Origin of the sequence: Paraburkholderia terricola (assembly GCF_003330825.1) — a bacterium.
Lineage (GTDB): Bacteria > Pseudomonadota > Gammaproteobacteria > Burkholderiales > Burkholderiaceae > Paraburkholderia > Paraburkholderia terricola.
Genome location: NZ_CP024941.1, coordinates 3,203,268 through 3,260,675 on the forward strand (window position 1 = coordinate 3,203,268; position 57,408 = coordinate 3,260,675).

The following is a 57,408-nucleotide window of genomic DNA, read 5'->3' on the forward strand; positions in this document are numbered from 1 at the left end:
TATCGTTGCGCAGATAGGCACCCATCTGCATGTTCTCGACGATCGACATGCGCGCGAAGATGCCGCGGCCTTCCGGCACCATCGCGAGGCCGCGCTTGAGCAGCTCGTGCGCCGGGATGCCCTTGATCGACTGGCCCATGTACTCGATGTCGCCGGCCGAATACGGCTTCAGACCCGTGATCGCCTTCATCGTCGTGGTCTTGCCCGCGCCGTTCGCGCCGATCAGCGTGACGAGTTCGCCCTGCGCGACTTCGAGGTCGATGCCCTTGACTGCCTGGATGCCGCCGTAATTGACCTGCAGGCCCTTGATTTTCAACATTGCTTGCGTTGTGGACATCAGTGGACTCCCGCACCCAGATAAGCTTCGATCACCTTCGGATCCTTCTGCACGTCTTGCGGCAGACCTTGCGCAATCACCTTGCCGTAGTCGAGCACCGTCATCTGGTTGCACAGACCCATCACGAGTTTCACGTCGTGTTCGATCAGCAGGATCGTCTTGCCGTCCGTGCGGATCTTGTCGAGCAGCTTGGTCAGCTCGACCTTTTCCGTTGCGTTCATGCCCGCCGCCGGTTCGTCCAGCGCGAGCAGCTTCGGATCGGTTGCCAGTGCACGCGCGATTTCCAAACGGCGCTGGTGGCCGTACGACAGGTTGCGCGACGTGTAGTCCGCGTACTGCGCGATGCCGACGTATTCCAGCAGTTCGATCGCGCGCTCCTTGATCTCGCGCTCTTCGCGGCGCTCGGCCGGCGTCTGGAACACCGCGCCCACCAAGCCGTGCTTCGTGCGCACGTGGCGTCCGACCATCACGTTTTCCAGCGCGGTCATGCCGCCGAACAGACGGATGTTCTGGAACGTGCGCGCGATCCCGGCCTTCGCCACCTGATAGACGGCGGTCGGCGTGTAGTTCTCGCCGTCGAGCTTGAAGTCGCCCGAATCCGGCGTGTACAGCCCCGTGATCACGTTGAAGAAAGTGGTCTTGCCGGCGCCGTTCGGGCCGATCAGACCGTAGATCTGGCCGGCCTTGATTTCGAGGCCGACGTCGGACAGAGCCTGCAGGCCGCCGAAGCGTTTGTTGACGCCCTTCACCGACAGTCGAATGTTGTCGCTCATGTGTTTTCTCCCTGCCGGTTTATGCGCGCACCGGCTTCTTGCCGGCCCGTTTCGCAATCTTCGCGATCTTGTCCTCATGCTTCGGCGACGGCCACAGGCCTTCCGAGCGGTACAGCATGATCACGACCATCGCGAGGCCGTACAGCAACTGACGGATCACTTCGGTATCGACGATTTCATGGCCGAAGATCATGTTCTGCAGCGGACCCATCGTCGAGCGCAGGAATTCCGGGAACACGGCGAGCAGCACCGCGCCGAGAATCACGCCCGGAATGTGGCCCATGCCGCCGAGCACCACGCACGCGAGCACCACGACCGATTCCCAGAACGTGAACGATTCCGGCGACACGAAGCCCTGGAACGAACCGAACATCGCGCCCGACAGACCGCCGAACGACGCACCCATCGCGAACGCCAGCAGCTTCACGTTACGGGTGTTGATGCCCATCGCCTTCGCGGCGATTTCGTCTTCGCGGATGGCGGCCCACGCGCGGCCGATACGCGAGTGCTGCAAGCGCGTGCACGTCCAGATCACGAACAGCGAGCAGATCACGAACAGGTAGTAGTACATGTACACCGACGGGAACGAGAACCCGAGGAAGGTGTGCGTCTGGGCGAGGCTGAAGCCGCCGACGTTGACCGGATCGATCCCCGTGATGCCCTTCGGTCCGTTGGTGATGTTCACCGGACGGTCGAGGTTGTTCATGAAGATCCGCACGATTTCCCCGAAGCCGAGGGTCACGATCGCGAGGTAGTCGCCCCGCAGACGCAAGGTCGGCGCGCCGAGCAGAACCCCGAAGAGCGCGGCGAGCGCCATCGCGCACGGCACGATGATCCAGATCGGCGTATGCAGCCCGTTCGGCGCCAGATGCGCGATCCACTCGAACTGTGAGGCCAGGTGCGGCGAGCTCAGCAGCGCCGCGGTGTACGCGCCGATCGCGTAGAACGCGATGTAGCCCAAATCCAGCAGGCCGGCGAAGCCGACCACCACGTTGAGACCGAGCGCGAGCATCACGTACAGCATCGCGAAGTCGAGCACGCGGACCCAGTAGTTGCCGCCGGCGGCGCCGATGATCATCGGCGCGGCGATCACGAAGATCGCGGTGATGATGCCGACGACCAGCGTCTTCGTGAGGTTCTTTTCAGGGATGAGCGTCGTGGACGGCTCGATCGGTTGAATTGAGGTCATGTCTGTTTACTCCTTATGGCCCGGGATCAAGCGCGATCCGCAACACGTTCGCCGAGCAGGCCCGACGGACGGAACACCAGCACGATGATCAGCACGATGAACGCGAACACGTCCTGGTAGTTACTGCCGAACACGCCACCGGTCAGGTTGCCGATGTAGCCGGCGCCCAACTGTTCGATCAGGCCGAGAATCACGCCGCCGACCATTGCGCCGCCGAGATTGCCGATGCCGCCCAGCACCGCCGCGGTAAAGGCCTTCAGGCCGGGGATGAAGCCCATGTAGAAGTGAGCGTTGCCGTATTCGGACGCGATCATCACGCCGGCGAGCGCGGCGAGCGCCGAGCCGATCATGAAGGTCGCCGAAATCACGAAGTTCGGGTTCACGCCCATCAGGCTCGCGACGCCGGGGTTCTCGGCGATCGCGCGCATCGCGCGGCCGAGCCTGGTCTTGTGAACCAGCAGCAGCAGGCCGCCCATCACGAGGAACGCCACCACGATGATCACGATTTCGGTCATCGAGATCACGGCGCCGGGCGTCGTTTCGGTGGCCTTGATCACGTTGATCGGATCGGTGGGCAGCAGTTGCGGGAACGGCAGCGGGTTGCGCGACCAGATCATCATCGCGAGCGTTTGCAGCAGGATCGACACGCCGATCGCGGTGATCAGCGGGGCGAGACGCGGCGCCTTGCGCAACGGCCGGTAAGCCACGCGCTCGATCGTGTAGCCGACCGCCGCGCACACCACGGCGGCGATCGCCAGCGCGATGCACAGCGTCGGCACGTTGCCTAAGCCGGGGAAGTGGTTCTGCAGCACGCCTATGGCGGAGAGCGCGACCATTGCGCCCACCATCAACACGTCGCCGTGAGCGAAGTTGATGATGCCCAGAATGCCGTAAACCATCGTATAGCCCAGTGCGATGATGGCGTAAACGCTGCCAAGCACCAGCCCGTTGAGGACCTGCTGGATGAAGATATCCATTTAATGCTCCTTAGCCCGTGCGGCCGGATTCGCGTTCTTCATCAGCCGGTGGGCGGTGATGCGTTACGGAATCTCAACGGCACTGCGGGTACTGATGTAAAAGACCGGTAAGGGTTATCCGCCGCCGGTTAGCCTTGACGACCGGGATGCGGTCGCGGGCTCGCCTTGAGCGGATGCAAAAACGGCACCGTTGGGTGGTTTCGGTGCCGTCAGGCTGAACGTCCCGTCATCACATCTTCACGACGTCGAGAACCGCTTTCTTGCCGTCCTTGAAGTCGTAAAGCGTAATGGCGCCCTCTTTCAAATCACCCTTGTCGTCGAACGCGATGTGGCCGATTACCCCGGTGTAATCGGTGGACGGCATCGCAGCCAGCACCTTGGGCGCCTCGATCGAATTAGCGCGCTTCATTGCATCGACAATCACGTACACAGCGTCGTACGTGAACGGTGCGTAAATCTGCACCGGCGTGTGGAAGCGGTCGACGTACTTCTTTTCGAAGTCCGCTCCCCTGTCCATTTTCGAAAGCGCGAGTCCCGCTTCCGAACAGACCAGGTTTTGCACGGCGGTTCCCGCCAGCTCACCCACCTTGTCGGTACACACGCCGTCGCCGCCAAGGATTTTTGCCCTGATTCCGAGCGCCGCCGCCTGCTTCGTAAACGGCCCGCCCGTCGCGTCCATGCCGCCGAACATGATGACGTCCGGATGAACACTTTTGATCTTTGTGAGGATGGCCCGGAAATCCGTGGCCCGGTCGTTCGTCGCTTCGCGCGCGACGATCTTTGCTCCGCTCGCCTCGACGGTCTTCGCGAATTCGTCCGCGAGCCCCTTACCGTAGGCGGTCGCATCGTCCACTACGGCGATGCGTTTGGCGCTCAACGCCTTCGTGGCGTAATTGGCGAGCGCCGGCCCTTGTTGTGCGTCGGTGGCGACGACCCGGTAGGCCGTCTTGAAACCCTGCTGCGTGTACGCCGGATTCGTCGACGACGGCGAGATCTGCACGATGCTCGCATCGCTATAAATCTTCGAGGCCGGAATCGACACGCCCGAATTCAGATGCCCGACCACCGCCACGACGTGATCGTCGACCAGCTTCTGTGCGACCGCCGTGCCCGTTTTCGGATCCGCGGCATCGTCTTGCGCGTCGAGCTGCAACTGGATCTTGCGGCCGTCGATCGTCAAGCCCTGCGTATTGATTTCCTCGACCGCCAGGCGCGCGCCGTTTTCATTGTCCTTGCCAAGATGCGCGATGCCGCCCGTCAATGGGGCCGCATGGCCGATCTTCACGATCGTCGCTTCACTAACCGGTGCGCTTGCCGCCGTCGCAGCCGATGCACCCGCTCCCGCCTCGCCATCCTGTTTCTTGCCGCACGCGGTCAACATCGCAACCGCGGCCGCGATGGACACGGCGTAAGCAAACTTGACTCGCATTAAGTAGGTCTCCCGCGCCTTGCAAAAATCTATTGTCCGGGACCCGGAGGCCTTGAGAACGCGCGCATTGTAACTCCAATTTTGCGACGGGCAATATTGTTGAACCGGCAGGGTTTTCCTGCATTGCAACCTTATTTTGAGAGCGGAATCCGTCAATGGGCGCAACCGGGTTGCGACTGTTTTTCGTGCATCAGTTGCACCATCGTCGCGCCCACTGGCATCAAGTGTTGCGGCCGATTCGCTCAGTGCCCGATTCCGCCGTGGCTCGCATTAGGTATTACGTTTTTGCGCCCATTCAGAGTGACGCACTATTTTAGTGCGCCAAAAATCGGCGCAGCGGTTTCGACGTCATTTAAATGGGGCGCTACCGTGCGAAACGCGCTAATACTCGGGTCGGATTTCAAAAAAATTTGCGCGCCAGCGCACAAAAAACGAGCGAAAGGCGCGATCCGGCACTTTATCTTTTGGGGCGCAGCGCGAACCGGACGGCGAAAAAAAACGCGCCCTTGGGCGCGCTTCTTGTGAGGAGATATTTGCTCTTAGGCCGGCAAGCCCAAGCCGCGCGGCAGCGGAAAAGCGATGTTTTCCTCGATACCGTCGAGCGCGCGCACATTGCGCACGCCGAGCTCGCGCAAGCGGGCGATCACCGCCTGCGCCAATACTTCCGGCGCCGATGCGCCGGCCGTCACGCCGATCCGGCGCTTGCCCTCAACCCAGACCGGGTCGATCTGGTCCGGCGAATCCACCATGTAGGCGGGCACCCCGAGCTTTTCGGCAAGTTCGCGCAGCCGGTTGGAGTTGGAACTGTTCGGGCTGCCGACCACGATGACGACGTCGCACTGCGGCGCCATGAACTTCACCGCGTCCTGGCGGTTTTGCGTGGCGTAGCAGATGTCCTGCTTCTTGGGCTCGCGGATCGACGGGTATTTGGCCTTCAATGCGCCGATGATTTCCGCTGCGTCGTCGACCGACAAAGTGGTTTGCGTGACGAACGCGATCCGCTCGGGATCGGCCAGTTGCAAAGCCTGCACGTCTTCAATGTCCTCGACCAGATGCATGCCCTCGCCGGCCTGCCCCATCGTGCCTTCCACCTCGGGGTGGCCCTTGTGGCCGATCATGACGATGTCGAAGCCGTCCTGGCGCATCTTCGCGACCTCGATATGCACCTTGGTCACGAGCGGACAGGTGGCGTCGTAGACACGCAGCCCGCGCGACTCGGCTTCCGAACGCACGGCCTTGGAGACGCCGTGGGCGCTGAAAATGACCGTATTGCCGGCCGGCACCTCTTCGAGCCGCTCGATGAAGATCGCGCCCTTCTTGCGCAGATCCTCGACGACGTAGGCGTTGTGGACGATTTCGTGGCGTACATAGATCGGCGAGCCGTGCAGCTTGATGGCCCGCTCCACGATCTCGATCGCCCGATCGACGCCGGCACAGAACCCGCGCGGCTGCGCCAGCAGGATCTCGGTTTCGGCAAGAGTCGTATCCGTGATGCTCATGTTCACAAAATCCCGATGATTTTCACTTCAAACGCCACCGCCTGGCCGGCAAGCGGGTGGTTGAAATCGAACAGGGCCGACGTTTCGCCGACTTCCTTCAGGACGCCGGCGTAACGGCCGCCGCCCGGCGCGTTGAATTCGACCAGGTCGCCTGGCGAAAAATCCTCGCCGATCATGCTGTTTTCGCGCAGTGTGGCCAGCGAGACGCGCTGAATCAGTTCGGGATTGCGGGGACCGAACGCCTGACCTGGCGCTAGCTGAAAGGTCGAATGGTGGCCCACCTTCAAACCTAGCAGAATATCTTCCAGCGGCGGCGCCAATTGACCCGCACCGAGCAGAAGCGTGGCGGGTTTGTCGGTAAACGTGTTGATGACTTCGGCGCCATCGGCAAGGGAAAGCCGGTAATGAAGCGTCACGTGGGAACCGGGCTTCACTTCGGAAATGTCGATGATGCTCATGCAATGCTCGCTCTGTCGAAGCGCGCTGCACGCGTGCGCCGCGGGCGCAGGCGACGCGTGTGGCAAACCATCGGGGTGCCGCGCGCAAAGCGCTTATTGTAAGCCACATAGCGTGCAGCGGCTTGCGGCCGTCGCGCGCACCGCGAGGTGCCCGCGGCGTCGCCCGCCGCGCCGAACCCGAAACCGGAGGACTCTATATATATGGCCGATCACGCCTGCACGATTGATAAAACGACGCTGGAATCGGCCTCGCCGGAGCCGGACGCTCGTGTGTGTCCACCGGAGTCCGCCGCGCGCTCGTCGCCGGCGCTCCTGCGAGGCAAATGGCACAAGAACGACATGCCGCGCGAGCGGCTGATCGAGCAAGGGCCTGGCGTGCTATCGGATACGGAAATGATCGTACTGGTGCTGGGTGCCGGCTTGCCCGGCCACGACGTATTCAGCGTCGCGGGTGCCTTGCTCGACCGGTTCGGCTCGCTGCGTGCGATGCTCGACGCGACGTATGCGGACTTCGACGGCCTGCGCGGCATCGGGCCTGCGAAAAAGGCGCAATTACTCGCCATCATGGAAATGGCGCGGCGCTCGCTGGTCGATAAAATGCGCAAGCGCTCGCTGATGAACTCGCCCGAAGCCGTGGAAAACTACCTGCGGCTGCTGATCGGCGGTCGGCAGCAGGAAGTTTTCGTGTCGCTCTTTCTCGACGCCCGGCATCGGCTGATTCGTTGCGAGGAAAGCGCGCAGGGCACGCTTACGCGCATGGCGGTGTATCCGCGCGAGATCGTGCGACGGGCGCTGAATCTGAATGCCGCCAGCCTGATCGTCGCGCATAATCACCCGTCCGGCGCGGTTCAGCCGAGCGCGAGCGACTGCAGCCTGACGCACACGCTACGCGACGCCCTTGCGTTGATCGACGTGCAACTGGTCGATCATCTGGTGATCGGCGCGGACAGCACCTACTCGTTCGCCCGCGCCGGCTGGCCGTGACACGGCCTGAGCGCGGATCGGAAAGGCGTTGCGCCGTATGCGGAGTCCAAATAAGGTTTGATTTTGCGGCTTTTTTTCTGCTAGAATTCCGGTTTGCCTATTTCCAACCCCCTGTTCCGAAGCCACCAAGGCGTTCCGGAAAGGAAAAGCGACTGCGGTTTCAATAAACTTCAGCGCGGCTCTTTTCAGGAAACTTTCACGGCGTTCGAACTCAGAATTAGCGTATTAGGAGTGCTCTCATGGCACGCGTATGCCAAGTAACTGGGAAAGCGCCGATGAGCGGCAACAACGTTTCCCACGCGAATAACAAAACCAAGCGCCGGTTCCTGCCGAACCTGCAAAACCGCCGCATTTGGGTGGAAAGCGAAAACCGTTGGGTGCGTCTGCGCGTTTCGAACGCTGGCCTGCGCCTGATCGACAAGAACGGTATCGACGCTGTGCTCGCAGACCTGCGCGCACGCGGTGAAGCCTAAGGAGTAAATCATGGCGAAAGGCGCACGCGACAAGATCAAGCTGGAATCGACCGCAGGCACGGGTCACTTCTACACGACGACGAAGAACAAACGCAACATGCCGGAAAAGATGCTGATCAAGAAATTTGATCCGGTCATCCGTAAGCACGTTGACTACAAGGAAACCAAGATCAAGTAAGCCTTGGTTCCTGCCTGACGAAGACAAAGACATGCAAAAAGCCTCGCATTCGTGCGGGGCTTTTTTGTTTTTGGCACGCCGTCGCATTGCGCGGTGCTTACCCGTTCATCGAGCCCTCTCATCTCTCAAGACGGTCCTATCCTGTTCGGCCAGCTTTCCCTAGTCCGTCGCGGCGCGTATCCTTTCTCGTTTTAGCGGCGAGCAAATGGCGCGCCGTCACGGCAAAACGAAAGACGGAGATGTGGGCATGGAATTCGATGTGGCGATTGTCGGTAGCGGTTTGGCCGGGTTGAGCGTCGCGCTCAATCTCGCTCAAACCCGGCGGGTTGCGGTGGTCGCCAAGCGATCGATGACCGAGGGCGCAAGTGACTGGGCGCAAGGCGGCATTGCCGCGGTTCTGGATTCGGCGGACAGCATCGAAAACCACGTGCGCGATACGCTGATCGCCGGCGGCGGCCTGTGCGACGAAGCCGCCACCCGCTTCATCGTCGAGCACGGGCGTGCCGCGATCGAATGGCTGATCGGGCAAGGCGTACCCTTCACCAAGGACGACGCCGCCGAACTCGGCTTTCATCTGACGCGTGAGGGCGGCCATAGCCATCGCCGGATCATTCATGCCGCGGACGCAACCGGCCACGCCGTGGTCGCCACGCTCAGCGAGCGTGTGCGCCGTCATCCGAACATCACGCTCCTCGAAGATCATTACGCGATCGACCTGATAACGTCGGACCGGCTCGGCTTGCCGGGGCGCCGTTGCCACGGCTTGTACGCACTCGATCTGCAGAGCGGCCGCACCGTCACGATTGAAGCGCCGCACACGGTGCTCGCCACCGGCGGCGCCGGCAAGGTCTACCTTTACACGACCAACCCCGATACGGCGACCGGCGACGGCATTGCGATGGCATGGCGAGCCGGCTGCCGCGTGGCGAACATGGAGTTCATCCAGTTCCACCCCACCTGCCTCTTCCATCCATACGCGAAGTCGTTCCTGATCTCCGAGGCGGTGCGCGGCGAAGGCGGCATCCTGAAGCTGCCGGACGGCACGCGCTTCATGCCGAACCACGACGAACGCGCCGAACTCGCGCCGCGCGACATCGTCGCGCGCGCGATCGATTTCGAGATCAAGAAGCGCGGCATCGATTGCGTGTATCTCGACATCAGCCATCAACCGCCTGAATTCTTGCGTGAACATTTTCCAACGATCCTTGCACGCTGCCTGGAGTTCGGCATCGACATCACCAAAGAGCCCATTCCCGTCGTGCCGGCCGCGCACTACACCTGCGGCGGCGTGGTGACCGATTTGGCGGGGCGCACCGATCTGGCGGGCCTCTACGCGGTTGGTGAAACCTCGTGCACCGGCCTTCACGGCGCAAACCGGCTTGCCAGCAATTCGCTGCTCGAATGCCTCGTGATCGGACGCTCCGCCGCGCAGGCCATCGAGGAAGAAGGCTTCTGTGCAGCCGTCCACGCGCCGCTGCCGGACTGGGACGAAAGCCGCGTATCCGATCCGGACGAGGAGGTCGTGGTCGCGCACAATTGGGACGAACTGCGCCGGCTGATGTGGAATTACGTCGGCATCGTGCGTACCGACAAACGGCTCGCGCGAGCCCGGCATCGGCTTGCGCTGCTGCGCGACGAGATCCATGAGTACTACGCGAACTTCAAGGTGAGCCGCGATCTGCTCGAACTGCGCAATCTGGTCGACGTGGCGTCGCTGATCGTCGACGGCGCACGTTCGCGGCGCGAGAGCCGCGGCCTGCACTTCAGCCGTGATTGGCCCGCGACCTTGCCGAAAGCGCTGCCGACGGTTCTCTCGCCGGAACACGTGCGCAACCGCAACGTGTGATCGATATCGAGCCCGAAATGAAAAGGCCACCGCTGGTTTTAACCGGCGATGGCCTTTTAGCGGTGGATACGGTCGCTTTCGGCGACGCGCGTTAGACGATCCGCATCGAGTAATCCGTTGCGCGTACGTCTTTCGTGAGCGCACCGATCGACACACGATCGACGCCCGTTTCGGCGATCGTCCGCACCGTCTCGAAGTTCACGCCGCCCGAGACTTCCAGCACCGCTCTGCCCGCCGTGATACGGACCGCTTCGCGCATCGCATCGAACGAAAAATTGTCCAGCAGAATGGATTGCGCACGATGGGCCAGCGCGGTTTCGAGTTGCTCGATCGTCTCGACTTCTATCTGGATCGACACACCCGCATTCAGAGCGAGCGCCGCGTCCATCGCCGCGCCAACACCGCCCGCCGCGGCGATGTGGTTTTCCTTGATAAGAATGCCGTCGTACAGCGCGAGCCGTTGATTCGCGCCGCCGCCGACGCGCACGGCGTATTTCTGCGCGAGCCGCAAGCCCGGCAAAGTCTTGCGCGTATCGAGAATGCGCGTTCGCGTATGCGCGATCGCGTCCACATAGCGGCGCGTTACGCTCGCCACACCTGAGAGCAGTTGAAGGAAGTTCAGCGCGTTACGTTCAGCGGTCAACAATGCACGCACCGGACCGCGCAGTTCGCAAACCGTGCTGTCCGACATCATGCGATCGCCCTCGCGATACCGCCACCGCACCTCGATCCGTGGATCGACCTCGTGCATCACCGCGTTGAACCAGGGCACGCCGCACAGCACCGCATCCTCGCGCACAATAATGCGCGCATCGCGCACTTCGTCTGCGGGAACAAGGCGACCGGTCTGGTCGCCGGCGCCAACGTCTTCGATCAACGCATCGGCAACATTGCGAGCCAACGCAGCATCGAACGCGGCGCCGTACTGGGCGTGAATGTCAGCGAACAGCGGCGACACCGCATCGGTCGGATTGCGCTCGATCGCCCCCATTACGCTGCTCCCACGTTCGAATAAAGTTGCGCGTCCCGCGCGAGATCGCCGCTTGCCTGCACGCGTTTCTTGTGACGCGCCGCGAACTCCAGCATTCGGTCGATCGGCAGACGCGCCCGCTCGCCAATTGCACGGTCGACGAAAATTTCGTTATGACCGCGCTCGAGCACCTCGGCCAGGTTCGCGAGACCGTTCATGGCCATCCAGGGACAATGCGCGCAACTCTTGCACGTTGCGCTGTTGCCCGCCGTCGGCGCGGCAATCAAGACCTTGCCCGGCGCGGCGAGCTGCATCTTGTGCAGAATGCCGAGATCGGTTGCCACGATGAAATGCGTCGCGTCGAGCTTTTGAGCGGCGTCGATCAGTTGCGTGGTCGAACCGACCACGTCCGCTTGCGCGACTACATTAGCCGGCGACTCCGGATGCACCAGCACTTTCGCGCCCGGATATTCAGCGCGCAGCAGATCTAGTTCGATGCCCTTGAATTCATCGTGCACGAGACAGGAGCCCTGCCACAACAGCATGTCGGCACCGGTCTTGTTCTGGATATAGCTGCCGAGGTGCCGATCCGGCGCCCAAATGATCTTCTCGCCACGCGCATGCAGATCGGCGACGATCTCCAATCCGATCGACGACGTCACCATCCAGTCCGCGCGCGCCTTGACCGCCGCGCTTGTGTTCGCATACACGACCACCGTGCGATCCGGGTGCGCGTCGCAGAACGCTGAGAATTCATCCACCGGACAACCGAGATCGAGCGAACACGTCGCGTCGAGATCCGGCATCAGAATGCGCTTGTCCGGGCTGAGGATTTTGGCGGTCTCGCCCATGAAGCGCACGCCGGCGACCACCAGCGTTTGTGCCTCGTGATCACGGCCGAAGCGCGCCATTTCGAGCGAATCGGCCACGCAGCCGCCGGTTTCGTCGGCAAGTTCCTGCAGTTCCGCGTCAACGTAGTAATGGGCGACGAGCACGGCTTTCTCGCGCTCGAGCAATGCGCGAATGCGCGCCTTCAACGCCACCTTCTGTTCCGCCGACGGCATGTCGGGCACCTTCGCCCACGCCTGCCCGATTCCGCAGGTGGTGCCCTGCGCCTGTGGCCGGTCGTATTCGACGGTCCTGATCGCCTGCTGATCCATGATCTCCTCTGCCCTCGCTCTGCCGCTGCGGACTGTCAATCGTACGTCGTTGCGGTTTCCGCAGCCCAAAAAGCAAAACCCCGCCAACGCGGGGTTTTGTGACGTAACGAAATTTTAATGGATTTCGGGATCAAGCATAGCGACGCAGACGCATGGCGAATTCTTGCAGCGCTTTAATGCCGCTTTGTTCAGCGCGATGACACCAGTCTTGCAACTGCACCAGCAATTGGTCGCGCGACGCATTCGAGCGCTCCCACATTGCCGCAAGTTCGTTGCGCATGTCGATGTACGTCTTGAGCTTCTGGCTACTCGCGAAGATTTGCGGCAACTGACGCTTCTGCGGTTCGTCTAGACCGGCTTCTTCCTTGTGGAACCAGCTACGCGCACCGCGCATCAACTGGTATTTCTCACGCGCACCCACTTCCTTCAGATGCGCCAGTTCCTGACGATAAGCACGCTTGAGCGCCTTGCCGTAACGCGCCATCACTTCATAGCGATTTGCCAGCACGGCTTGCAGGGTATCCTGGTCGAGCACCATTTTGCCGGTGGTCAGACGCGGCGTAGGCGCGATCTTCTTCACCTTAGCGAGGCGAAACGCCGACATGATGCGGATGTACATCCAGCCGATATCGAACTCGTACCACTTGTTCGAGAGCTTGGCCGAGGTCGCATACGTATGGTGATTGTTATGCAGTTCCTCACCGCCGATGATGATGCCCCACGGAAAGATGTTGGTGCTGGCATCCGAGGAGTTGAAATTGCGGTAGCCCCAGAAGTGCGCGAGACCGTTGACCACGCCAGCTGCCCAGAACGGAATCCACACCATCTGCACGGCCCAGATCGTCAGCCCGACAACGCCGAACAGTCCGACGTTCAGCACCATCATCAGGCTCACGCCGAGAATCGGGTACTTCGTGTACACGTTGCGCTCCATCCAGTCGTTCGGCGTGCCGTGACTGAACTTGCGCATCGTTTCTTCGTTCTTCGCTTCAGTGCGGTACAACTCCGCGCCTTCGAGCAGCACCTTCCAGATGCCGCGCGTTTGCGGGCTGTGCGGATCTTCTTCGGTCTCGCACTTGGCGTGGTGCTTACGGTGAATCGCGGCCCACTGGCCGGTCAGCATGCCCGTGGTCATCCACAGCCAGAAACGGAAAAAATGACTGACGACCGGATGCAACTCCAGCGCGCGGTGCGCCTGGCAGCGATGCAAATAGACCGTCACGCCAATGATCGTGATATGCGTCACGACGAGTGTGTACACCACGAGTTGCCACCAGGAAAAGCGCAGCAGACCGTGGGCAAGGAAATCAAGCAAGGAATTCAACAAGGCAATTTACCTGTGGAACGAGAGACACGAGGCACACGCAAAATTACGCGTGTCAAGAAAGTGAAAGCATACAGCGGGATTGGACGACATTCTACTGGAAGCGTTCCAAGTGTTTGTAACAAATAGGGATTTTTTGCGCCGCATCAACGGGTCGTGGCGCGCCGCCGTGTTCTTCAAGACAGGTTAGCGCGCGCAAATCCCCGTTCAACCGGCCTTGTCGGCCTGGTTGGCAGCAGGAGCGGTTATTGTTACCGGTCGCGACAACGTGTCGCCGACGTTGCCGACAATCCGCACTTCGCGTTGCGCATAAGGGATCGAGATGCCGTGTTCCGAAAAGAGCCGCCAGATGTTCCGGTTGACGGCCGAGCGCACGGCGGACGTACCGGTTGCTGCGTCCTCTATCCAGAAACCCAGTTCGAGATTGATGCCGTCTGCACCGAAGCCTGCCAGATAAGGCGTGGGCGCCGGCTCCTGCAGCACTCGTGCAACGCCTTCCGCGGCTTGGGCCAGCAGCGTCATGGCGTGCTCGACGTCAGATGTGTAAGCGACCTGCACGGCGGCTTTCGCATACCCGCGCGTCAGATAGGACGACTGGTTCTGCACCACGTCTGTAATGAGCTTCTCGTTTGGAATCAGCGTTTCGATGCCGTCCAGTCCGCGCACCACCGTGTAACGCGTGCGGATCTGCGTGACCATGCCTTGCAGGCCGGTCACGTTGATCGTGTCGCCGATCCGCAGCGACCGGTCGATCAGAATGATGAAGCCCGACACATAGTTGCTGGCGATCTTCTGCAGCCCGAACCCCAAGCCGACGCCGAGCGCGCCGCCGAACACGCCCAGCACCGTGATGTCGATGCCGACCAGCGACAGGCTGATCAGCACTGCCGCCAGCACGAACGCCGCGCGGCCGACCCGCGCCACCACCACCTTCAAATTGGCGTCGAGCGTCTTCGCGCGCATCAGGCGGTCTTCGAACGCGGCGCCGAGCCACATCGCGACGATCATCGTCACGCACACCCACAGCAGGCCCGTGGTGAGCGAAAGCAGCGTCAGGTGCGCGTTGGCGACGCGAAACTTCACGCTGGCCATCCACGCGATCACGTCGTCCTGAATGCCCATCACGGTGAGCGCCATCGCGATCCAGACGACCAGCGAGACGATCTTTTCGACCAGAAAGAGCCACGCATGCGTTTCGCCGTCGTGGCTAAAGACCCGCCGCGCGAAGAAAAACACGATGTAGATAAAGCCGATGCCGAAAAGCGGCACCAAAGCCAGATCCAGCAGCGACGTATGCATGAACTGGGCGGTGATCGCCCGCGCGAGCCACACGAGCGCCGCGCCGGTCAGCGGAAAAAACGCGCGATTCAGGCTTTCCGCGCCGAAGCGCAGCGTCTGGTAGCGCGTTTGCCGACGCAGATCGAGCGTCCTGCGCAACAGACGCGCGAGCAGCCACGCCACGGCGAGCGTCGCCAGCAGCACGCCGATTTGCCACAGCATCACCGGCTCGCCGAAATCGCGCGCGAGGTCGCCGAACATATGAGAAAAAATGCGGTTTTGCATGATGTTTACGAATTCGCCGGCGCGCCGGATTCAGGAGACGAACCCGTGCGCGCCGGCATAAAGCGCCTTCCGCTTAGCTCTGGCGTTCGAGCACGGCGGCGAAGAAGCCGTCGGTTGCGTGGCGGTGCGGCCACAGCGACAGGTAATCGCCCATTTCCATGTCGATGCGCTGCTCGGCCAGCACGTCACGCGCGGGCACGAGCGCGAAATCGGGGTGATCGGCGAGGAATTGCTGCACGACCGCTTCGTTTTCGGCTTCGAGGATCGAGCAGGTCGCGTAGACGAGCCGGCCGCCCTTCTTCACCAGACGCGCCGCGCTCGCCAGAATCGACGCCTGCTTCGGCGCGAGTTCCGCGACCGACTCCGGCGACTGGCGCCACTTCAGATCCGGATTGCGGCGCAGCGTGCCCAGGCCGCTGCACGGCGCGTCGACCAGCACACGGTCGATCTTGCCGGCAAGACGCTTGATCTTGGCGTCGTGCTCGCTGTCGATCAACACCGGATTCACGTTCGACAAGCCGCTGCGCGCGAGGCGCGGCTTGAGCTTGGCAAGCCGCCGCTCCGAAATGTCGAACGCATAAAGGCGCCCGGTGGAGCGCATCGCCGCGCCGAGCGCCAGCGTCTTGCCGCCCGCGCCCGCGCAGAAGTCGACGATCATTTCACCGCGTTTGGGCGCGACCAGCGAGCAGAGCAACTGGCTGCCTTCGTCCTGCACTTCGACCCAGCCGTGTTGAAACGCGTCCAGCTTGGTGAGCGGCGGCTTGCCGACCACCCGCACGCCGAACGGCGCGAACGGCGTGGCGCCGCCCTCGATACCGGCTTTCGAGAGCGCGTTCAGCACGTCGTCGCGGCTCGCCTTGATCGGGTTTGCGCGCAGGTCCAGCGGCGCCGGGTAGTTCAGCGCGGCGGCCAGCTGCGCCAGTTCCGCGGCCTCGAAGCGCTTCGACAGCGCCTGATAGATCCAGTCGGGCAGATTCAGGCGAATCCGCAGCGGCAGGCTCTCCGGGTCGATCATCGCGACGTGTTCGAGCCATTTGGACTCGGCATCGGACACGAACGGCTTGAGCGCCGTGCGGCCCGCCGTCTGCATGAGTCCCAGCAAGGCCATGCGGCGCGCCGGACTGCCCGCGCCGCTCTCGGCCAGATGAGCGAATTCCATGCGCCGGCGCAGCACCGCGAACACCGCCTCGGCGATCACGCCGCGCTCGCCGTGTCCGAGCTTCGGATGAGCGCGGAAAAAGCGGCTGGTGGTGGCGTCAGCCGGGCCATTTAGTTTTAGGACTTCGGCCAGCAAAGTCTCAGTTTGTCCGATCAAAAAACCATGCAATCTCATGCGCCCTCTCCGGCGGTGTGACCGGCAAAGAGCCATTGCGGCTCCGGCGGCGTAAGCGTGACACGCAAGCCGTCGAGGGCAAGACGCCCTTCGACGAACCAGCGCACCGCGCGTGGATAAATAATGTGTTCGGTTGCCAGCACGCGTTCGGCGAGCATGGCGGGCGTGTCGCCGGCCTGCACCGGAACCGCCGCCTGCGCGACGATCGGCCCGTGATCCAGCTGCGACGTGACGAAATGCACCGACGCGCCGTGCAGCCGCACGCCCGCGTCGAGCGCCTGTTGATGCGTTTTCAGCCCCGGAAAACTCGGCAGCAGCGACGGATGCACGTTCAGCATGCGCCCGGCGTAATGGTCGACGAAACCGGGTGTGAGCACGCGCATGAAGCCGGCAAGTATGACCAGATCCGGCGAGAAACTGTCGATGAGTTCCGCCAGCGCGGCGTCGAAGCGCTCGCGATCGGGGAACTGGCGGTGGTCGACCACGGACGTGGCAATGCCATGCGACGCCGCGAACGCAAGGCCCGCTGCGTCAGGACGGTTGGCAATCACGGCGGCGACTTGCGCCGGCCAGGCTTCGTTCGAGCAGGCTCGAACGATCGCTTCCATGTTGCTGCCCCGCCCGGAAATCAGGATGACGAGTTTTTTCATCCGCGGATTTTATCATTCGGGGCCACGGAATCCGCGAGGCGCCGCCGTCTCAAGCGCCGAACGTTTATAATCGTTTGTTTTGCGGCACCCCGGCCGCCTATCCCCAACCCGCTATCGTGAGAGTCTTCCGCGGTCTTCCCAATGCTGAAAGCCGTGCGCCTTGCGCACTGACCATCGGCAACTTCGACGGTGTCCACCGCGGCCATCAGGCTTTGCTCGCCCACGTGCGGGCCGCGGCAGACGCGCGCGGCCTGCCTGTCTGCGTGATGACCTTCGAGCCTCACCCGCGCGAGTTCTTCAACCCGGCCGGCGCGCCGCCGCGCATCGCCATGCTGCGCGACAAGCTCGAGGCGCTGCGCACCAACGGCGTCGATCGCGTGGTGGTCGAGCATTTCAATCACACGTTCGCGAGCCAGTCGCCGGATGCGTTCGTGGAACGGATCATCGTCAACGGGCTGCACGCGCGCTGGGTGATGATCGGCGACGACTTCCGCTACGGCGCAAAGCGCGCCGGCGACTTCGAGTCGCTCAGGGCCGCGGGGCAGCAGTACGGTTTCGAGGTCGAGCAAATGGCGACGGTGGCCGATCCGTCCGGCGCGCGCATTTCCAGCTCGGGCGTGCGCGCCGCGCTGGTGGCGGGCGACCTCGATTCGGCGCGCGCCGCGCTAGGCCGCGATTATCTGATCAGCGGCCACGTCGTGCACGGCATGAAGCTCGGCCGCGATCTCGGCTTCCCCACGCTCAACCTGCCGATTGCGCATAAGCGTCCGGCGCTCGCCGGCATTTTCATCGTGCGCGTGCATGGCGTGACGGACGAACCGCTGCCGGGTGTCGCGAGTCTCGGCCTGCGTCCCACCGTCTCCGATTCCGGGCGCGAGCTGCTCGAAGTGCACCTGCTCGATTGGCACGGCGACGCGTATGGCAAACTCGTGCGCGTCGAATTCCTGAAGAAGCTGCGCGACGAGGAGAAGTACGTCGACCTCGAAACGCTGACCGCCGCAATCGCGCGCGACGTCGCCAACGCGCGCGCGTGGTTCGCAGCCGTCGGCGCCGGCACGCCGGGCAGCCGTTCCACCGGTTTCGCCACCTCGGCCACCGACCGAATTAGATAACCGCCGCGGTACGCGCGCGCGCCGCCGGCGCCGCGCGTACCCTCGCCGCGCGCATCGAAGGGCGTCCGTGGATCACGGCACATGCCTGCCGGGCGCGCCCAACGCCCTCGCGCATCGAGCGCAAACCGCGCACGCTGCGCATAGAAAGAATTCACCGCGACCTCATCATGAGCAACAAGAAAGCCGATTCGAAACCGCAGTCACGCTATCCGGTCAACCTGCTCGACACGCCGTTCCCGATGCGTGGCGATTTGCCCAAGCGCGAGCCGCAATGGGTCAAGGAGTGGCAGGAACGCAAGGTCTACGAGAAGATCCGCGCCGCCTCCAAAGGCCGCAAGAAATTCATCCTGCACGACGGCCCGCCGTATGCGAACGGCGACATCCACCTCGGCCACGCGGTGAACAAGATCCTCAAGGACATGATCGTCAAGGCGCGCAACATGGCGGGCTTCGACGCGGTCTACGTGCCGGGTTGGGATTGCCACGGCATGCCGATCGAAATCCAGATCGAAAAGCAGTTCGGCAAATCGCTGCCGGCCGCCGAGGTGATGCAGAAGGCCCGCACCTACGCGACCGAACAGATCGAAAAGCAGAAGGCCGGCTTCCGGCGTCTCGGCGTGCTCGGCGACTGGGACAATCCGTACAAGACCATGAACTTCGCGAACGAAGCCGGCGAAATCCGCGCGCTCGCGAAGATCATCGAAAAGGGTTATGTGTTCCGCGGCCTGAAGCCGGTGAACTGGTGCTTCGATTGCGGCTCGGCGTTGGCCGAAGCGGAAGTCGAGTACAAGGACAAGACCGACCCCACCATCGACGTGCTGTTCAGCTTCGCCGAGCCGGAAAAGACCGCGCAAGCCTTCGGTTTGAACGCGCTGCCGCGCAACGAAGGCGGCATCGTGATCTGGACCACCACGCCGTGGACCATCCCCGCCAACCAGGCGTTGAATCTGCATCCGGAAATCGTCTACGCGCTGGTCGATACGCCGCGCGGCCTGCTGATCCTGGCCGCGGAGCGCGTCGAAGCCTGCCTGCAGCTATACGGCTTGCAAGGCTCGATCGTCGCCACCGCGCCCGGTGCGAAGCTCGCGAACCTGCGCTTCAATCATCCGCTCGCGGCCGCGCATCCCGGCTACAAGCGCACGGCGCCGGTCTATCTCGGCGAGTATGTGACGACCGAAACGGGCACGGGCATCGTGCACTCGTCGCCGGCCTACGGCGTGGAAGACTTCGTGTCGTGCAAGGCCCACGGCATGGCCGATTCGGACATCATCAATCCGGTAATGGGCGACGGCCGTTACATCGAATCGCTCGCGCTGTTCGGCGGCCTGTCGATCTGGGCGGCCAATCCGCAGATCGTCGAAGCGCTGCAGGCGGCCGGCTCGCTGCTGCGCACCGAGAAATACACGCACAGCTACATGCACTGCTGGCGCCACAAGACGCCGATCATCTACCGCGCGACGTCGCAGTGGTTCGCCGGCATGGAGGTCAAGCCGAACGACACCGACAAGACGCTGCGCGAAACCGCGCTCGAAGGCATCGAGAACACCGCGTTCTACCCGTCGTGGGGCAAGCAGCGTCTGTTCAGCATGATCGCGAATCGCCCGGACTGGACGCTGTCGCGTCAACGTCAATGGGGCGTGCCGATGGCGTTCTTCGTGCACAAGGAAACCGGCGCACTGCATCCACGCACGCTGGAGTTGCTCGAAGAAGTCGCGCAACGCGTCGAGAAAGCCGGCATCGAAGCGTGGCAAACGCTCGATCCGCGCGAACTGCTCGGCGACGACGCCAACATGTACGAAAAGAACCGCGACACGCTCGACGTCTGGTTCGATTCGGGCACCACGCACTGGCACGTGCTGCGCGGCTCGCACAAGGACGAACTGCAATTCCCCGCCGATCTGTATCTGGAAGGCTCGGACCAGCACCGCGGCTGGTTCCATTCATCGCTGCTCACCGCCTCGATGCTCGACGGACGCCCGCCGTACAACGCGCTGCTCACGCACGGTTTCACCGTCGACGGCGAAGGCCGCAAGATGAGCAAGTCGCTCGGCAACGGCATCGACCCGCATGATGTGGCGAACCGGCTCGGCGCGGAAATCATCCGGCTGTGGATTGCGTCGACCGATTATTCGGGCGAACTGGCCATCTCCGAGGAAATCCTGAAGCGCGTGACGGAAAGCTATCGCCGCATCCGCAACACGCTGCGCTTCCTGCTCGCGAACCTGTCGGACTTCGACTTCGCGCAACACGCGCGTCCGCTCGAAGACTGGCTCGAGATCGATCGCTATGCGGTGGCGCTGGCGGCGAATCTGCAGAACGACATCCTCTCGCACTACGACAAGTACGAGTTTCACCCGGTGGTCGCCAAGCTGCAGACGTTCTGCTCGGAAGACCTCGGCGGCTTCTATCTGGACGTGCTGAAAGACCGCCTGTACACCACGGCGGCGGATTCCGTCGCGCGCCGCTCGGCGCAGACCGCGCTGTATCACATCGCGCACGGTCTGCTGCGTCTGATGGCGCCGTTCCTGTCGTTCACCGCCGAGGAGGCATGGAAGATCTTCTCGCCGAACAGCGAAACGATCTTCACGGAAACCTACCACGCGTTCCCGCCCGTGCCGGACGCCGGCGCGCTGCTCGACAAATGGACGCTGCTGCGCGCCGCGCGCGGCGACGTCACGAAGGCGCTCGAGGAAGCGCGCGTGGCGAACCTGATCGGTTCGTCGCTGCAGGCGGAAGTGGAAATCCGCGCGAGCGGCGCGCGTTACGATGCGCTCGCAAGCCTCGGAGACGACCTGAAGTTCGTGCTGATCACGTCGGCGGCGAACGTAGTCAAGGTTGACAGCGAGGCCGAGGAAAGCGTCGACGTGATCGCCTCGGCATACCTGAAGTGCGAACGCTGCTGGCATTACCGCGCGGAAGTCGGCGCGAACGCCGAGCACCCCACGCTGTGCGGGCGCTGCTTCAGCAATCTGTTCGGCAACGGTGAAACGAGGAGCGCGGCATAATGGCACGAAGCCTGTCGAAATCGTCGTCCGCAAGCGGTTCGCTCGCACCGTGGCTCGGCGTCGCGCTGATCGTGATCCTGTTCGATCAGCTGACGAAAATCGCGGTCCAGAAGGTGTTCGCCTACGGCGTCGCGCACGAGGTCACGTCGTTTTTCAACCTGATCCTCGTGTACAACCGCGGCGCCGCCTTCAGCTTCCTCGCGATGGCGGGCGGCTGGCAGCGCTGGGCGTTCACCGCGCTCGGCGTGGTCGCGGCGCTCGTGATCTGCTATCTGCTCAAGCGCCACGGCGCGCAGAAGCTGTTCTGCACGGCGCTCTCGCTGATTCTCGGCGGCGCGCTCGGCAACGTGATCGACCGGATTGCGTACGGCCATGTGATCGACTTCCTCGATTTCCATGTGCGCACCTGGCACTGGCCGGCGTTCAACCTCGCCGACAGCGCGATCACGATCGGCGCGGCGCTGCTCGTGATCGACGAGTTGCGCCGGGTGCGCGGTTCGCGGTAACGCCGCGTCGGTCCGCGAACGGGCGTCCTCGCAGCACGCTCCGTCCGCGCGTCTGGTCTGACTCGGGCGAATCGCGGCGGTGCGCTGCAAGCACCGCTCGTCCGCCACCATGCTTTGTCGGAGGCTTTCGTTGGCAACCGCAGAACTCGCAGGCAAACACCTCGTCCTCGGCATGACAGGCGGGATCGCCTGCTACAAGATCGCCGAACTCACACGCTTGCTCACCAAGGCCGGCGCGACCGTGCAGGTCGTCATGACCGAAGCGGCCACGCAGTTCATCACCGCCGTCACCATGCAGGCGCTGTCCGGCCGCCCCGTCTACACCAGCCAGTGGGACGGGCGCGTGCCGAACAATATGGCGCACATCGATCTGTCGCGTGAAGCGGACGCGATCGTGATCGCGCCCGCCTCCACCGACTTCCTCGCGAAACTCGCGCACGGCATGGCCGACGATCTGCTGTCGACGCTGTGCGTCGCGCGCGATTGTCCGCTGCTGGTCGTGCCGGCAATGAATCGGCAGATGTGGCAGAACCCGGCCACGCAGCGCAACGTCGCGCAACTGCGCGCGGACGGCGTTGAAGTGCTCGGCCCGGATTCGGGTCCGCAAGCGTGCGGCGAAATCGGCGACGGGCGCATGCTGGAAGCGTCCGCCACCTATGAAGCAATCGCCTCGTTCTTCGCACCGAAGATTCTCTCCGGCCGGCGTGTCCTGCTGACCGCAGGTCCGACGTTCGAGCCGCTCGACCCGGTGCGCGGCATCACCAATCGATCGAGCGGCAAGATGGGCTTCGCCTTGGCGCGCGCCGCGCAGCAGGCCGGCGCCGATGTGCATCTGGTGGCCGGCCCGGTCGCGCTGGAAACGCCGTGGGGTGTGGTCCGCGAGAACGTGCAAACCGCCCAGCAGATGCACGCCGCGGTCATGCGCGCGGTCGCCGACGCCGACATCTTCATCGGCGTGGCGGCGGTGGCCGACTGGCGCGTCGATCACGCCAGCGAGCACAAGATCAAGAAGGCCGCCGATCGCGCCATGCCGACGTTCGCGTTCGTCGAAAACCCGGACATCCTGGCCTCCGTCGCGAAGCTCCCGCATCCGCCGTTCGCGGTCGGTTTCGCCGCGGAAAGCGGCGACCTGGAAACACACGGCGAAGAAAAACGCGTCCGCAAAAACGTGCCGCTTCTGATCGGCAATCTTGGCCCTCAGACCTTCGGCCTCGACGATAACGAAGTGATCCTGTTCGAAGCAGGCGCCGCCACGAAGCTGCCGCGCGCCGACAAGCAGACGCTCGCGCGCGCGTTGATCGCCGAGATTGCCAGGCGTCTGCCCGACACGAGTCTGATTCGCTGAACGCCACTCACGGCGACGCCCGCTGAAGCGCCGGGTTCAAGCGAAAACGAATCACCTGGAGCCGTACTGCCATGACGCGACTTTCCGTGCTGGATCAAACGCCCGTGATCGACGGGCACACGGTGGCGGACGCGATCGCCGCCACCGTCGAACTGGCGCAGCTCGCCGACGATCTCGGCTACACACGCTACTGGTGCGCCGAACATCACGGCTTGCGCGGCGTGTCGAACCCTTGCCCCGAAGTGATGCTGGCGCACCTCGGCAGCGTCACGAAACGCATTCGTCTGGGTTCGGGCGGCGTCATGCTGCCGTACTACAGCCCGTTCAAGGTCGCCGAGCAATTCATGATGCTCGAGGCGCTGTTTCCGAACCGGATCGATCTCGGCGTGGGACGCGCGCCGGGCGGCGATATGCGCACGGCGCAAGCGGTCGCAGCGGGCGCCTATAATCGCGGCGATATTTTTCCGCAGCAGGTGGCCGACCTGCTGGGGCTGATGCATGGCACCTTGCCCGACGATCACCTTGCGCACGGAGCGCTGCTGCAACCGCAAGTCGATACGCGTCCGCAATTGTGGATGCTCGGCTCAAGCGAATTCGGCGGACTGCTGGCGGCGCAACTCGGCATCCGCTTTGCGTTCGCGCATTTCATCAATGCACATTTCGGGCACCAGGTGGCGCAGGCGTATCGCGAGCGATTCAAAGCCAGTCAGGAAACCCAGCAGCCGTACCTCGCCGCCGCCGTGTTCGTGATCTGCGCGGACACCGAACAGGAAGCCGCCGATCTGGAGAAAGCCGTCGACTTGCGTCGCGTGCAAATGGCCTATGGCCTGAACGAACCCATTCCGACGATCGCACAAGGCGTGGCGCAGGAATATGGCGAGCGCGAGCGGCTGGTGATCGACCGCGAGAAACCGCGCAGCATCATCGGCACGCCGGAAAAAGTGACCGCGCGCATGCGCGACTTGCAGGCCGAATTCCAGGCCGACGAATTGATCGTGCTCACCGTCGCGGGCAGTTATCGCGCGCGGCTGCGCTCCTATGAACTCCTCGCCGACGCGTTCCAACCCGGAAGCGAGACTCCCACTTCTTAACCCCGAACCTGCATGAAACTCGACCTGAAGATTCTCGATGCGCGCATGCGCGACCAACTCCCGGCCTACGCGACCACCGGCAGCGCGGGCCTCGACCTGCGCGCCTGCCTCGACGAACCGCTGACGCTGAAGCCCGGCGAAACCGCACTCGTGCCGACGGGTCTCGCGATTCACGTCGGCGATCCGGGTTATGCAGCAATGATTCTGCCGCGCTCGGGATTGGGCCATAAGCACGGCATCGTGCTGGGCAATCTGGTCGGCCTGATCGATTCAGATTACCAGGGGCAGTTGATGATCTCGACCTGGAACCGCGGCGAAACCACGTTCGTGCTGAATCCGATGGAGCGTCTCGCGCAACTCGTGATCGTGCCGGTCGTGCAAGCGAAGTTCAATATCGTCGACGATTTCGAAACCAGCGAGCGCGGCGCGGGCGGGTTCGGCAGCACCGGCAAGCATTGATCCGGCGGCGAGGCAGTTTGGTCGCCGAGGCAGAAAGAAAAACGGCGCGGGTTTGAGCCCGCGCCGTTTTTTGCGTCACTACTAATCTGACTGAACGTTACTCGACTTCGACCGCTTCCGGATTCGGATTGCGCGGCGCCGGATGCTCGTCGAAGGTCAACTGCACCTTGTCTTCCGCATCCACGTCCACCGAAACGCGGCCGCCGTTCATCAGCTTGCCGAACAGCAGCTCGTCGGCGAGCGCGCGACGAATCGTGTCCTGAATCAGACGCTGCATTGGCCGTGCGCCCATCAACGGATCGAAACCGTGCTTGGCGAGATGCTTGCGCAACGCGTCGGTGAAGAGCGCATCGACCTTCTTCTCATGCAACTGATCTTCCAGTTGCATCAGGAACTTGTCGACCACGCGCATGATGATTTCCTCATCGAGCGAGCGGAAGCTGATCGTCGCGTCCAGACGGTTACGGAACTCCGGCGTGAACATGCGCTTGATGTCGACCATTTCGTCGCCGGTTTCCCGGCGATTCGTGAAGCCGATCACCGACTTGCCCATTGCCTCGGCGCCCGCATTCGTCGTCATGATGATGATGACGTTGCGGAAATCCGCCTTGCGGCCGTTGTTGTCCGTCAGCGTGCCGTGGTCCATCACCTGCAGCAGCACGTTGTAGATGTCCGGGTGCGCCTTCTCGATTTCGTCGAGCAGCAATACGCAATGCGGTTTCTTCGTGACGGCTTCGGTCAGCAAGCCGCCCTGGTCGAATCCGACATAGCCCGGCGGCGCGCCGATCAACCGGCTGACCGCATGACGTTCCATGTATTCGGACATATCGAAGCGGATCAGTTCGATCCCCAGCGTGAACGCCAGCTGCTTCGCCACTTCGGTCTTGCCGACGCCCGTGGGACCGGAGAACAGGAACGCGCCGATCGGCTTGTCGAGCTTGCCGAGACCCGCGCGCGCCATCTTGATCGCGGCCGACAACGCGTCGATAGCCGGGTCTTGCCCGAACACCACGCTCTTCAGGTCACGGTCGAGCGTTTGCAGTTTGCTGCGATCGTCTTGCGACACGCTTTGCGGCGGGACGCGAGCGATCTTCGAGATGATTTCCTCGATCTCGTTCTTGCCGATGGTCTTCTTCTGCTTCGACTTCGGCAGGATGCGTTGCGCTGCGCCCGCTTCGTCGATCACATCGATCGCCTTGTCCGGCAGATGCCGATCCGTGATGAAGCGCGCCGACAACTCAGCCGCCGCCGACAACGCACCCGACGAGTACTTCACGCCGTGATGCTCCTCGAAACGCGACTTCAGCCCGCGCAGGATCGCCACCGTCTGCTCGACGGTCGGCTCGGTCACGTCGACCTTCTGGAACCGGCGCGACAATGCCGCGTCTTTTTCGAAAATGCCGCGATACTCGGTGAAGGTCGTCGCGCCGATGCACTTGAGCGTGCCCGACGAGAGCGCCGGCTTCAGCAGATTCGAAGCGTCCAGCGTTCCGCCGGAAGCCGCGCCCGCGCCGATCAGCGTGTGAATTTCGTCGATGAACAGAATCGCGTGCGGACGTTCCTTCAATTCCTTGAGAACCGTCTTGAGACGCTGTTCGAAGTCGCCGCGATACTTGGTGCCGGCGAGCAACGCGCCCATGTCGAGCGAATACACCTGCGCGTCCGCCAGAATGTCCGGCACTTCGCCGCGCGTGATGCGCCAGGCAAGGCCCTCGGCGATCGCCGTCTTGCCGACGCCCGCCTCACCGACCAGCAGCGGATTGTTCTTGCGGCGCCGGCACAGCACCTGCACCACGCGCTCGACCTCCGACTCGCGCCCGATCAGCGGATCGATGCGGCCGTCTTTCGCCATCTGGTTCAGGTTCTGCGTGAACTGGGCGAGCGGCGTTTCCTTCTGCGCGGCGGCGTCGTCGGACTCGGCATTCGCGTCGCTCGCTTTCGCGGCGTCGGTGCTGCTGGTCTTGGCGATACCGTGCGAGATGAAATTCACCACGTCCAGCCGCGTCACGCCCTGCTGTTGCAGGTAGTACACCGCATGCGAATCCTTCTCGCCGAAGATCGCGACCAGCACGTTCGCGCCGGTCACTTCCTTCTTGCCGTTCGAGGTGGATTGCACATGCATGATCGCGCGCTGGATCACACGCTGGAAACCCAGCGTGGGTTGCGTGTCCACGTCGTCCGTGCCGGGCACGGTAGGCGTGTTGTCATGAATGAAGTTGCGCAGGTTCTGGCGCAGATCCTCGATATTGGCCGCGCATGCACGCAACACCTCCGCCGCTGTCGGATTGTCCAACAGTGCCAGCAAAAGGTGTTCGACCGTTATGAACTCGTGCCGCGCCTGGCGTGCTTCCATGAACGCCATGTGCAGGCTGACTTCCAGTTCCTGGGCAATCATGCTTCCTCCATCACACACTGCAGCGGATGCCCGGCCTGCCGTGCGTGGGTAACGACTTGCTCGACTTTGGTCGACGCGATGTCCCGCGTATAGACCCCACAAACTCCCCTGCCCTCGCGATGCACCTTCAACATAACCTGTGTTGCGGTTTCACGATCTTTATTGAAATATTCCTGCACGATCATCACGACAAATTCCATTGGCGTGAAGTCGTCGTTCAGCAGCACCACCTTGTACATGGACGGCGGCTTGAGCTTTTTCTCCTGCCGCTCCAGTACGGTGCTGTCCTGCTTGTCCGGGATAATCGCCATACACCCATTCTAAACAACTAGGACAGGCCCGCAATCCTGTCAAAACCCGGCCACGTGCGGCCGGTGAGCCCGTTCGCTACCGCATGATGGGAAATCGCCCTTCACGCGTGCGTCATTCGACGAGCCGATTGCGGAGCCGGCCCCTATCCAGTGATGCGTCGCGGCTGTGTTGCGCCGCAGTCGGATCGAGTATCGCACAACCTGCCGTGACCGGCTGGGACTCGCCCAAGCCGGCTGGCGCCGGGCGACCGCTGAACAGCAGGTGAGTCGATTATGCGACTTTTCAAGACCGCCCGCTTGCGCCAGCGCACACAACGGAAGCGGGAAAAACCCTGGAAAGTGCCGTGTTTGCAACGCGGCAACGGCGTCTCAAAATTTTCTTGACACTCGAATAAAGAGCCCCAACAATCAAGCTGGCACTTTTTTCACTGAGCCATAATTTCGAAAAAATGCCGATGGTGAGCTTGTGAGGAGGGAGCGGCTGCATCGCGCGGTCGTCGAGCTTTTCGAGGGCTCGTGGTAGTGACATGAGTTACAGGGGAAGTTGGAATGGCAACTGGTACGGTCAAATGGTTCAATGACGCAAAAGGTTTCGGATTCATCACGCCTGACGAGGGTGGTGAGGATCTGTTTGCACACTTCTCGGCCATCCAGATGAATGGGTTCAAAACCCTCAAGGAAGGTCAAAAGGTGACCTTCGAGGTCGTGCAAGGCCCGAAAGGCAAACAGGCATCGAACATCCAGGCACCTGCCTGAAACTGCTCGATCCCGTCCTTTGAAACCCGGCTTCGTGCCGGGTTTCTTTTTTTGGGCGCCGCGATGCCCGTCGTGCTGGCGGCACGAGACGTCCCAAATAACGGGTGACTGGTCGCTTTCCCGGCACCGGCGCATAAAAAAACCCGGCCGCCTCGCGACGCCGGGTTAATCGACGCAAGCCGGATCAGCCCGGCGAGCGGCTTACATGTTTTCGATCAGCACCTGTCCGAACCCGGAACACGACACCTGGGTCGCACCTTCCATCAGGCGCGCGAAGTCATACGTCACCCGCTTTTGCAGGATCGATTTTTCCATCGACTTGATGATCAGGTCCGCCGCCTCCGTCCAGCCGAGGTGCCGCAACATCATTTCCGCCGAGAGAATTTCCGAGCCGGGGTTCACGTAATCCTTGCCCGCATACTTCGGCGCGGTGCCGTGCGTGGCTTCGAACATCGCGACCGAATCCGACATGTTCGCGCCCGGTGCAATGCCGATACCGCCGACTTGCGCGGCGAGCGCGTCCGAAACGTAATCGCCGTTCAGGTTCAGCGTGGCGATCACATCGTATTCAGCCGGACGCAGCAGGATCTGCTGCAGGAACGCGTCGGCGATCACGTCCTTCACCACCACGTCGCCACCCGTCCTGGGGTTCTTGATTTTCATCCACGGGCCGCCGTCGATCAGTTCCGCCGCGAATTCCTTTTGCGCCAGCGCATAACCGTAGTCACGGAAGGCGCCTTCCGTGAACTTCATGATGTTGCCCTTGTGCACCAGCGTGACCGAGCGGCGATCGTTGTCCAGCGCATACTGGATCGCCTTGCGCACCAGACGCTCCGTGCCTTCGCGCGACACCGGCTTGATGCCGATCCCCGAGGTTTCCGGGAAGCGGATCTTCTTCACGCCCATTTCCTCGCGCAGGAACTTGATGACCTTTTTGGCCTGTTCGGATTCAGCCGGCCATTCGATGCCGGCATAGATGTCTTCCGAGTTCTCGCGGAAGATCACCATGTTGGTTTTCTCGGGCTCACGCACCGGCGAAGGCACGCCCTTGAAATACTGCACCGGACGCAAGCACACATACAGGTCCAGTTCCTGGCGCAGCGCGACGTTCAGCGAACGGATGCCGCCACCCACCGGCGTGGTGAGCGGGCCCTTGATCGACACCACATATTCCTTGAGCACCTGCAAGGTCTCTTCGGGCAGCCACACGTCCGGGCCGTACACCTTGGTCGACTTCTCGCCGGCGTAGATTTCCATCCAGTGGATTTTCTTCTTGCCCGCGTATGCTTTCTCCACCGCGGCATCCACGACCTTGAGCATCACCGGCGTAATATCGACGCCCGTGCCGTCGCCTTCGATAAACGGAATGATCGGCTGGTCGGAAACGTTGAGCGAGAAATCGGCGTTGACGGTGATCTTGTCACCGCCGGTCGGAACCTTGATGTGCTGATACGGCATGATCGGACTCCAGTGAAGGCTGTGCTGAAAGCTGATGGGAGACTGCGAAAATGGGCGCTCCTCGCTACGCGCAATGCCGGACGCCCGCAAGCGGCCTGGCCGCTATTCTAGCCCACGCGGGTGCCGCAACGAGGCCGCGACGGCTCGGGGTTTTCCAACATGGCGGCAAGGCCGGCCGGCGAGGACGCCGCGCTCATCTCTTACATAAGACCACGAACTTGCCGTCAGCGCTTATGCATTATGATCCCGCCATTCGCAACTGAAGCAGCGGCGCACGAGGCCTGAACGATGGCTTGCGCCGCGGCCCGCGCAACTCGCCCTTCATCGATTCCCCATGCGTCTTCTTGCTCTGAACAAACCGTTCGGCACCATCTGTCAGTTCTCGCCGCATGAAACGCGCGCGTCGCTGGCCGACTGGGTCAAGGTGCCGGGCGTCTATCCGGCGGGACGGCTGGATTCCGACAGCGAGGGACTGCTGCTTCTCACCGACGACGGCGCGCTTCAAGCGCGCATCGCGGAGCCGCGTCACAAGCTCGTCAAGCGTTACTGGGCGCAAGTTGAAGGCGCGGTCGACGCGGCCACGTTGAAGAAGCTGGCGCGCGGCGTCGATCTCGGCGATTACGTCACTCGGCCCTGTCGCGCGGAGTACGTGGAACCGGGCGACTCGCTCTGGACGCGCACGCCGCCGATCCGCTTTCGCGCGGCAATCCCGACGACGTGGCTCGAACTCTCGATCACCGAAGGCAAGAACCGCCAGGTGCGACGCATGACCGCGGCGGTCGGCTTTCCGACCTTGCGTCTCGTGCGCGTCGGCGTCGGCGCGCTCGACATTTTTTCGCTGAGGCTTCAACCGGGGGAAAGCGTCGAATTGCCGCCGAAGGCGCCGTGGGACGGCGTCGTCTGAACGCCTCGCCCTGCGCGACAAACCCGCACGGTTGTGCATCAACGCCCGCGCTCGATGGCGGCAAGAAAAGCCAGGCCGCTGTAAAAGCCAAGCCGTTGTATCGGTAGCCAAAAGCACGCGTGAAACCATGATGAAAAACGCGTGAAACAATCGCATGCGCCGCCATGCGGCAGCAGGCCTTCGCATCGATACATCCGCTAATAAACTTTCCACGAAATTCGCGTCAACCGGTGCGCGAGCTCACGCGTTATTCGACGCAGATGCCGCCCGAAGCTATCCGGCATTCAGCCCTAAGGGCCTTTGTGCAAGCCGCTCTCGCGGTGAAGCGCAGGGAGTCTGAGCGCTAGGCAGACGCGTCGGAAAATTTGTTCGATGCGCATGTCAACCGAAAGGTGGATGGCACGTTTACCGACATGACTCTCATATAACCGGGTCATTGGGTTAATCAACTAAAGCTGAGGATTTCAAAATGAACAAACTGATCGCCGCTCTGGTCGCTGGCCTCTTCGCAACGGCAGCATTCGCACAAGCTTCGGCACCGGCAGCTCCGGCAGCCGCTTCGGCAGCTCCGGCAGCAGCAGCTTCGTCGGCAAAGAAGACCACGAAGCACGCTCACAAGAAGTCGCACAAGAAGGCAGCATCGGCTGCTGCTGCAGCTTCGGCCGCTTCGGAGTAAGTTTGTTGTAAAAACGCAGTCAAGAACTAGCTTCATTGCCGTTCTTACGGCGTTGAAAGGCAGATCGCCGCAAGGCTTTCTGCCTTTTTGTTTTTGACGCGCTCGCGTAACATTCGCGGGTTAATTTCCAGCAAGGAGTCATGCCGTGCGATTTTTCATGCGCTCGTTGGTTGCGCGTTTCGCCGTTGCCGTCGCATTGCCGCTCGCCGCGATAACGCTTGCGGCCACCGCCGCCCCCGCTCACGCGCAGCCGATACCGGCCGGCGCGAAGCAGCCCGGCGACTTCCCGCGCGCGAAGCTGACCGCGGGCATGTTCGTGATCGACGCCGCCGTCGCCGCCAACGATGCGGACCGCGAGCAAGGCCTGATGTACCGCACGAGCCTCGCGCCGAACGAAGGCATGCTGTTCGTCTTCAACGAGAACGCCGTGCATTGCTTCTGGATGAAGAACACGCTGATCCCGCTGTCGATCGCGTTCATCCGCGCCGACGGCACGGTCACCGATATCGACGAGATGCAGGCCGAGACCACCAACAATCACTGCCCGAAGAACAACGGCGTGTATGCATTGGAAATGAGCAAGGGCTGGTTCACGTCGAAAGGCATCAAACCGGGGATGAAAATCCAGGGCTTGCCGGCCGCGCAATAGTTTCAGGCGGCCACCGCGGCCAACGCCACCGCCTCGCCCGCCGCTTTTCCGGAAAAGCCGGCGCCTTCACCAGGCGCCGGCTTTTTCATTGGCGTGGCCAGGTGCGCCGGCGGCGCCGCACCGCTATCCAATGGGCCGAAGCCCCGCCAGCAGGCGTTCCCACCCGGCTGGCAAGATTCCTGCAAAAGACGGGCCGACGCGCTATCCTAGTATTCTTAGCAAAAGCAGCACTCAAGCTCTCCGGGCAGCACAGGCTGCCGCCCGGCCAGCGTTTCAGGCGCGCCATTCCAAGGAGGTTCACGTGCCCCGCAAGACTCCCATCGAGCGCTACCGGAATATCGGCATCAGCGCTCACATCGATGCCGGCAAAACCACCACTACTGAACGCATCCTGTTCTACACCGGCGTGACCCACAAGATCGGCGAGGTTCACGACGGTGCGGCGACGATGGACTGGATGGAGCAGGAGCAGGAGCGCGGCATCACCATCACGTCGGCGGCCACCACCGCTTTCTGGAAAGGCATGGCCGGCAACTACCCCGAGCACCGCATCAACATCATCGACACGCCGGGTCACGTCGACTTCACGATCGAGGTGGAACGCTCGATGCGCGTGCTCGACGGCGCCTGCATGGTGTACGACTCGGTCGGCGGCGTGCAGCCGCAGTCCGAAACGGTGTGGCGCCAGGCAAACAAGTACAAGGTGCCGCGCATTGCGTTCGTCAACAAGATGGACCGCGTCGGCGCGGACTTTTTCCGCGTGCAGCGGCAGATCGGCGACCGTCTGAAGGGCGTCGCGGTGCCGATCCAGATTCCGGTCGGTGCGGAAGATCATTTCCAGGGCGTGGTCGATCTCGTGAAGATGAAGGCGATTTACTGGGACGAAGAGAACCAGGGGATCAAATTCGAGTATCGGGACATCCCGCCGGAACTCGCGGCCACCGCGAAGGAATGGCACGACAAGATGGTCGAGGCCGCGGCGGAAGCCAGCGAAGAGCTGCTCGACAAGTACCTGCATGGCGGTACGCTGAGCGAAGAGGAAATCAAGCACGGCATTCGCGTGCGCACCATCTCCAACGAGATCGTGCCGATGCTGTGCGGCAGCGCGTTCAAGAACAAGGGCGTGCAGGCGATGCTCGACGCGGTGATCGATTATCTGCCGTCGCCGGTCGACGTGCCCGCGATCTCCGGCCACGACGAGCACGACAACGAAATCGAGCGTCATCCGAAAGACGACGATCCGTTCTCCGCGCTCGCGTTCAAGATCATGACCGACCCGTTCGTCGGGCAACTGATCTTCTTCCGCGTCTACTCGGGCGTGGTGAATTCGGGCGACACCGTCTACAACGCGGTCAAGGAAAAGAAGGAGCGCCTCGGCCGGATCCTGCAGATGCACGCGAACGAGCGCAAGGAAATCAAGGAAGTCTATGCGGGCGACATCGCCGCGGCGGTCGGCCTGAAGGAAGCGACCACCGGCGACACGCTGTGCGACCCGGCGCACGTGATCATTCTCGAACGCATGATCTTCCCCGAGCCGGTGATTTCGCAGGCCGTCGAGCCGAAGACCAAGGTCGACCAGGAAAAGATGGGCATCGCGCTGAACCGTCTCGCGCAGGAAGACCCGTCGTTCCGCGTGCAGACGGACGAGGAATCCGGCCAGACCATCATCTCCGGCATGGGCGAGCTGCACCTGGAAATCCTGGTCGACCGGATGAAGCGCGAATTCGGCGTCGAGGCCACCGTCGGCAAGCCGCAGGTGGCTTACCGCGAAACGGTGCGCAACAAGGTCGAGGACGTCGAGGGCAAGTTCGTCAAGCAGTCGGGCGGCCGCGGGCAGTACGGCCATGCGGTCCTCACGCTGGAGCCGGCGCCGCAAGGCAAGGGCTACGAATTCGTCGACGCGATCAAGGGCGGCGTGATTCCGCGCGAATACATTCCGGCGGTCGACAAGGGCATCCAGGAAACGCTGAAGGCCGGCGTGCTGGCGGGCTATCCGGTGGTCGACGTGAAGGTCACGCTGACCTTCGGCTCGTACCACGACGTGGACTCGAACGAAAACGCGTTCCGCATGGCCGGCTCGATGGCGTTCAAGGAAGCGATGCGCAAGGCCAGGCCGGTGCTGCTCGAACCGATGATGGCCGTCGAGGTGGAAACGCCCGAAGACTTCATGGGCAACGTAATGGGCGATCTGTCGAGCCGCCGCGGCATGGTGCAAGGCATGGAAGACATCGCCGGCGGCGGCGGCAAGCTGGTGCGCGCGGAAGTGCCGCTCGCGGAGATGTTCGGCTACTCGACCTCGCTGCGCTCGGCCACGCAAGGCCGCGCCACGTACACGATGGAGTTCAAGCACTACGCTGAAACGCCGAACAACGTGGCCGAGGCCGTGATCAACGCGAAGCACAAGTAAGCACCGCCACGCCGTATCGCCATGCAAGCAAGCACGAAAGCCCGTTCCCTGTGGACGGGCTTTTTTTATGCCACGACGCCGCTCGAACCGCCCGGCCACACGCAACGTTTTTGACCGTGCAAGAATGCCGGACGGCGTCGCGTCCCCACAGGACATTCGCCAATCAGGAGACACGCCATGAGCCACGACCACGAACATCCGCACTACAACGACGAACAACCCGCGCCGCCCGTCGACTGGCGCGAGCATGGCGTGAAGGTGATCAAAGGCGATCAGCTCGACAGCAACACCGCGCAAACGCCGGGCATGAATCGCGCGGCCGCGATCAACGCGGCGCGAGTCGGCGCGCAAAAAATCTGGGCCGGCATGGTCACGATCCATCCGAACGCGAAGACCGGCGCGCATCATCACGGCGCGCTCGAAAGCGTGATCTACGTGCTGCGCGGCCAGGCCCGCATGCGCTGGGGCGAGCATCTCGAGTTCACCGCCGAGGCCGGTCCCGGCGACTTCATCTTCGTGCCGCCCTATGTGCCGCATCAGGAAATCAACGCCAGCACCGACGAGCCGCTCGAATGCGTGCTGGTGCGCAGCGACAACGAAGCGGTAGTGGTGAATCTGAACATCGACGCCGTCGAGGCGCCGGAAACGGTCTACTGGGTCGATCCGATTCACAAGCATCCGCACGATCACTAATCCTTCTTCATGCCTTGTTCACGCGACTCATGACGCCGACCGCTTCGCTGCGCCCTCGCCTCCTCACGCTGTACGCCGTGCTGATCGCCGCCAACCTCGGCGCGTGGGCATGGGCGCTGATCGCGTTGCGCGACTATCCGCTGCTGCTCGGCACCGCGATGCTCGCCTACGGCTTCGGCCTACGCCACGCGGTGGACGCGGACCACATCGCGGCGATCGACGCCGTCACGCGCAAGCTGATGCAGGCAGGCAAGCGGCCGCTCGGCGTCGGCCTCGCGTTTTCGCTAGGTCATTCGACGATCGTGATCGTGGCGACGCTCGGCATTGCGTGGACCGCGCATTCGCTGCACGGACAACTGGAAAGTTTCAAGGCGGTGGGCGGGACGATCGGCACGCTCGTGTCGTCGGTGTTTCTGCTCGTGCTGGCTTGCGTGAACCTCGTGATTCTGCGCGACGTATGGCGCCGCTATCGGCACGTCCAATCCGGCGGCGAACCGCTCGCTCAAACGACCCAGACGATCGTCCCCGCCGGCTTGCTGTCGCGCGCATTGCGCCCGCTGTTCCGGCTCGTCACGAAAAGCTGGCACATGTACCCCGTCGGCGTGCTGTTCGGCCTCGGCTTCGACACCGCGACGGAGATCGGGCTGCTCGCGATTGCCGCGTCCGAAGCGGGCAAGGGTCTGCCGCTCTATTCGATTCTCGTGTTCCCGGCGCTCTTCACGGCGGGCATGACGCTGGTCGATTCCACCGACAACGTGCTGATGGTCCATGCCTACGGCTGGGCGCTCGACGACCCCAAACGCAAGCTCTACTACAACGCGAGCATCACGTTCGTCTCGGCCGTGGTGGCGATCGCGATCGGCGGCGTGGAAGCGCTCGGCCTGCTGTCGGACAAGCTCGGCTTGAACGGCGGCGCATGGGACGCGGTGGCGAGCGTGAACGCGCGCTTCGGCGTACTCGGCTACGGCATCGTCGCGGCCTTCGTGGCGTGCTGGATCGGCTCCGTGCTGTTTCACCGCTGGCGGCGTCCGAACGCGGTGGCGCGGTAAATCCAACTCGTCGCGCGTCGTGTGACCGGTAAGGATGTCGTCGTGACGTCGGCGGTTCATCCGTTAGCGCATCGGCCGCCATCGCCGTTCGCCGGCCAGGAACTTCGCAAGCCTTGCTCGATGGCTTCGCGGAACGTTGCGATGACGATACACACCCGCCCCTTTATCCGTCAATCGGGAACCCGGCGCCACCCCGGGCGCTCCGAATCCGCGGTCAATCGCTTACACTGAAGCCGCTTTTGCGTCATCGCCCTGTCGCGCGTGTTCGGCGCGGCGCTTCAGAACCGGCAACAGAACGGACTGGATACTCCCTCGATGAAGACTCCCGCGGACCGCTTTCCCGATCTCGACCTAGCCCGCCACTCCGCCGACACCTACGGCAACCACGCCATCGACGAATGCCTCGCCGGCCGTATCACGCGCCGCGAACTGCTGCGCTATGCAAGCGTGATCGGTTTGTCGCTGGCGGGCGGCGGTGTACTGAATGCGCCGCATGCGCGCGCCCAAGGCACATCGGGCCCCTCCAACCAGACGATCCGCGTCGCTCACCTGACGCCTGCGGGCGCCGTCGATCCGCTCACCGTGACGGACGCCGCGAGCCTCGCGCTGCTGAACCAGACCGGCGAATTCCTGATCGACGACGACGGCGAAAAGCGCGTGCTGAGACCGGCGCTCGCGCTCTCGTGGAAACCGAACGACAAGGGCGACGTGTGGACCTTCAAGCTGCGCCCGAACGTGAAATTCCACGACGGCCAGCCGTTCACCGCGAAAGACGTCGCCGCCACCTTCGACCGCCTCGCCGACCCGGCCAGCGGATCGGCGGCGCTGTCGGTGCTCAAGGGCGTGCTGTCGAAAGGCGGCGCCAGGGTAGTCGACGACCACACGATCGCGTTTCATCTGGACGCGCCGAACGGCAACTTCCCCTACTACGTATCCTCGGACAATTACAACGCCGTGATCCTGCCCGCGAGCTACGCGGGCGGTTATGAAAAGAGCTTCATCGGCACGGGCCCGTTCAAGTTCGAAAAGTATCAGCCGAAGGTCGGCGCGTCGTTCGTGCGCAACCCCGACTACTGGGGCGAAAAAGCGTTACCGCAGCGCGTGCAGTTCTCGTTCTACGCCGACCAGCAGGCGCAGTTGCTCGCCTTGCAAGGTCATCAGGCGGACGTGATGGGCACCTTCACCGTGCAGGGCGGCGCGGCGATCCTGAACAATCCGGACTTCAAGACCATGGGCGTGAAGTCGAGCGCGCATCGGCAGATTCATATGCGCACCGACAGTCCGCTGTTCAAGGACAAACGCGTGCGCCAGGCGCTGGCCTTGTCGCTCGATCGCGATCTGCTGGTGCGTGGCCTGTTCAAGGGCCGCGCGCAACTCGGCAACGACAGCCCGTTCGCGCCGGTGTTTCCGTCATCGGATGCGGGGGTCGCGCAACGCCGGATCGACGTCGCGAAGGCCAGGCAACTGCTCGCGCAAGCGGGCGTGCCGAACGGCTTCGACGTCACGCTCACCACCGAAAAATACATGGAGATTCCCGATCTCGCGGTTGTCGTGCAGAACGCGGCGAAGGCGATCGGCGTGCGCATCAATCTGAAGGTCGAGAGCCAGTCGCTGTATTACGGCGCGGGCACGCCGGGCAAATCGGATTGGCTGGACTCGCCGCTCGGCATTACCGACTACGGCCATCGCGGCGTGCCGAACGTCTTCCTGAACGCGCCGCTCACCAGCAACGGCACGTGGAACGCCGCGCACTTCAAGAATCCGCAATACGATCAACTGGTCGCGCAATTCGTCGCGGCGATCGATCTCGGCTCGCAGAAGAAAATCGCCGGACAGATTCAGACGCTGTTGCTCGACGAAACGCCCGTGATCATTCCGTTCTTCTACGATCAACTGATCGCGATGCGCAAGGGCGTGAACGGCGTGCGCTTCACCGCGATCGCGCAACTGTATTTCGACCGCGCGGTGTTGAGCGCGTGATGTCGAACGCAGATGCGCTTTGACGCGGAAGCGCTCGAACGCATGAGCGCACGGTGCTTTCCCGGCTGGAGATCACGATGTCGACCACGGTGCCCCCTTCCGCCTCCCCCGGCTCGAACGGCAACGCGGGCCGCGTCGCGCGCTTTCTGGCGACGCGCGTCGGCTTGTCGTTGATCACGCTGTGGCTGCTCTCGGTGATCGTGTTCGCGGGCGGCCAGTTGCTGCCCGGCGACATCGGCCGCGCGGTGCTGGGCCCGCTTGCCGACGCGCGCGCGGTCGCCGCGCTCAATCATCAACTCGGCGCCGACCGTCCGCTGATGACGCAATACATCGAGTGGATCTCGCATTTCGTGCGCGGCGACATGGGGCTCTCGTATGCGTACCGTGAGCCGGTCGGGCCGTTCATCGCCGACGCCTTGGCGCATTCGGCCAAGCTCGGCCTGCTCGCGTTCATCGTCGTCGTGCCGCTCGGCATCGCGGGCGGCGTGTGGTCGGCGATGCACGCGGGGCGCTGGCTCGACCGCACGATCAGCATCGTGGGATTGTCGGCGACGGTGGTGCCGGAATTCGTCTCGTCGATCGTGCTGATCCTGGTGTTCGGCGTGTGGCTGCGCTGGCTGCCGATCGAGGCGTCGTATCCGCCCGACGCCGGCGCGCTCGAACAGTTGCGCTATCTGATCCTGCCGGTGTTGCCGCTGGTGCTGGTGTTCTTCGGCTACATCGCGCGCATGGCTCGCGCGGGCACCGTCGAGGCGCTCGACGCCGACTACACGCGCACCGCGATCCTCAAGGGCCTGCCGCGCCGCATCGTGATCTGGCGGCACGTGTTGCGCAATGCGTTGCTGCCGACCATCACCGTGGCGGCCACGCAGCTCGGCTACATGATCGGCGGCCTGGTTGTCGTAGAGACGCTGTTCCACTATCAAGGCATCGGCTCGCTGATCTACAACGCCGCCAAGGCGAAGGACTTCCCGATGCTCGAAGCGGGCGTGCTGACCATCGGCGTGGTCTACACCGTCGCCAACCTCGTCGCCGACGCATTGCACGTGCTGCTCAATCCGCGGCTGCGGGTGAGGAGCGCCGAATGAGCACCATCGTTCCGCCGGCCGCGCCGCGTGCCGTCGCCGAGCCGCGCTTCGATCAGTTGCGCGTGCTGCTGCGCTCGCCGACCTTCGTGATCGGCGTATTGATCGTCGGCTGCTGGATTGTCTGCGCGATCGCCGGGCCGTGGCTCGTGCGGATCGATCCGTATGCATCCGATCCGCTCAACTCGCTGATGCCGCCCGATCGCACGCACTGGTTCGGCACCGATCAACTGGGCCGCGACGTGTTCTCGCGCGTGATCGTCGGCGCGCGCGACATCCTGACCATCGCGCCGCTCGCCACCTTGTTCGGCACGCTGGCGGGCACCGCGCTCGGCTTGATCGTCGGCTACTTCGACGGCTGGGTCGACAACGTGGTCGGCCGCGCGATCGACGCCGTGCTCGCGCTGCCGCTCGTGATCGTCGCGCTGCTCGCGCTCGCCGCCGTCGGCGCGTCGAACTTCACCGTGATTCTCGTGATCGGCGTCACCTTCACGCCGATCACCGCGCGCACCGTGCGCGCCGCCGTATTCGCCGAACGGCATCTCGACTACGTCGCCGCCGCGCAACTGCGCGGCGAACGCGCGCCGTACATCATGTTCGCCGAGATCCTGCCGAACGTGCTGCCGCCGATCATCGTCGAGGCGACCGTGCGACTCGGCTATGCGATCTTCGCGGTCGCCACGCTGTCGTTCCTCGGCTTCGGCATTCAGCCGCCTTCAGCCGATTGGGGACTGGCGCTCTCCGAGTCGTACACGCTGATGGCGGGCGGCGCGTGGTGGACCGTGGTGTTCGCGGCCGGCGCAATCGCCAGTCTGGTGGTCGGCGTGAACCTGATCGCCGACAGCGTGCAAGGAGTGCTCGACCGATGAACGGCCCGCCGCCCGCCTCGTTCCCCGCCTTCGACGTGTCGAAGAGCGACCGCACGGATGCGCTGACCGTCGTCGGCCTGACGGTCACGTACCGGATTCGCGGACGCGATCGCGAAGTGCTGCAAGACGTCTCGTTTCGCGTGCGTCGCGGCGAGGCGTATGGTCTCGTCGGCGAATCGGGTTGCGGCAAATCGACGGTCGCGATGGCGGCGCTGCGCTATCTGCCGCGCAACGGCAAGGTGAAGGCGGGCAAGATCGTGATCGCCGGCAAGGACGTGCACAAGCTCGACGCCGACGCGTTGCGCACGATGCGCGCGAACGCGATTTCGATGGTCTACCAGGACCCGGGGCGCGCGCTGAATCCATCGCTGACGATCGCGCGCCAGGTGACCGAAGCGTTCGAGGCCGCCGGCGTCTCGCGCGAGCAAGCCGTGGAGCGCACGCTCGACATGCTGAAGCGCGTGCGCATCGCCGCGCCCGAGCGCGTGATGGACAGCTATCCGCATCAGTTATCGGGCGGCATGCAGCAGCGCGTGGTGATCGCGATGGCGCTCGCCTCGAACCCCGCGCTGCTGATTCTCGACGAGCCGACCACCGGCCTCGACGCCACCGTCGAAGCCGAAGTGCTCGACCTCGTGGCGCAGTTGCGCGAGGAGCTCGGCACGGCCGTGCTCTTCATCAGCCATAACCTCGCGGTGATCGGGCGGATGTGCGAGCGCGTCGGCGTGCTGTACGCGGGCAAGCTGGTGGAGGAAGGCGCGACGCAGGATGTGTTCGCGCGGCCGCGCCATCCCTATACGGTCGGGTTGCTGCGCTGCTTGCCGACCACCGGGCGCAGCAAGGACACCGAGCGGCTCGATACGATCGCGGGCAGCCTGCCCTCGCCGGGTTCGGTCACGCAAGGCTGCATTTACGCGGATCGCTGCCGCCTCGCCGACGACCGTTGCCGCCGCGAAGCGCCGCCGCCCTATCGGGTGAGCGCCGCGCACGGCGATCAGATGTCGCGCTGCCATTACCACGAACGCGCGATCGAGTTGCCGCGCGCGAGCGCCGAGTCGTTGGCGGAGCACGGCAATGCCGCGACAGCGACAAACGGCGGCCGCGCGAACATCGTGCTGCGCGCGGAAAAACTGTCGAAGACGTTCCACGTATCCGGCGCGCCGCTGCGCGCGGTGGACAATGTCTCGATCGACCTGGCGAGCGGCGAGACGCTGGGCCTCGTCGGCGAGTCGGGCAGCGGCAAGACGACGCTCGCGAAGCTGCTGCTCGGCTTGCTCGCACCGGACGCCGGCGGCGTGCTCGAACTCGACGGCGCGCCGCTCGCCGCGCGCGTCACGCGACGCAACGACGAGCAGGTCAAGTCGTTGCAGATCGTGTTTCAGAATCCCGACTCGGCGCTCAATCGCGCGCATTCGGTAAAGCGGCTGATCGGCCGCGCGTTGTCGCGCCTCACCGCGCTGCGCGGCCCCGCGATCGACGAACGGCTCGCCACGTTGACGGCGGCCGTGCGCCTGCCCGAACGCTACCTCGGCTCACGCACGCGGCAACTGTCCGGCGGGCTCAAGCAGCGCGTGGCGATCGCGCGCGCGTTTGCCGGCGAGCCGCGCGTGGTGGTATGCGACGAGCCGACTTCCGCGCTCGACGTCTCCGTGCAGGCGGCCATTCTCAACCTGCTCGCCGATCTGCAACGCGAGCGCGGCGTGAGCTATGTGTTCATCTCGCACGATCTGCACGTGGTGCGCTATCTGTCGGACCGCATCGCGGTGCTGTACCTCGGCAGGCTGCTGGAAATCGGGCCGGCCGCCGCCGTGTTCGACGGGCCGCAGCATCCTTATACGGAAGCGCTGCTGTCGTCCGTGCCGACGCTCGACGCTCGCGCAAGCCGCGCGCGCATCCGCCTGTCCGGCGATCTGCCGAGCGCGGCGTCGCCGCCGTCCGGCTGCGTATTCCATACGCGCTGTCCGCGCAAGCTCGGCGCGATCTGCGAGCAGCAAGACCCGCCGTTTCTCGAGGCGGGGTCCGGCTCAGGCGACGCGGGTCGACGGGCCACGCATCGCATCCGCTGCCATATCCCCGTCGATGAATTGCGCGTCCTGCAGGCCGCCTCAAGACGCGACGACGCAGGCAAGGTCGGCGGCGACGGCTCGGGAAACCCATCGGAAAGCGCCGCGCGCAACGAATAGCGCCTACGTCTGACCGGAACCAAACCGGCGCGATTGCCTCATATCAGATTCAACGTTCGATATGAGGGCACCACAACATGCAACGAAACGTCCCCCGCCTTGCCGCGCGCGCGGCCACCGGCCTCGTGATGGCCGCCGCTCTCGGCCTCGCATCGCTCGCTCATGCGCAAACCGCGGCGCAACCTCCGGCACCCGCACCCGCGCAAACCCCGGCGCAAGCCGCGCAGCCGCTGCCGCAAACGCTGTCGCAAGCGGCACCGCCGGTCGATCCCAGCTTTTCCGCCTACTCGCTCGTGCAAACCTGCAAGAAGAAAAACGACAACGTCGCGCAGGGCCAATGCGTCGGCGCGATCCGCGGCATCATCCACGGCTATCAGTACGGCGTGCTGTTCCTCGGTCAGCGCGTGTCGCTGCCGGCCAATGAAACGCAGCGTGTGTCGCTCTGTTTGCGCAACGCGCAGGTGTCGTCGATCGTCGAGGAATTCGTCGCGGACGCCGCCCAGGTCAACGAAGACTCGCTCAAGCACACGCCCGCCGAAGTCGCCGTGCTGGGTTCCGTGCACATGCATCACAGTTGCAATTGATAACGCGCGCGCGGCGAGCCGCTCAACGTTGCGCCGCGCTCATCAAAGCATTTCCAGCGGACGCTTGCCGCGCGGCGGCTTGAAGTAAGCGTCGATAGCCGCGAGTTCGCCCGCATCGAGTTGCAGTTGCGAAGCAAGGTGGTTGGCGCGCACGTGCTCGACGCGGCCCGCCTTCGGAATCGCGAACACGCGGTGATCGCGCAGCACCCACGCGAGCGCCAGTTGAACAACCGAAACGCCGCGCGCACCCGCGATGTCGTCGAGCGGCGAGCGTTTCGGCAAACGGGCGTGATCGACGGGGCTGTAAGCCATCGTCGGCATCTTGCGCGCGGCGAGCCACGGCAGCAGATCGAATTCCGCCCCGCGGCGCGCGACGTTGTAGAGAATCTGATTGGTCGAGCACGCGTCGCCGCCCGGCGTGGCGAGCAGTTCTTCCATGTCGTCGGTATCGAAGTTGCTGACGCCCCAATGGCGGATCTTGCCGGCGCGGCGCAGCGCCTCGAACCCCTCGACGGTTTCGGCAAGCGGCACCGAGCCGCGCCAGTGCAGCAGGTACAGATCGAGCCGATCCGTTTTCAGGCGCTTGAGACTCTGTTCGCAGGCCGCGATGACGCCGCGCCGGCTCGCGTTGTGCGGATACACCTTGCTGACCAGAAACACCTGCTCGCGCAACCCGGCCAGTGCTTCGGCAAGCAGCGATTCCGTCGCGCCGTCGCCGTACATTTCGGCGGTGTCGATCAGCGTCATGCCCAGGTCGACGCCGCAGCGCAGCGCGGCGATTTCAGCGGCTCGGCGCGCCGGCTGTTCACCCATCTCCCAGGTGCCCTGCCCCAGTTTCGGAATGCGCTCGCCGTCGGGCAGGCTCACGCTTGCGATCTCGCTCGTCATGCTGACTCCTTGAAGTGGCTGAATTGAATGGACGGTAAGGCGTGGTCCGAATGCGTATGAAGATGCAGCGGCTCAAGCGAACGCTCACGCCGCATGCTACGGAAATCATAGCGACGAGTTTAGCCGTTGCCCGGCTCTCGCATCGGCCACCAGGCAAAAGCCCGCTATAACAACGGCGCGCCGATGTCTTAGAATTGCCGCTTGCCCTTCTTGCGTGAGCCCCATGACCTCTGCCTCGGAAGACCGCTGGCGCGATCTGCGCCCGGACCCGGAAAACGACACGCCGCTGTATCTGCAACTCGCTCGCAAGCTCGGCACGGCGATTCACGAGAACCGCTGGAACGCGGGCGAAGCGCTGCCTTCGGAGCGCGTGTTGTCCGAGGCGCTCGGCGTCTCGCGCATCACGTCGCGCAAGGCGATTGCGTTACTGGTCGAGCAGGGTTTGATCCGGCGCACTCAAGGCGCGGGCAGTTTCATCACGCCGCGCTACGAAGATCCGCTGTCGCGTCTGTCGAGCTTTAGCGAAATGCTGCGGCGGCGCGGTTTTACGCCGAGTTCGACGTGGCTGTCGCGCGAAATCTCGCCGGCTAACCGCGATGAAGTGATTCAGCTCGGTTTGTCGCCGGCGGCGGCGGTGACCCGGCTGCGGCGCTTGCGTCTGGCCGACGGCATCGTGATGGCGGTGGAGAATTCCACGTTCCCCGCCGCGGTGATTCCCGATCCGCAGGCGATCGGCGACTCGCTGTACACGTTCCTGGAAAATCGCGGACTGACGATCGTCCGCGCGCTGCAACATTTTCGCGCGGTGAACGCGAGCGACGAAATCGCACAGCAGATGAGCATCGCCCCCAACGAGGCGCTGCTGTTGATCACGCGCGTGGGCTACACCGCCGATCAGCGGGCGATCGAGTTGACCGACACGTACTGCCGCAACGATTACTACGATTTCGTGGCGGAGTTGAGGAAGTAAGCGTTGTGACTTCGAGGCGCTTGCGGGCAAGCGCACCGTCATGCCGACTGGCGCGACGCCGCCCGCGAAGCGCCGAACCGTCAATCAAGCGTCATACCCATTTGGCCTCGTGAGCGCCGACCCTCGCCGGCGGCAGCGCAAAAAAAGCAGGCGTTTCATCGAGGCGCTCAGCGGGCAACGCGGCCAGAACATGGCCGAATTCGGATTGCACGGTCCCGAGACAATCCCGCACATCGTCGATGGAAACGTCGGGCGTTTTCCAGCCGTCGGCAAGCAAGCCAAAAGACTGCAACCATCGGCCGGTCTGCGCGAGCGAGACTCTGACATGCCAACTGCCGCCTTCGGTGGCGCGTCGGGCCAGCGCGGCCATCGCGCCGAAGGCAGCCAGATAGCCGGTCGCGTGGTCCAGCGCCTGACACGGCAGATGCCGGGGCTCATCCGCGCCTGCCGCCTCGCGTTCAGTGAAAGCGATGCCGCTTGCCGACTGCACGAGACTGTCGAACCCGCGCCGACGAGCCCACGGCCCCTCGTGCCCGTAGGCTGAGACCGACACATAAACGATTCCGGGCCGCACGCGCGCCAGAGCGTCGGGACCGAAGCCTCGCGCCGCCAGAGCGCCGGGGCGATACGCCTGCAAGAACACATCGGCGTCGCCGGCGAGTCCGCGTAAGGTGTCGCGTCCAGCCGCGTCGCGCAGGTCGAGCAGTGCCGAACGCTTGCCGCGTCCGTTGTCGATTACGAGCGGCGCGATGTTCGGCAAGTGCGGCCCGTTGATCATCAACACGTCCGCGCCGTGCTGCGCGAGCGCCCGTCCGGCCACCGGCCCCGCAATGATGCGCGACAGGTCCAGCACGCGCACACCCGTCAGCGGACGATCCACGCCGCCCTCTCGCGGCGGCTCGGCCGGCGCGTCGCCGATACGCTCGATCTCGAACAACGGCAGTCCCGCAATCGCTTTCGCCTGGTCGAGCACGGCCCACTCGTCGGGCGAGCGGATCAGCGCGGCGCACAAGCCCGCGTCGGCGAGCGTCTGATCGAGCGCCGCGCCATCCCAGCCGCGAATCGCCTCGGCCACCGCGGCGCGATCGTTCTCGCAGCCGAGCACCTTCAACACACCGTGCAGGTGATGCGCGAAATTCGTATGCAGTTGAATCCAGCGGCCGTCTCGCGTTTCGTAGAAGCCCGTCACCGGATCGCGCAAGGCGGGCGGCGGCCCATCGTCGATGCGCAAATAGCGTTCGCTGCGAAACGACGCCAGCGCGCGCCGCATCTCGACCGTGACGTGTTGCCCGCGCCCGCTACGCAAGCGCCGGTATTCGGCCGCGGCGAGGCCGGTCGCGGCGATGGTCGCCGAGGCGAGCGTGCCGACCCGATAGACCGACGGCAGGCCCGGATCGGCGCCGGTCAGCGAGACCGAACGAAGCGCCGCCGGGTCGCACCCCGCGACGGTCCAGATATGTTCGAGCGCGAGTTCAGGCGTCATGGCGTTGCACCAAAGTCAAAGGAGGTGCACCGAGTCTAGGTTTTCGTCCCGCGTGGATCAATCTTGATTATGATAATCAACATATACTGATTTCTTGGGTTTTTGCTTCTCGCCATGCCGACATCGACTTTCCTCACCGCGCCGCAAGCCGCCGCCGAGCTCGGCGTCAGCCTTCCCACGCTGTATGCGTATGTGAGCCGCGGCATGCTGAGTTCGTCACCGAATACGGACGCGCAAGGCAAGCACCGGCTTTACGACGCCGGCGAAGTGCGGCGCCTCGCGCGGCGCAAGAAAGACGGCAAGCGCGCCGGCAAGGTCGCGCAAAAGGTGTTGGACTGGGGCGTGCCGGTGCTCGAATCGTCGATCACACTGGTCGCCGAGGGCCGTCTGCTGTATCGCGGGCACGACGCGATGGAGCTGGCGCGCACGGCATCGCTGGAAGATGTCGCCGCACTGCTGTGGGAATGCGGCACGCGGCGCATTGCCGATGCGCCCGCCGTACCGCTCGGCAATGCGCAGTGGGCGGCATGGCTCAAACTCTGGAGCGACAGCACGCCGCTCGACCGCGCGCTCGTGCTGCTGCCGGCCGCTGCGGCGCAGATGCCGCGAGTATGGGCGCTCGGCCGCGACGCCGAACTCGACAATGCCTGCGCCGTCATGCGGCTGCTGGCGGCCGCGATGATCTCGGCGGCGCCGTCGAACGAGCCGCTGCATCGGCAACTGGCTTCAGCGTGGCATGTGCGCAACCGGCAGCAGGCCGGGCTGCTGCGCGCGGCGCTGGTCGTCTGCGCGGACCATGAACTAAACGCGTCGACCTTCACGGTTCGCTGCATCACGTCGACGGGCACGCATCTGTTCGGCGCGGTGGCGGGCGGCCTGGCGGCGTTGGCCGGGCCGCGTCACGGCGGCGAGACCGCGCGCATCGCCGCGCTGTGCGACGAAGCGTCGCGCTCGGCCGATCTCGACCGCTATCTGGCGAACCGTCTCGCGCGCGATGAACACCGCGCGCAGGGGCCGGTGTTGTCGGGCTTCGGCCATCCGCTTTATCCCGCGGGCGACCCGCGCGCGCGACTGCTGCTTCAGATGCTGGCCGACTGTGCGCCGGCCCGCTCGCCGCTCGGCGAAGTGCTCGCGCTGGCGCGCGCGGTACGGGACACAACAGGCGCGGAGCCGACCCTCGACTTCGCGCTCGCCGCCATCGAGCGGGTGCTGGCTCTGCCGGCCGGCGCAGCCTTCACGCTGTTCGCGACGGGCCGGGTAGTCGGCTGGATTGCCCACGCAATGGAACAGACGCGCGACGGCCGCTTGATCCGGCCGCGCGCGCGGTACATCGGGGAGATGTGAGCGCGTGGCGATCGCGTCACCACGGCCCATTGTCAGGCAACGCCTAACCAGCGCGGCAGCCAGCGCAACACCGGCAAATCGAGCACCGGACTCGTGGCCGCCCGCTCCGAGCCGCTCGCCAACGCGAAACGCGCGCCGGTCTGCCCGGCGCTGACCCAGGCCACCGCCTTGCGCGGCAACTCGATCGCCTGCCCCGTTGCGAGCCAATGATCCTCGTTGTCGCCTTCCACGGTCAGCCAGATCTCGCCCGAGATCACCTTGAAGATCGACGGACGCGCGACACGCCAGGCCGCCGCGGGCTCGCCATGTTCCAATTCGAAAATCCGGACTTCACGCATCGCTTCCTCCTTCAGAGAACTTTTCCGTTGAATTGATTATTGACGTGCGATCATCGGAAACCCATGCACAGTTCCGAACAGTTCCATCGGAACTGTTCAGTCGAAAAACCAGACAGTTGGCGACGCCTGCGCGTGACAAAACCGCCACGCGGGCTGAACGCTTCGCGCGCGCCGGAGGCCAGGGCGAAGGAAAGAACCGCATGAAACTCGACATCTCAATCGATCGCGACAACGGCGTGCCGCTCACCGAGCAGATCGTCACAGGCGTCACCGCGTGGATCCGCTCGCGCACCGCGCGTCCCGGCTCGAAGCTGCCGTCGATCCGCCAGTTCGCGGCCGACTACGGCGTGAGCCGCTTTCCGGTGATCGAGGCCTACGACCGGCTGGTCTCGCTCGGCTACGTGGACTCGCGCCACGGCTCGGGCTTCTACGTCGCCGATCGCCAGCCGGCGAACACGCCGTGCCAGGGCAGCTCGGACCCGCGCCGCGCCGAGGACGAATCGGGTCATCTCCTCCAGCAGTTCAACCATCCGGGCGAGACGCTCAAGCTCGGCAGCGGCTTCATTCCCGAAAGCTGGCGCGACACGGACGGCATCGCGCAGGCGATCCGTCACGTCTCTCGCACGGACCCGGCGAGCATGGTCGACTACGCCACCCCGCTCGGCAACGTCGCCTTGCGCGAGCATCTGCAAGGCCGCATCGGCCAGTTGGGGATTCACGCGGACGCGTCGCAAATCCTGATCACCAACGGCGCGAGCCAGGCATTCGATCTGCTGATGCGCTACATGCTCAAGGCGGGCGACACGATCTTCGTCGAGGACCCCGGCTACTACAACCTGTACGGCCTGTTGAAGCTGCACGGCGTGAAACTGGTCGGCATTCCGCGCACCCGCACCGGTCCCGATCTGGAGGTGATGCAGGCGCAGTTGAAGCTGCACCGGCCCAAGCTGTTCTTCATCAACACCGTCTTCCACAATCCGACCGGCACCACGGTCGCGCCGCCCGTGGCGTTCCGGCTGCTGCAACTGGCGCGCGAGCACGGCTTCTCGATCATCGAGGACGACGTCTACGCCGACTTCCAGGCCGACCCCACCGACCGCCTCGCGACCCTCGACCAGCTCGAACACGTGATCTACATCGGCGGGCTCTCGAAGACGCTGTCGTCGTCGCTGAGGATCGGCTGCGTGGTGGCGAGCCACGCGATCATCAAGGATCTGGTCGACATCAAGATGCTGACGAGCATCGGCGGTTCGCGCTTTGCCGAAGCGGTCGCGGTATCGCTGCTGGAGCGCGGCGCGTACCGCAAATATCTGGAGCGCCTGCGCCGCCGCATGCGCGACGCGCTCGGCTCGACCATCCAGACGCTGGAAGACGCGGGTTGGGAACTGTTCGAGAAGCCGGTCGGCGGCAAGTTTCTGTGGGCGCGCGTGCCGCATGTGGAGGACGCGCAACGGCTGGTGGAATGCGGTGCGCCGTTGGGCGTGACGGTGGCGCCCGGCAACTACTTCCGCCCGAGCATGGAGGTGAGCCCGTGGATCAGGATTCACGCGGCGTTCGGCAACGAGCCGCGTGCCCAGGCGTTCTTCCGTGCTGCGGCGGCGTTGCCGGATCTGCGCGGCTGACTTGCGCGATCGCAAGGGCACGGCGCCTGCGCGGGGCCGGGCTTTTCCCTAGAATGGCGAGTCCCAGCCAGCCCCTGCGCGCCTAACCGCTCTCCATGTCCACGCCGACTCCGCCCCTCGCCGATATCTCCGCAACGCCATCGGCCCGCTCGCTCACCGTGATGCTGTGGCTGGTCGCCACCGGCTTCTTCATGCAGACGCTCGACGCGACGATCGTCAACACCGCGCTCCCCGCGATGGCGACGAGCCTCGGCGAGTTGCCGCTGCGCATGCAATCGGTGGTGATCGCCTATTCGCTGACGATGGCGGTCATGATCCCGGTGTCCGGTTGGCTCGCCGACAAGTTCGGCACGCGGCGCGTGTTCTTCAGCGCGATTCTCGTGTTCGCGGTCGGTTCGTTGCTGTGCGCGAACGCGCATACGCTGAATCAACTGGTGGTCTTTCGCATCGTGCAAGGCGTGGGCGGCGCGATGCTGCTGCCGGTCGGACGGCTGGCCGTGCTGCGCACCTTTCCGGCGGAACGCTATCTGCCGGCCTTGTCGTTTGTCGCGATTCCGGGCCTGATCGGTCCGTTGATCGGCCCGACGCTCGGCGGCTGGCTCGTGAAGATCGCCTCGTGGCATTGGATCTTTCTGATCAACGTGCCGGTGGGCATCGTCGGTTGCATCGCCACGTTCATCTTCATGCCGGATAGCCGCAACGAAAACGTCGGCAAGTTCGACATGAAGGGCTACCTGCTGCTGATCGTCGGCATGGTGGCGATTTCATTCGCGCTCGACGGCCGCACCGAGTTCGGCATTCAGCACGCCACGGTGCTCGTGCTGCTGATTCTGAGCCTCGCCTGTTTCGTTGCATACGGGTTGCATGCGGTGCGCGAGCCCGCGCCGATCTTCTCGCTCGACCTCTTCAAGATTCACACGTTCAGCGTCGGCCTGCTCGGCAATCTGTTCGCGCGGATCGGCAGCGGCGCGATGCCGTACCTGATTCCGCTGCTCTTGCAGGTGAGTCTCGGCTATAGCGCGTTCGAGGCCGGCATGATGATGCTGCCGGTAGCGGCTGCCGGCATGGCGTCCAAACGCCTCGTGACGACGCTGATCCTGAAGTACAGCTATCGGCGCGTGTTGATCGTCAACACGGTGCTGGTCGGCTTGACGATGGCCAGCTTCGCGCTCACCAGCACGGGCCAGCCGCTGTGGCTGCGGCTCGTGCAACTGGCGTTCTTCGGCGGCGTCAACTCGATGCAGTTCACCGCGATGAACACACTGACGCTCAAGGACCTCGGCACCGGCGGCGCGAGCAGCGGCAACAGCCTGTTCTCACTGGTGCAAATGCTCTCGATGAGCCTCGGCGTGACGGTGGCCGGCGCCCTGCTCGCCACCTTCACCGGCTTGCTGCCGCGCGTGACCGCCGCCAACTCGCTGCCCGCGTTTCATGCCACTTTTCTAGCTGTGGGCATCATCACGGCGGGCTCGTCGTGGATCTTCGCGCAACTGTCGCCGGACATCCGCACGCCGGCGAAAAAGACCGATCCATCGGAGCGCACTTGATGCTTGCGCGGGCGCGCTCATGAATGAGCGATGAACCGGCGATAAGCCGCTGACGAGCTTGTGACGAAAACAGTTGAGGAGCCGCCGACGATCTTGCGATGCGAGCCATTGACGAAGCGCCGACGATCTTGCGACGCGGGCCGCTGACGAGCCGCCGACGATCTTGCGACGCGAGCGGCGGACGAACCGCCAAGGAGCCGCCGACGAACCGCAACGGGGCGAGCCTCGCACCAGCGAAGTGCGAACAATCGCCTTCGCGCCCGCGCTGACGCCCCATCGACGCTTGCAAGCGTGACGGGCGCGCACGGAGGCTGTGTCTCAGCACTCGCATAGTTCTTGCTGGCTATCCTATAAACTTATGCTTTGCGCGTGCTGACCCGGGCCGAGCAGGCAAGCGCGCCGCCACCAACACACGACTGACATGATGAGCATGATCGAACTCGATCCCCCCGGCTTCCAGCCGCCGCGCCCGATGGCCGGCGATGAAGGCTCGCGGCGCACTGTTCTGTACGGCGGCTACACCGTTTTCAGCGTGTTTCAGCCGGTTTTCTCGGTATCGCACCGGCGTGCGATCGGTTATCACGCGTCGCTGCGCGCCCACGACGAACATGCGCTGCAAGTGCCCTCCCACGAAGTGTTCACGCAAGCCGCCCGGCGCGGCGATCTGCTGGAACTCGGACGGCTCGCCGAATCGCTGCATCTGGGCAACTTCAACGCGTTCGACAGTCACGACGAATGGCTCTTCCTGAGCCTTCATCCGGCCGCGCTGATGGACACCAGCTACGGCGACGCGCTGCTTGCCGGCCTCAAGGCGATGGGTTTGCCGCCGCAGCGCGTGGTGCTGGAGGTATCCGAGCAGGCCGGCGGCGAAACCACCCGCTTCGCCGAGATCATCGACGCGCTGCGCAAATCCGGCTTCCTGATCGCGCTCGACGGCTTCGGCGCGAAGCATTCGAATATCGACCGCGTATGGAACCTGCGGCCGGACATCGTCACGCTCGACCGCTGCATTCTCGCGCAGGCCAGCGAACACTCGCATATCGAACGCGTGCTGCCGGGCCTCGTCTCGCTGCTGCACGAATCCGGCCAACTGGTGCTGATGGGCGGCCTGACCACCGAGCGCGACGCGTTGATCGCGCTGGAATGCAACGTGGACTTCGTGCAAGGCGCGTTCTTCGCGGGTCCGAGCGTGGAACCGGTCAAGCCGCAAGCGGCGGCCGGTTTGATGGACTCGCTCTCCGCGGCGCTGCGCAAGCGCGTGACCGAACGCGAACGCGCGCAGTCCGCGCGGCTCGCCCCCTACGTGACGGCGCTGGAAACCGCGGCCGCGCAACTCGTCGCGGGCGAGCCGGTTTCCCGCGCGACGGCGCCGCTGCTCACGCTCGGCGAAACGGCGCGCTGCTTCGTACTCGACGGTTCAGGCCGGCAGATCGGCGACAACCTGCTGCCGCCGGGGCGCGCCTCGCAACGTGCCAAGCGCTTTCGCCCGCTGCTGCATTCGGAGGGCGCGAGCTGGGAGCGCCGGCCCTACTTTATCCAGGCGATGCGCCTGCCCGACCATGTGCATCTCACGCCGCCCTATCTGTCGATCAACGAAGCACACCTGTGCGTGACGGCCTCGATCGCCGCGCACACGCCGCACGGCACCCAGGTGCTATGCGTCGACATCAACTGGAAGTAGCGGCTCCGCGTAATCGAGGCGGCTGCGGAAACGGGGCCGCCAGGAGGGGTGGCGCAACGGAACTACCCAGCAGGCCAACCAAGGCCGCCCGCCGCCCAGGCCACTTAGACCGGCACCGCCATTGAGCCCGCCGGGGCCGCCACGGCTACCGGGCCGTGCTGGATTCGCGCGAGCAATCGGGTGACAGCCGGGCGGCCCAGCACACGGTTGGTTGCCTGCAAACGCGCGACGCTGGTCACGACGCGCAACGCGACGATCTTCGCCGAGCCGTCCGCGAAGCGATTCGTGGACACCTCGATCAAGCCGACCACCTCGCCCTCGGAAAGCAACGCGATACACATCGCGCCCTCCATCGACAGCACCTCCGCATGGCTCGCCTGCCGCGCGAGCGACGTCACCTTGTCCATCCAGCCCGTCACTGCCGGTTCGCGCGCGCACACCGGCGCGTCGCTGACGACTTCCGGGGCGTCGCTAAAGAGGCGCAGCAAGCCGGCCCTGTCTTGTGCCTCCAACGCCGTGCGCAAGCGCTCCACGATCCGCGCATGGGCGGCGGGGTCGGGCCGGCCGATCGGCGCACCCGCGCGCCGCAAGCGCTCTCTCGCCCGATGGACGATCTGCCGGCATGCAGCCGGCGTGCGCTCGAGGATCGCGCCGATCTCCTTGTAGTCGCAATCGAACGCTTCGTGCAACACGAACGCCGCACGTTCGTCGGGCTTCAGACGTTCGAGCAGCAGCATCACGCCATAAGACATGTCCGCCGCGCGCAAGGCCAGTTCCTCGGCCGAGGGCGCGAGTTCGTCGAGCCACGGCTCCGGCAACCAGCCGGCGGCTTGCGACGCGCGCTCGCGCCGCGCATGCCGCAACCGGTCGATCGCCGCGCGCGTGGCGACCGTGGTGAGCCAGGCGGCGGGCGTATGCAGTTCGCGCGCATCGGCGAGATGCCATTTGAGCCAGACGTCCTGCACCACGTCTTCCGCTTCGGCGCGGCTGCCCAACATGCGGTACGCCAACGCGAGCAGGCGGGCGCGCGCGGCCTCGAAACTGGATGCCTTGTCGATTTCTTGTTTCGTCATGGGTAGACCTCCAGATCGTGCGTGGTGAAAAGACGCGGCGCGCCGCCTGCGGGTTTGTCGGGGCGCGCGACGCTGCCGGCAAACGCTGCCGGCATCTCTCAGCTTGACGGCTGGGCACCGTCCGATGTGACAGCTCGGCGCAAAAATATTTCGGTCACGCCGGATCTCGCCGCCTCGTCATAAGGACAACAAGCGGCGCAATTCGTGCGCCCTTTCGAATCAGGTGCCGCTACGGCTATCGGCGCGGCGCCGCATCACCTGGGGCAACTCATGCACTTCAACTATTCGCAGATCACCGGCCTCGGCCTCGTGCCCACCGTCATCGAACAGTCCGGGCGCGGCGAGCGCGCGTACGACATCTATTCGCGTCTGCTGCGCGAGCGCATCGTCTTTCTGGTCGGCCCCGTCAACGAACAGTCAGCCAGCCTGATCGTCGCGCAGTTGCTGTTTCTCGAGTCCGAGAACCCCGACAAGGATATTTCCTTTTACATCAATTCGCCGGGCGGCTCCGTGTACGACGGCCTCGCCATTTACGACACCATGCAGTTCATCAAGCCGGAGGTGTCCACCTTATGCACCGGCTTCGCCGCAAGCATGGGCACCTTCCTGCTCACCGCGGGCCAGCGCGGCAAGCGGTATGCGCTGCCGAATGCGCGCATCATGATTCACCAGCCGTCCGGCGGCAGCCAGGGCACCGCTGCGGACGTCGAGATTCAGGCAAGGGAAGTGCTGTATCTGCGTGAACGCCTGAACGGCATGATGGCCGAACGCACCGGGCGCAGCGTCGAGGAGATCGCGCGCGATACCGATCGCGACAACTTCATGTCGGCGGAGGGCGCGAAGGCGTACGGGTTGATCGACGACGTGCTGGAAAGCCGCGCGGCGCTCGCCGGCATGACTCGTCATCAGCACATGTAGCGCGGCACGTCCGCCCTGCGGTTCCGCCAACGGAAGCGGGCTTCGCGAAACGATTCTCCCGCGCCTGAATTTTCGCGGGAAAACGCTCGCTGCCGGAACGCTTTCGCTTGCCGCATCGGTGCGCCTGGAACACAAAAGCTGATCACCCTCGCTGGAATCGCTATCATGATCGCGATTCGTCGAATTCGACGTTCGCTTCAATGGAGAGATATATGGCGTCATCCAACGAAACCGTCAGCATGGCGCTATTCTGCGACTTCGAAAACGTCGCGCTCGGCGTGCGCGACGCGAAATACGACAAGTTCGACATCAAGCTGGTGCTCGAACGGCTGCTGCTCAAGGGCAGCATCGTCGTGAAGAAAGCGTATTGCGACTGGGACCGTTACAAGAGCTTCAAAGGCGCGATGCACGAGGCCAATTTCGAATTGATCGAGATTCCGCACGTGCGCCAATCGGGCAAGAATTCCGCCGACATCCGGCTCGTGGTCGACGCACTCGACCTCTGCTATACGAAATCGCACGTCAATACGTTCGTCATCATCAGCGGCGATTCGGATTTCTCGCCGCTCGTGTCGAAGCTGCGCGAGAACGCGAAGCAGGTGATCGGCGTCGGCGTGCAGCAGTCCACTTCCGATCTGCTGATTGCGAATTGCGACGAGTTTTTCTTCTACGACGACCTCGTGCGCGAGAGTCAGCGCACGGTCGCCAAACGCGAGTCGTCACGTCCGCAACAAGCGGCGCAGCCGGCGGCCAAACGCTCGCCCGACGAAGAGAAAGGCCGCAACAAGGAAGACCTGGAAAAGCGCCGCACCAAGGCGGTCGAAATCGCAGTGCAAACGTTCGACGCGCTCGCGTCCGAACGTGGCGACAGCGGCAAGATCTGGGCTTCGGTGCTGAAGAACGCGATCAAACGCCGCAAGCCGGATTTCAACGAGACGTACTATGGTTTTCGCGCCTTTGGCAATCTGCTGGAAGAGGCGCATGCGCGCGGGCTGCTCGAGTTCGGCCGTGACGAGAAATCCGGCGCCTACGTGTATCGGAGCACGGCGGCGAACGTAGCGGGCGAACACGCGAGCGAGTCGAGCGAAGCGGCGGAATCGGCGGAACAACTGTACGAGGCGCAGGTTGCCGAAGCGGCGATCGCCGAGTCGAGCGGCAAACACGAATCACGCCGGCGCGGTCGCGGCAATCGCAAGACAGGACGTGGTCAGCAGGAAGCCGTTCACGAAGAACGCACGTCGGCCGAACACGGCGAGAGCGCGCAAGCTCAAGCCGAAGAAGCGCACTGGCATGCGCCCACGAGCAGCGAGCCGATTTCTCAGCAGCCGGAAGAGCAGTGGGCGCAGCCGTGGGCGCAAGCGGAAAACGCGCCAGTCGAACCGGTCAACGAGGAGAACACCGGCGAGCAGCCGGCGAACGCTGCGCCGCCCAAGCGTCGCAACGAACGCACGCCGCGCAAGACGGCAGCCAAAAAGGCGAGAAAGAACGCGCCGCGAGCAATCGACGAGATACCGGAAATCGCCGCGCCCGCTGAAGCACCGGCGCAGCCCGTCAGGGAAGAACAGGCGCCCGCGCCTGCAAAAAAGGCCGCGCGGAAAACCGCGCCGCGCAGCCGCCGTCCGCGTAAGACCGCGGCGACGAGCGACGCGGAGTAAGCGTCCGGTTTGCGTGATGTGCGCGGCGCCGCATCACCGTAAGCGGAATACCGCCGCGCCGTTGGTGGCCCGTATGTATTTTTGCCGCGCGCGATCATCGGTGTCGTGAACGTGTTGCACCAGGTTTCGTTAGTAATACGGATACGGGGCGTACATGACCGGCGGCCCGTAGTAACGCGGCGGCGGCGCGACGTACACCGGCTGAGGCGCATAGACCGGCTGCGGCACGTAGACCGGCATTTGCGGCTGCGAGATTGTGTTGCCCTTCGACGTCATACACTGAGCGTACGCGGCGTCATACCGGGCCTGCAGGCTATTGGCCGAATACTGCGCGCCGTTCGCGCCGGCCGCACCGCCGAGCAGCAGGCCACTGCCCGCGCCGATGGCCGCGCCCGTGCCGGCGTTGCCGGCTGCCGCGCCGATCAGTGCGCCGACCGCAGCGCCGCCGAGCGTGCCGACGGCGGCACTGTTGACGCTGTTCGCGGTCGAGCCTTGCGACGCGCCGGTCGCGTCGGACGAACGGTAGGCGTAATCGCGGCAAGCGTAGTCGTCCTGCTGGAACTGGTTGAGCGACTGCCCGCTGCGCGGCAGCGCGACCACGGAGGGACCGCTCGGCGGCACTACCGCACAACCGCCGAGGAACGCGAGTGCGACGGCGCCGACAGGTAACGCGACGCGCATCGGTTTAAGACTTGAGATCATGGTGGCGCAGCTTGCATGGGATGAGAAACATACGTTAGGCCAATCCACGTGAAGCATGTTTACCAGATGGTTACCGTATGTTTTTCATCCGCGCTACACGCGCCGCCAGGGGCTTGCGCGAAAGTCGCGCGCGTCGGCTGGGGTGCTGGTGCACGCGTTGCTCTGCATGCGGTTGTCGTTACTAACTGTGACAAAGATGCGTCGCCACGCGCTTCACGACGCCGTCCGGCGAGCGTTGGCCGGACGGTTCTACTGACGAATCCCGCTCCCGATAACACTCCAGATCCGGCGCCACAAAAAGAAAAGCCCTCGCATTCGAGGGCCTTCTTATCAGCTATCGAGCTTTACCGTGCAACGCCGCGTCTGGATTGCCCAGCCTGTTTAGCGCGCCGCACTTGAGCTCACCGGCAATCTCACGCGAAGTTCTTCGCCGCGAATTCCCAGTTGACGATGTTCCAGTATGCCTCGACGAACTTCGGACGCGCATTGCGATAGTCGATGTAGTACGCGTGTTCCCACACGTCGAT

Annotated in this window: 51 protein-coding genes (2 of these 51 running past the window's edge); 29 read left to right on the top strand and 22 right to left on the bottom strand. The window is 64.0% G+C overall.

Annotated elements, in window-relative coordinates; all coding sequences use genetic code 11:
* From CUJ90_RS14300 to CUJ90_RS14330, 7 genes are all read right to left on the bottom strand, one after another.
* A protein-coding gene (locus CUJ90_RS14300; RefSeq protein ID WP_090518686.1) for an ABC transporter ATP-binding protein crosses the window boundary here: on the bottom strand, positions 1 to 319 show its 5' portion. 386 nt of this gene lie to the left of the window's left edge; only the first 319 of its 705 coding nucleotides appear in the window; it begins with the start codon at positions 317 to 319; its stop codon lies beyond the left edge, outside the window.
* Positions 320 to 336: 17 nt separating this feature from the next.
* Complete coding sequence (locus CUJ90_RS14305; protein ID WP_073427045.1) at positions 337 to 1,110, bottom strand: ABC transporter ATP-binding protein; 774 nt, start codon at positions 1,108 to 1,110, stop codon at positions 337 to 339.
* Positions 1,111 to 1,129: 19 nt separating this feature from the next.
* Entirely contained in the window at positions 1,130 to 2,299 is a 1,170-nt protein-coding gene (locus CUJ90_RS14310; protein WP_073427044.1) for an ABC transporter permease subunit, read from the bottom strand.
* 26 nt (positions 2,300 to 2,325) lie between these two features.
* Positions 2,326 to 3,276, bottom strand: coding sequence for a branched-chain amino acid ABC transporter permease (locus tag CUJ90_RS14315; protein WP_073427043.1), 951 nt, complete (start codon positions 3,274 to 3,276; stop codon positions 2,326 to 2,328).
* Between the two features lie 229 nt (positions 3,277 to 3,505).
* The gene (locus CUJ90_RS14320) at positions 3,506 to 4,705 is read right to left on the bottom strand and encodes a branched-chain amino acid ABC transporter substrate-binding protein (protein WP_073427042.1); all 1,200 of its coding nucleotides are present in this window, start codon (positions 4,703 to 4,705) and stop codon (positions 3,506 to 3,508) included.
* Positions 4,706 to 5,244: 539 nt separating this feature from the next.
* A complete protein-coding gene (gene ispH / locus CUJ90_RS14325) occupies positions 5,245 to 6,204 on the bottom strand; it encodes a 4-hydroxy-3-methylbut-2-enyl diphosphate reductase (RefSeq protein ID WP_073427041.1) in 960 nt (319 codons plus the stop codon).
* A gap of 2 nt (positions 6,205 to 6,206) precedes the next feature.
* A complete protein-coding gene (locus tag CUJ90_RS14330) occupies positions 6,207 to 6,662 on the bottom strand; it encodes an FKBP-type peptidyl-prolyl cis-trans isomerase (protein ID WP_114163093.1) in 456 nt (151 codons plus the stop codon).
* A 201-nt stretch (positions 6,663 to 6,863) separates the two neighbouring features.
* On the opposite strand from CUJ90_RS14330, the gene radC reads away from it, so the two are divergent.
* The 4 genes from radC (at position 6,864) to nadB (ending at position 10,143) form a co-directional block, all read left to right on the top strand.
* Positions 6,864 to 7,646: a RadC family protein gene (gene radC, locus CUJ90_RS14335; RefSeq protein ID WP_114163094.1), complete on the top strand. Its 783-nt coding sequence runs from the start codon at positions 6,864 to 6,866 to the stop codon at positions 7,644 to 7,646.
* 239 nt (positions 7,647 to 7,885) lie between these two features.
* Positions 7,886 to 8,119: a 50S ribosomal protein L28 gene (gene rpmB, locus CUJ90_RS14340; RefSeq protein ID WP_007180631.1), complete on the top strand. Its 234-nt coding sequence runs from the start codon at positions 7,886 to 7,888 to the stop codon at positions 8,117 to 8,119.
* Between the two features lie 10 nt (positions 8,120 to 8,129).
* The gene (gene rpmG / locus CUJ90_RS14345) at positions 8,130 to 8,297 is read left to right on the top strand and encodes a 50S ribosomal protein L33 (protein WP_008919555.1); all 168 of its coding nucleotides are present in this window, start codon (positions 8,130 to 8,132) and stop codon (positions 8,295 to 8,297) included.
* A 247-nt stretch (positions 8,298 to 8,544) separates the two neighbouring features.
* Positions 8,545 to 10,143, top strand: coding sequence for an L-aspartate oxidase (gene nadB, locus CUJ90_RS14350; RefSeq protein ID WP_073427038.1), 1,599 nt, complete (start codon positions 8,545 to 8,547; stop codon positions 10,141 to 10,143).
* A gap of 91 nt (positions 10,144 to 10,234) precedes the next feature.
* On the opposite strand, the gene nadC is transcribed toward nadB, so the two are convergent.
* From nadC to purN, 6 genes are all read right to left on the bottom strand, one after another.
* Positions 10,235 to 11,134, bottom strand: coding sequence for a carboxylating nicotinate-nucleotide diphosphorylase (nadC, locus tag CUJ90_RS14355; RefSeq protein ID WP_114163095.1), 900 nt, complete (start codon positions 11,132 to 11,134; stop codon positions 10,235 to 10,237).
* On the bottom strand, positions 11,134 to 12,273 hold the full coding sequence (gene nadA, locus CUJ90_RS14360) for a quinolinate synthase NadA (RefSeq protein ID WP_114163096.1): 1,140 nt from the start codon (positions 12,271 to 12,273) through the stop codon (positions 11,134 to 11,136). Before nadA ends, nadC begins: the two co-directional genes overlap by 1 nt.
* Positions 12,274 to 12,403: 130 nt before the next feature.
* A complete protein-coding gene (locus CUJ90_RS14365; RefSeq protein ID WP_073427035.1) occupies positions 12,404 to 13,600 on the bottom strand; it encodes a DesA family fatty acid desaturase in 1,197 nt (398 codons plus the stop codon).
* A gap of 204 nt (positions 13,601 to 13,804) precedes the next feature.
* Positions 13,805 to 15,160: a mechanosensitive ion channel family protein gene (locus CUJ90_RS14370; RefSeq protein WP_114163097.1), complete on the bottom strand. Its 1,356-nt coding sequence runs from the start codon at positions 15,158 to 15,160 to the stop codon at positions 13,805 to 13,807.
* 73 nt (positions 15,161 to 15,233) lie between these two features.
* Positions 15,234 to 16,493 (bottom strand): RsmB/NOP family class I SAM-dependent RNA methyltransferase, encoded by a 1,260-nt coding sequence (locus tag CUJ90_RS14375; protein ID WP_073427034.1) that lies wholly within the window; start codon positions 16,491 to 16,493, stop codon positions 15,234 to 15,236.
* Positions 16,490 to 17,143, bottom strand: coding sequence for a phosphoribosylglycinamide formyltransferase (purN, locus tag CUJ90_RS14380; protein ID WP_114163098.1), 654 nt, complete (start codon positions 17,141 to 17,143; stop codon positions 16,490 to 16,492). The genes CUJ90_RS14375 and purN overlap by 4 nt, the downstream gene beginning before the upstream one ends.
* A 116-nt stretch (positions 17,144 to 17,259) precedes the next feature.
* Here purN and CUJ90_RS14385 point away from each other — a divergent pair, with 116 nt between their 5' ends.
* The 6 genes from CUJ90_RS14385 to dut all read left to right on the top strand — a co-directional run bounded on the left by CUJ90_RS14385 (position 17,260) and on the right by dut (position 24,661).
* Positions 17,260 to 18,255, top strand: a complete 996-nt coding sequence (locus tag CUJ90_RS14385) for a bifunctional riboflavin kinase/FAD synthetase (protein ID WP_114163099.1) — start codon at positions 17,260 to 17,262, stop codon at positions 18,253 to 18,255.
* Positions 18,256 to 18,422: 167 nt separating this feature from the next.
* Positions 18,423 to 21,260, top strand: a complete 2,838-nt coding sequence (ileS, locus tag CUJ90_RS14390) for an isoleucine--tRNA ligase (RefSeq protein ID WP_114163100.1) — start codon at positions 18,423 to 18,425, stop codon at positions 21,258 to 21,260.
* Positions 21,260 to 21,766 carry a signal peptidase II gene (lspA, locus tag CUJ90_RS14395; protein ID WP_073427030.1) on the top strand — a complete coding sequence of 169 codons (507 nt, stop codon included), beginning with the start codon at positions 21,260 to 21,262 and terminating at the stop codon, positions 21,764 to 21,766. The genes ileS and lspA overlap by 1 nt, the downstream gene beginning before the upstream one ends.
* A 130-nt stretch (positions 21,767 to 21,896) precedes the next feature.
* Complete coding sequence (coaBC, locus tag CUJ90_RS14400) at positions 21,897 to 23,111, top strand: bifunctional phosphopantothenoylcysteine decarboxylase/phosphopantothenate--cysteine ligase CoaBC (RefSeq protein WP_114163101.1); 1,215 nt, start codon at positions 21,897 to 21,899, stop codon at positions 23,109 to 23,111.
* Positions 23,112 to 23,182: 71 nt separating this feature from the next.
* Complete coding sequence (locus CUJ90_RS14405; protein WP_114163102.1) at positions 23,183 to 24,202, top strand: LLM class flavin-dependent oxidoreductase; 1,020 nt, start codon at positions 23,183 to 23,185, stop codon at positions 24,200 to 24,202.
* A gap of 12 nt (positions 24,203 to 24,214) precedes the next feature.
* Complete coding sequence (dut, locus tag CUJ90_RS14410; protein ID WP_073427028.1) at positions 24,215 to 24,661, top strand: dUTP diphosphatase; 447 nt, start codon at positions 24,215 to 24,217, stop codon at positions 24,659 to 24,661.
* 97 nt (positions 24,662 to 24,758) lie between these two features.
* Here the strand turns inward: dut and clpA are convergent, their stop codons facing one another.
* Together clpA and clpS are read right to left on the bottom strand one after the other, a co-directional pair.
* Positions 24,759 to 27,056 (bottom strand): ATP-dependent Clp protease ATP-binding subunit ClpA, encoded by a 2,298-nt coding sequence (clpA, locus tag CUJ90_RS14415; protein ID WP_073427027.1) that lies wholly within the window; start codon positions 27,054 to 27,056, stop codon positions 24,759 to 24,761.
* On the bottom strand, positions 27,053 to 27,367 hold the full coding sequence (gene clpS / locus CUJ90_RS14420) for an ATP-dependent Clp protease adapter ClpS (protein WP_028197902.1): 315 nt from the start codon (positions 27,365 to 27,367) through the stop codon (positions 27,053 to 27,055). The genes clpA and clpS overlap by 4 nt, the downstream gene beginning before the upstream one ends.
* 549 nt (positions 27,368 to 27,916) lie before the next feature.
* Between clpS and CUJ90_RS14425 the strand changes: the two genes are divergently transcribed.
* Positions 27,917 to 28,123, top strand: coding sequence for a cold-shock protein (locus CUJ90_RS14425; protein WP_007180614.1), 207 nt, complete (start codon positions 27,917 to 27,919; stop codon positions 28,121 to 28,123).
* Between the two features lie 201 nt (positions 28,124 to 28,324).
* Here CUJ90_RS14425 and icd read toward each other — a convergent pair whose 3' ends face one another.
* Positions 28,325 to 29,581 (bottom strand): NADP-dependent isocitrate dehydrogenase, encoded by a 1,257-nt coding sequence (gene icd / locus CUJ90_RS14430; protein ID WP_073427026.1) that lies wholly within the window; start codon positions 29,579 to 29,581, stop codon positions 28,325 to 28,327.
* Positions 29,582 to 29,915: 334 nt separating this feature from the next.
* On the opposite strand from icd, the gene CUJ90_RS14435 reads away from it, so the two are divergent.
* The 11 genes from CUJ90_RS14435 (at position 29,916) to CUJ90_RS14485 (ending at position 42,660) form a co-directional block, all read left to right on the top strand.
* Positions 29,916 to 30,485 (top strand): pseudouridine synthase, encoded by a 570-nt coding sequence (locus CUJ90_RS14435; RefSeq protein WP_114163103.1) that lies wholly within the window; start codon positions 29,916 to 29,918, stop codon positions 30,483 to 30,485.
* 469 nt (positions 30,486 to 30,954) lie between these two features.
* Entirely contained in the window at positions 30,955 to 31,161 is a 207-nt protein-coding gene (locus CUJ90_RS14440; protein ID WP_073427024.1) for a hypothetical protein, read from the top strand.
* A gap of 145 nt (positions 31,162 to 31,306) precedes the next feature.
* Positions 31,307 to 31,810 (top strand): DUF192 domain-containing protein, encoded by a 504-nt coding sequence (locus tag CUJ90_RS14445; protein WP_073427023.1) that lies wholly within the window; start codon positions 31,307 to 31,309, stop codon positions 31,808 to 31,810.
* Between the two features lie 301 nt (positions 31,811 to 32,111).
* On the top strand, positions 32,112 to 34,217 hold the full coding sequence (fusA, locus tag CUJ90_RS14450; protein ID WP_073427022.1) for an elongation factor G: 2,106 nt from the start codon (positions 32,112 to 32,114) through the stop codon (positions 34,215 to 34,217).
* A gap of 177 nt (positions 34,218 to 34,394) precedes the next feature.
* Positions 34,395 to 34,910 (top strand): cupin domain-containing protein, encoded by a 516-nt coding sequence (locus tag CUJ90_RS14455; protein ID WP_073427021.1) that lies wholly within the window; start codon positions 34,395 to 34,397, stop codon positions 34,908 to 34,910.
* A gap of 29 nt (positions 34,911 to 34,939) precedes the next feature.
* A complete protein-coding gene (locus CUJ90_RS14460) occupies positions 34,940 to 35,959 on the top strand; it encodes a HoxN/HupN/NixA family nickel/cobalt transporter (RefSeq protein ID WP_114163104.1) in 1,020 nt (339 codons plus the stop codon).
* A gap of 315 nt (positions 35,960 to 36,274) precedes the next feature.
* Positions 36,275 to 37,939: an ABC transporter substrate-binding protein gene (locus CUJ90_RS14465; protein ID WP_114163575.1), complete on the top strand. Its 1,665-nt coding sequence runs from the start codon at positions 36,275 to 36,277 to the stop codon at positions 37,937 to 37,939.
* A gap of 77 nt (positions 37,940 to 38,016) precedes the next feature.
* Positions 38,017 to 39,027 (top strand): ABC transporter permease, encoded by a 1,011-nt coding sequence (locus tag CUJ90_RS14470; protein WP_114163105.1) that lies wholly within the window; start codon positions 38,017 to 38,019, stop codon positions 39,025 to 39,027.
* Positions 39,024 to 39,893 carry an ABC transporter permease gene (locus CUJ90_RS14475; protein ID WP_114163106.1) on the top strand — a complete coding sequence of 290 codons (870 nt, stop codon included), beginning with the start codon at positions 39,024 to 39,026 and terminating at the stop codon, positions 39,891 to 39,893. The genes CUJ90_RS14470 and CUJ90_RS14475 overlap by 4 nt, the downstream gene beginning before the upstream one ends.
* A complete protein-coding gene (locus CUJ90_RS14480) occupies positions 39,890 to 42,076 on the top strand; it encodes an ABC transporter ATP-binding protein (protein ID WP_114163107.1) in 2,187 nt (728 codons plus the stop codon). Before CUJ90_RS14475 ends, CUJ90_RS14480 begins: the two co-directional genes overlap by 4 nt.
* A gap of 77 nt (positions 42,077 to 42,153) precedes the next feature.
* A complete protein-coding gene (locus tag CUJ90_RS14485; RefSeq protein WP_114163108.1) occupies positions 42,154 to 42,660 on the top strand; it encodes a Rap1a/Tai family immunity protein in 507 nt (168 codons plus the stop codon).
* A gap of 42 nt (positions 42,661 to 42,702) precedes the next feature.
* Here CUJ90_RS14485 and CUJ90_RS14490 read toward each other — a convergent pair whose 3' ends face one another.
* Complete coding sequence (locus CUJ90_RS14490) at positions 42,703 to 43,548, bottom strand: aldo/keto reductase (protein WP_073427015.1); 846 nt, start codon at positions 43,546 to 43,548, stop codon at positions 42,703 to 42,705.
* A gap of 223 nt (positions 43,549 to 43,771) precedes the next feature.
* On the opposite strand from CUJ90_RS14490, the gene CUJ90_RS14495 reads away from it, so the two are divergent.
* Complete coding sequence (locus CUJ90_RS14495; protein ID WP_114163109.1) at positions 43,772 to 44,518, top strand: GntR family transcriptional regulator; 747 nt, start codon at positions 43,772 to 43,774, stop codon at positions 44,516 to 44,518.
* 91 nt (positions 44,519 to 44,609) lie between these two features.
* On the opposite strand, the gene CUJ90_RS14500 is transcribed toward CUJ90_RS14495, so the two are convergent.
* Positions 44,610 to 46,001, bottom strand: coding sequence for a CoA transferase (locus CUJ90_RS14500; protein ID WP_114163110.1), 1,392 nt, complete (start codon positions 45,999 to 46,001; stop codon positions 44,610 to 44,612).
* Between the two features lie 114 nt (positions 46,002 to 46,115).
* Between CUJ90_RS14500 and CUJ90_RS14505 the strand changes: the two genes are divergently transcribed.
* Positions 46,116 to 47,345 carry a citrate synthase family protein gene (locus CUJ90_RS14505; RefSeq protein WP_114163111.1) on the top strand — a complete coding sequence of 410 codons (1,230 nt, stop codon included), beginning with the start codon at positions 46,116 to 46,118 and terminating at the stop codon, positions 47,343 to 47,345.
* A gap of 32 nt (positions 47,346 to 47,377) precedes the next feature.
* Here the strand turns inward: CUJ90_RS14505 and CUJ90_RS14510 are convergent, their stop codons facing one another.
* On the bottom strand, positions 47,378 to 47,683 hold the full coding sequence (locus CUJ90_RS14510) for a DUF2917 domain-containing protein (RefSeq protein WP_114163112.1): 306 nt from the start codon (positions 47,681 to 47,683) through the stop codon (positions 47,378 to 47,380).
* A gap of 200 nt (positions 47,684 to 47,883) precedes the next feature.
* Between CUJ90_RS14510 and CUJ90_RS14515 the strand changes: the two genes are divergently transcribed.
* The 3 genes from CUJ90_RS14515 to CUJ90_RS14525 all read left to right on the top strand — a co-directional run bounded on the left by CUJ90_RS14515 (position 47,884) and on the right by CUJ90_RS14525 (position 52,533).
* Positions 47,884 to 49,305, top strand: coding sequence for an aminotransferase-like domain-containing protein (locus CUJ90_RS14515; protein WP_114163576.1), 1,422 nt, complete (start codon positions 47,884 to 47,886; stop codon positions 49,303 to 49,305).
* 95 nt (positions 49,306 to 49,400) lie between these two features.
* The gene (gene mdtD, locus CUJ90_RS14520; protein ID WP_073427009.1) at positions 49,401 to 50,852 is read left to right on the top strand and encodes a multidrug transporter subunit MdtD; all 1,452 of its coding nucleotides are present in this window, start codon (positions 49,401 to 49,403) and stop codon (positions 50,850 to 50,852) included.
* A gap of 424 nt (positions 50,853 to 51,276) precedes the next feature.
* Entirely contained in the window at positions 51,277 to 52,533 is a 1,257-nt protein-coding gene (locus CUJ90_RS14525; RefSeq protein ID WP_073427223.1) for an EAL domain-containing protein, read from the top strand.
* 104 nt (positions 52,534 to 52,637) lie between these two features.
* Here the strand turns inward: CUJ90_RS14525 and CUJ90_RS14530 are convergent, their stop codons facing one another.
* Positions 52,638 to 53,606 carry a sigma-70 family RNA polymerase sigma factor gene (locus tag CUJ90_RS14530; protein WP_114163113.1) on the bottom strand — a complete coding sequence of 323 codons (969 nt, stop codon included), beginning with the start codon at positions 53,604 to 53,606 and terminating at the stop codon, positions 52,638 to 52,640.
* A 270-nt stretch (positions 53,607 to 53,876) separates the two neighbouring features.
* On the opposite strand from CUJ90_RS14530, the gene clpP reads away from it, so the two are divergent.
* Together clpP and CUJ90_RS14540 are read left to right on the top strand one after the other, a co-directional pair.
* A complete protein-coding gene (gene clpP / locus CUJ90_RS14535) occupies positions 53,877 to 54,524 on the top strand; it encodes an ATP-dependent Clp endopeptidase proteolytic subunit ClpP (RefSeq protein ID WP_073427007.1) in 648 nt (215 codons plus the stop codon).
* A gap of 212 nt (positions 54,525 to 54,736) precedes the next feature.
* Entirely contained in the window at positions 54,737 to 56,179 is a 1,443-nt protein-coding gene (locus CUJ90_RS14540) for an NYN domain-containing protein (RefSeq protein WP_114163114.1), read from the top strand.
* Positions 56,180 to 56,308: 129 nt separating this feature from the next.
* On the opposite strand, the gene CUJ90_RS14545 is transcribed toward CUJ90_RS14540, so the two are convergent.
* Positions 56,309 to 56,881, bottom strand: coding sequence for a glycine zipper family protein (locus tag CUJ90_RS14545; protein ID WP_073427005.1), 573 nt, complete (start codon positions 56,879 to 56,881; stop codon positions 56,309 to 56,311).
* 413 nt (positions 56,882 to 57,294) lie between these two features.
* On the bottom strand, positions 57,295 to 57,408 hold the end of the coding sequence (gene sodB, locus CUJ90_RS14550; RefSeq protein WP_073427004.1) for a superoxide dismutase [Fe]. It continues 465 nt past the right edge of the window; only the last 114 of its 579 coding nucleotides appear in the window; its start codon lies off the right edge, out of view; it ends in the stop codon at positions 57,295 to 57,297.

Bases quoted from the DNA above. Each gene is read 5' to 3' on its own strand.
- CUJ90_RS14305 (WP_073427045.1), bottom strand. From the start codon at position 1,110: ATGAGCGACAACATTCGACTGTCGGTGAAGGGCGTCAACAAACGCTTC.
- CUJ90_RS14310 (WP_073427044.1), bottom strand. From the start codon at position 2,299: ATGACCTCAATTCAACCGATCGAGCCGTCCACGACGCTCATCCCTGAA.
- CUJ90_RS14315 (WP_073427043.1), bottom strand. From the start codon at position 3,276: ATGGATATCTTCATCCAGCAGGTCCTCAACGGGCTGGTGCTTGGCAGC.
- CUJ90_RS14320 (WP_073427042.1), bottom strand. From the start codon at position 4,705: ATGCGAGTCAAGTTTGCTTACGCCGTGTCCATCGCGGCCGCGGTTGCG.
- ispH (WP_073427041.1), bottom strand. From the start codon at position 6,204: ATGAGCATCACGGATACGACTCTTGCCGAAACCGAGATCCTGCTGGCG.
- CUJ90_RS14330 (WP_114163093.1), bottom strand. From the start codon at position 6,662: ATGAGCATCATCGACATTTCCGAAGTGAAGCCCGGTTCCCACGTGACG.
- radC (WP_114163094.1), top strand. From the start codon at position 6,864: ATGGCCGATCACGCCTGCACGATTGATAAAACGACGCTGGAATCGGCC.
- rpmB (WP_007180631.1), top strand. From the start codon at position 7,886: ATGGCACGCGTATGCCAAGTAACTGGGAAAGCGCCGATGAGCGGCAAC.
- rpmG (WP_008919555.1), top strand. From the start codon at position 8,130: ATGGCGAAAGGCGCACGCGACAAGATCAAGCTGGAATCGACCGCAGGC.
- nadB (WP_073427038.1), top strand. From the start codon at position 8,545: ATGGAATTCGATGTGGCGATTGTCGGTAGCGGTTTGGCCGGGTTGAGC.
- nadC (WP_114163095.1), bottom strand. From the start codon at position 11,134: ATGGGGGCGATCGAGCGCAATCCGACCGATGCGGTGTCGCCGCTGTTC.
- nadA (WP_114163096.1), bottom strand. From the start codon at position 12,273: ATGGATCAGCAGGCGATCAGGACCGTCGAATACGACCGGCCACAGGCG.
- CUJ90_RS14370 (WP_114163097.1), bottom strand. From the start codon at position 15,160: ATGCAAAACCGCATTTTTTCTCATATGTTCGGCGACCTCGCGCGCGAT.
- CUJ90_RS14375 (WP_073427034.1), bottom strand. From the start codon at position 16,493: ATGAGATTGCATGGTTTTTTGATCGGACAAACTGAGACTTTGCTGGCC.
- purN (WP_114163098.1), bottom strand. From the start codon at position 17,143: ATGAAAAAACTCGTCATCCTGATTTCCGGGCGGGGCAGCAACATGGAA.
- ileS (WP_114163100.1), top strand. From the start codon at position 18,423: ATGAGCAACAAGAAAGCCGATTCGAAACCGCAGTCACGCTATCCGGTC.
- lspA (WP_073427030.1), top strand. From the start codon at position 21,260: ATGGCACGAAGCCTGTCGAAATCGTCGTCCGCAAGCGGTTCGCTCGCA.
- CUJ90_RS14405 (WP_114163102.1), top strand. From the start codon at position 23,183: ATGACGCGACTTTCCGTGCTGGATCAAACGCCCGTGATCGACGGGCAC.
- dut (WP_073427028.1), top strand. From the start codon at position 24,215: ATGAAACTCGACCTGAAGATTCTCGATGCGCGCATGCGCGACCAACTC.
- clpA (WP_073427027.1), bottom strand. From the start codon at position 27,056: ATGATTGCCCAGGAACTGGAAGTCAGCCTGCACATGGCGTTCATGGAA.
- clpS (WP_028197902.1), bottom strand. From the start codon at position 27,367: ATGGCGATTATCCCGGACAAGCAGGACAGCACCGTACTGGAGCGGCAG.
- CUJ90_RS14425 (WP_007180614.1), top strand. From the start codon at position 27,917: ATGGCAACTGGTACGGTCAAATGGTTCAATGACGCAAAAGGTTTCGGA.
- icd (WP_073427026.1), bottom strand. From the start codon at position 29,581: ATGCCGTATCAGCACATCAAGGTTCCGACCGGCGGTGACAAGATCACC.
- CUJ90_RS14435 (WP_114163103.1), top strand. From the start codon at position 29,916: ATGCGTCTTCTTGCTCTGAACAAACCGTTCGGCACCATCTGTCAGTTC.
- CUJ90_RS14440 (WP_073427024.1), top strand. From the start codon at position 30,955: ATGAACAAACTGATCGCCGCTCTGGTCGCTGGCCTCTTCGCAACGGCA.
- CUJ90_RS14455 (WP_073427021.1), top strand. From the start codon at position 34,395: ATGAGCCACGACCACGAACATCCGCACTACAACGACGAACAACCCGCG.
- CUJ90_RS14460 (WP_114163104.1), top strand. From the start codon at position 34,940: ATGACGCCGACCGCTTCGCTGCGCCCTCGCCTCCTCACGCTGTACGCC.
- CUJ90_RS14465 (WP_114163575.1), top strand. From the start codon at position 36,275: ATGAAGACTCCCGCGGACCGCTTTCCCGATCTCGACCTAGCCCGCCAC.
- CUJ90_RS14470 (WP_114163105.1), top strand. From the start codon at position 38,017: ATGTCGACCACGGTGCCCCCTTCCGCCTCCCCCGGCTCGAACGGCAAC.
- CUJ90_RS14475 (WP_114163106.1), top strand. From the start codon at position 39,024: ATGAGCACCATCGTTCCGCCGGCCGCGCCGCGTGCCGTCGCCGAGCCG.
- CUJ90_RS14480 (WP_114163107.1), top strand. From the start codon at position 39,890: ATGAACGGCCCGCCGCCCGCCTCGTTCCCCGCCTTCGACGTGTCGAAG.
- CUJ90_RS14485 (WP_114163108.1), top strand. From the start codon at position 42,154: ATGCAACGAAACGTCCCCCGCCTTGCCGCGCGCGCGGCCACCGGCCTC.
- CUJ90_RS14490 (WP_073427015.1), bottom strand. From the start codon at position 43,548: ATGACGAGCGAGATCGCAAGCGTGAGCCTGCCCGACGGCGAGCGCATT.
- CUJ90_RS14495 (WP_114163109.1), top strand. From the start codon at position 43,772: ATGACCTCTGCCTCGGAAGACCGCTGGCGCGATCTGCGCCCGGACCCG.
- CUJ90_RS14500 (WP_114163110.1), bottom strand. From the start codon at position 46,001: ATGACGCCTGAACTCGCGCTCGAACATATCTGGACCGTCGCGGGGTGC.
- CUJ90_RS14505 (WP_114163111.1), top strand. From the start codon at position 46,116: ATGCCGACATCGACTTTCCTCACCGCGCCGCAAGCCGCCGCCGAGCTC.
- CUJ90_RS14510 (WP_114163112.1), bottom strand. From the start codon at position 47,683: ATGCGTGAAGTCCGGATTTTCGAATTGGAACATGGCGAGCCCGCGGCG.
- CUJ90_RS14515 (WP_114163576.1), top strand. From the start codon at position 47,884: ATGAAACTCGACATCTCAATCGATCGCGACAACGGCGTGCCGCTCACC.
- mdtD (WP_073427009.1), top strand. From the start codon at position 49,401: ATGTCCACGCCGACTCCGCCCCTCGCCGATATCTCCGCAACGCCATCG.
- CUJ90_RS14525 (WP_073427223.1), top strand. From the start codon at position 51,277: ATGAGCATGATCGAACTCGATCCCCCCGGCTTCCAGCCGCCGCGCCCG.
- CUJ90_RS14530 (WP_114163113.1), bottom strand. From the start codon at position 53,606: ATGACGAAACAAGAAATCGACAAGGCATCCAGTTTCGAGGCCGCGCGC.
- clpP (WP_073427007.1), top strand. From the start codon at position 53,877: ATGCACTTCAACTATTCGCAGATCACCGGCCTCGGCCTCGTGCCCACC.
- CUJ90_RS14540 (WP_114163114.1), top strand. From the start codon at position 54,737: ATGGCGTCATCCAACGAAACCGTCAGCATGGCGCTATTCTGCGACTTC.
- CUJ90_RS14545 (WP_073427005.1), bottom strand. From the start codon at position 56,881: ATGATCTCAAGTCTTAAACCGATGCGCGTCGCGTTACCTGTCGGCGCC.